Raw genomic sequence first — 42,834 nt, forward strand, 5'->3', positions numbered from 1 at the left:
GAAAGCCGGGATGCGGAGACGGGGGACGACCGGCTGCGGCCCGGCCCCGAGCCCGCCGACGAGGAGTACGGGGACGACCCGCTCCCGCCACGGGCGCGGGCACGGACGTGTGCGCGCTCGGCGAGGGGTACGGCGGCTGGCGTCCCGGCAGCACCGAGGCCCGCATCTGCCGTGAGACGTACGGGCATTGACCGGCCTCCGCCGCCCCTGCCCCGCTCATCCCTCTTCCGAGAGCCTCCGCTCAAGGCGGTCGATAGCCGCCCGCACACCGTCCCCGTAGCCGTCGTCCCCCAGCGCGTCGGACACCGCCCGCGCCCGCATCAGATGGGTGCGCGCGGCGTCCGGACGGCGCAGTTTCAGGTAGTCGGCGGCGAGGTTGAGATGGAGCGAGGGATAGAACCCGCGCACCGCGACCGAGGAGTCGTGCCGGGTCACCCGCTCGTCGGTCAGCCCGTCGGCGGCGGCCAGTGCCCTCAGGTCCCACGCCAGTTCGTCACCGGCGTCGTCCTGCGTGTCCGCCATGTAGTGAGCCAGTGTGCAGCGGTGGAAGGCGTCGCCGCCCTCACCGATCTCCGCCCACAGCTCGCCGAGGCGGTTGCGCGCCTCCTCGCGGTCGCCGGCGTGGAGAAGCATGACCGCCTGCCCGATCCGCACCATCGTGGCGTCCTCGGACGTCTCCTGCTGCTCCATCGCCGTGTTCTCCTGTCGCCCGCACACGCACAGCCAATACCGACGGTCCCGACGCTAGACCCCGTCACTGGCAATCGGGCTCAGGCTCGGGCGGCGCCCTGGCCCCGCTGAGCCAGGCCGGTGACCGTGCGGGCCGCCTCCGCGCGCGGTTCCGGCGGGCCCGGCGCCTCGGCCTCCAGCCCCAGCAGGCCCCCAGCGCCACGGGCAGCGCCTCGACGCGCAGTACGAGTACGGTCCCGGCCGGCCGCGAGGGAACGTTCGCCGTCGGGGAACGGGCCGCCTTCGGCGACAACGTCGTCCACTGCACCTTCGAGGTGGCGCCGGGCCCGGGCACCGGCGGACCGGCCGGGCTGAGCGGGACGGGCCGCACCGCTCGCCCCGGCGAGCCGGCCGTCCCGTGCGCCTTCACCTACGCCCTGGGCCGGCCGGGCCGGTCAGCCCAGGTTCGGCAGGGTCCAGTCGATGGGCTGGTGGCCCTGGGCGGCGACCGCCTCGTTGATCTGCGTGAAGGGGCGGGACCCGAAGAACTTCTTCGCCGACAGCGGCGAGGGGTGCGCGCCCTTCACCACCGCGTGCCGCTCCTCGTCGATCAGCGGAAGCTTCTTCTGCGCGTAATTGCCCCAGAGCACGAAGACCGCCGGGTCGGGCCGCGAGGCCACGGCGCGGATCACCGCGTCCGTGAACTTCTCCCACCCCTTGCCCTTGTGGGAGTTGGCCTCGCCGGCCCGCACCGTCAGTACGGCGTTGAGCAGCAGGACGCCCTGCTCCGCCCACGGCATCAGATATCCGTTGTCCGGGACCGGGGTGCCCAGCTCCGCGTTCATCTCCTTGAAGATGTTCCGCAGGGACGGCGGCACCTTGACGCCCGGCCGCACCGAGAAGCACAGGCCGTGGCCCTGGCCCTCGCCGTGGTAGGGGTCCTGTCCGAGGATCAGGACCTTCACCCGGTCGTACGGCGTGGCGTCCAGGGCGGCGAAGACCTCTTCGCGCGGCGGGTAGACCGGCCCGTTCTCCCGCTCCTTCTCGACGAACTCGGTGAGCTCCTTGAAATAGGGCTTCTGCAGCTCGTCCCCGAGGACGCCGCGCCAGGACTCGGGCAGCATGTCGGTGTCGGTCACGTCAACAACCTCCGATAAGCGATCAGCTCTTCACCGGAGAACTTACCCGCGGCCACTGACAGCGGCCGCTACCAGCTGGTCTTTCTGTGCAACTGCCACACCTGCATGATCGTCTGCGGGTCCAGCGCCCGTTCGGCGCCCGCGATGTCGTCGGAGGCGGCGACGTACAGCTTGCCCTGCCACAGCGGCAGCAGGCGGACGTCCTTGAGCAGGATCTCCTGGGCGCGCCCGAACTGCTCTCCCACCGCGGCGCGGTCGCTCTCCTGCCGCGTCTTCGGCAGCAGGCTGGCCGTGATCTCGGGCGTCTCGTACGGCGTACCGACGGCGTTGTTCTCGCCGACGAAGGGAGCGACGAAGTTGTCCGGGTCCGGGAAGTCGGGGGACCAGCCGCGGCCGAAGACCGGGAACTCGCCCTTCTGGTACCCCTTCTGGAACGTGTTCCAGGGGCGGTGCTTGAGCGTGATCCGGAACAGTCCGGACGCGTCCAGCTGCCGCTTCAGCTCGGCGAACTCCAGCGCGGTGGCCGATCCGTACCGGTCGGAGGTGTACCAGAAGGTGAGCGGGACGGGCTCGGTGATGCCCGCCTCGGCCAGCATGTTCCGCGCCTTCGGCACGTTCGGTTCGCCGTAGGTGTCGAAGAAGCTGGTCGCGTGTCCCGCGACACCGCTCGGAATCATCGAGTAGAGGGGCTCCGCGGTGCCCTTGTAGACCTTGTCGACGAGAGCGCCCCGGTCGATCACCTGGGCGATGGCCCGGCGGACCGCGGGATTGCGCGCGGCCGAGTCCTCGGGGTTGAACACCAGGTAGCGGATCTCGGCGCCGACGGCCTCGACGACCTGGAGCGCCTTCTCCTTCGGCTGGTCCTGCAGGTCGATGACCTGCTCCGCGGTCAGACCGCGGAACGTCGCGTCGATCTCCTTCTTCTTCAGCGCTTCCACCATCAGGGCGGAGTCCTTGAAGTAGCGGATCGTGACGGCATCGTTCTTGAGCTCGGCGAACCCGTCGTACTTGGGGTTCTTCACCAGCTCGGCGGCCTTGTCCGGCTCGTACGACGCGAGGTTGTACGGGCCCGAGCCGGTCAGCCCGTGGCCCTCGCGGAGCTTGTTCTTCGGGTAGTCCGCGGGGCTCACGAGGGACATCGCGGGCGTCGCGAGAACGAACGGGAAGGTGGCGTCCGGCTTGTTGAGGTGAAAGGTGATCTTCCGGTCACCGCTCGTCTCGACCCTGTCCAGGCTGGTCAGGAGCCCGCTGGGACCGCCCTCCGCGCCGATCGCGGAAATACGGTCGATCGAGTACTTCGCGGCCGCGGCGTCGAGCTTGGTCCCGTCGGAGAAGGTGAGGCCCTCCCGGAGCGTGCAGCTGTACACCTCGTTCGAGCCGTCCGTGAAGGAGCACTTCTCGGCGGCGTCGGGTTCCGGTGCGGCGCTGCCCACGGGGTAGCTGACCAGCGTCTGGAAGACGTTCCGGTACAGCTCCCAGGAGCCGTCCCACGCGCCGGCCGGGTCGAGCGTGCTGGGCGTGCTCGTCGTACCGACAGCGAGTTTCTGCTCCGTATCGGACTGGTCACCGGACAGCACCCCGCATCCGGTCAACAGGGATATGGACGCAAGGGCCGCAGTGGACTGCAGACGTCTGGTCCGGTTGAACACGTGCACGCTCCTCGATCAGCCATGGGTCGGCAGACCATACCGCAGTGCCCTGCCGGGTCAACGGGCAGACCCGGCAGGGCACTTGGGAACAATCCAGAGTAAAAGCGGAGTAAAGCGACTCAGCCGACGCCGGCGTTCAGGAAGATCCCGCCGTCGACCACCAGGGTCTGTCCCGTGACCCAGTCCGACTGGTCCGAGGTGAGGAAGGCGGCGGCTCCCCCGATGTCCTCGGGAACGCCGAGCCGTCCCAGCGGGTACGCCGCGGCGGCCTCCGCCTCGCGGCCCTCGTAGAGCGCCTGGGCGAACTTGGTCTTCACCACGGCGGGCGCGATCGCGTTGACCCGTACGGCCGGCGCGAACTCGTGCGCCAGCTGGAGGGTCAGGTTGACCATCGCCGCCTTGCTCATACCGTACGCGCCGATGAAGGGCGAGGCGGAGATTCCGGCGACCGAGGCGATGTTGACGATCGCCCCGCCGTTCTCCTTCTGCCACGCCTTCCAGGTCTGCTGCGCGAACCCGAGCGCGGAGATCACATTGGTCTCGTACGTCTTGCGGGCGACCCCGAGGTCCAGCTCCGCGATCGGTCCGAAGACCGGGTTCGTGCCGGCGTTGTTGATCAGGAAGTCGACCCGGCCGAACGCCTCCATGGCGCGCTCGACGGCGACCGCCTGGTGCGCCTCGTCGTGGGCCTTGCCCGCGACGCCGATCACCCGGTCCGCGCCGAGCTTCTCCACGGCCTCCTTGAGCGCGTCCTCGTTCCGGCCGGTGATGCACACCCGGTCGCCGCGGGCGACGAGCGCCTCGGCGACGCCGTAACCGATGCCGCGGCTCGCGCCCGTGATGAGCGCGACCTTCCCGCTGTCCCGTACCTCTGCCTCAGCAGCCATGTTCCTCAGTCCCTCGTCCGTTGGGCGGCGTCAGTTGAGCGGGCCACCGGCGACGTACATGACCTGGCCGGAGACGAAGCCGGCGTCCTCGCCCGTGAAGAAGGCGATGGCGTTGGCGATGTCCTCCGGCCTGCCCACGCGCTGCACCGGGATCTGGGTGGCGGCCGCGGCCTGGAACTCCTCGAAGCCCATGCCCACGCGGGCAGCGGTCTGCGCGGTCATCTCGGTGACGATGAAGCCGGGCGCGACGGCGTTGGCCGTGATGCCGAACTTGCCGAGCTCCTTGGCGAGGGTCTTGGTGAAGCCCTGCAGACCGGCCTTGACGGCGGAGTAGTTCGCCTGGCCCCGGTTGCCGAGCGCCGAGGAGCTGGAGAGGCTGACGATACGCCCGAACGCGGCGTCCACCATGTGCTTCTGGCAGGCCTTGGCCATCAGGAACGCGCCCTTGAGGTGCACGTTCACCACGGTGTCCCAGTCGGACTCGCTCATCTTGAAGAGCAGGTTGTCGCGCAGGACGCCCGCGTTGTTCACGAGGATCGTCGGCGCACCGAGCTCGGTGACGACACGGGCGACGGCGGCCTCGACCTGGGCGCTGTCGGAGACGTCACAGCCGACGGCGAGGGCGGTGCCGCCCGCCGCGGTGATCTTCTCGACGGTGTCCTTGCACGCGGCCTCGTCGAGGTCGAGTACGGCGACGGCGCGGCCCTCTGCCGCCAGACGGACCGCGGTGGCGGCGCCAATGCCGCGCGCCGCCCCGGTCACGATCGCGACGCGCTGCTCGGTGGTGGACATGCTGGTTCTCCTCGCCCTCGGGTGCGGCCGCGCAGCCAGGTCGACCGGGAGTGATCTCCCGATCACTGAGCAACCGCTTAGTAGCTTCAGCAGACGTGACGCTAGAAGCGATGGCACGCGGTGTCAACGGCCCGGGGAACGACCCGGGGAATCAGTAGCGCAGATCACCGCACCAGCAGATCGAGCAGACGCTCGACCTCGGCCCCGGGATCGGCCGTCAGCCCCGTGTGCACGGGCCCCGGCTGCACGACGGTGCTGCGCGGCGCGATCAGCCAGCGAAAGCGCCGGCCCGCGTCGTCGCCCGCCGCCTGCCCTGCCCCGTCCCCGCCTCCGCAGACGCCTTCCACGGCGCGCAGGGCGGCCCGTACGCCCGCTACGTCGGCGCCGGGATCCAGCGCCTTCAGCTTGGTCTCGTCCAGGTGCGTCCTGGCCGCGACGAAGGACTTGGCGCGGCAGTAGACGAGCACGCCCGCGTTGAACATTTCGCCGCGCTCCACGCGCGGCACGACGCGCACCAGCGCGTATTCGAAGACGTCCCGCTCGGTGCTCACTTGCCGCCGTCCTTCTCGCCCTGCTCGGCCCGCTCGGTCTTCTCGCCCTGCTCGGCCGGGTGCGGCCGCGGCGCCAGGCGGTCCGCCAGCCAGCCGGGAGCCTGCGAAGGCCTGTCCTTGGTCGGCGCGCCGAGGGTGATCCGGTCGTGGATCGTCGCGGCGCGCGGCAGCAGCGCGTCGACGTACGCGCGGCGGAGCTCCTCGGTGCTCTCGAAGCCGGGCTCGTCTACCAGCCACTCGGCCGGCACCTCGGCGGCGACCTCGGTCAGCAGTTCCTCGGTGACCAGCGGCGCGAGCTCGGCGGCCGCGGCCGCGATGTCGGGGCCGAAGGGCGCGAGGACGTGGTCCGAGGCGTTGTACGGCTTCGCGGACGCGCTCCGGGCGGTCGGCCAGTTGTGGTGCCAGATCATGGTGGCGCCGTGGTCGATGAGCCAGAGGTCCCCGTGCCAGACGAGCATGTTGGGGTTGCGCCAGGAGCGGTCGACGTTGTTGATCAGCGCGTCGAACCACACCACCCGGCCCGCCTCGGCCGGATCCACCTCGTACGCGAGCGGGTCGAAGCCGATCGAGCCGGGCAGGTAGTCCATTCCGAGGTTCAGCCCGCCGCTCGCCTTGAGCAGTTCCTGGACCTCCTGGTCCGGCTCGGCCAGACCGATGACCGGATCGAGCTGGATGGTGACCAGTTCGGGGACGCGCAGCCCGAGCCTGCGGGCCAGTTCCCCGCAGACGACTTCGGCGACCAGGGTCTTGCGGCCCTGTCCCGCGCCGGTGAATTTCATGACGTACGTGCCCAGGTCGTCGGCCTCGACGATCCCGGGCAGCGATCCGCCCTCCCGCAGGGGCGTGACATAGCGGGTCGCGGTGACTTCGGTGAGCATTTCCCCAGGCTATACGGCTTGGCTCCCTGGAGATCCATGGATCGGGAGCAGGGCCGTACAGCCTGGGTAATCCCCCCGGCCGGCCCTGGGGGAATCCGGGGAGTTCCGGCCGGCGGAATGCTCCGCGCCGGCGGGAACGGCGCCGGGCTGCCGCGGTGTTCGTGGCGCGAGTGCTCACGGCTCGCCGGACAGTACGGTCTGAATCCTTTTGAGGGGCCGGCGCCTCTTATACCCGTGCCCGCAGAACGCCGGCACAGGAACCGGAGGTTGTCGTGATCGTGGGAATCGCTGTCGGCGTCGGAGTACTGCTGGTCTGCACATGCAGCTTCGTCGTGCTGCGCACACGAGGCCGGGCACGTGGCTGACTCGACCTGGCCCGGCGAGCAGCTGATCCTCGCCGCGCAGGGTGGTGATGTCGATGCGCTCGCTTCGCTGGTGTCGGGCTCGCACCCGAACGTCCGGAGGTTCGCCCGCTCCCTCTGCGTCACTCCCGAAGACGCCGAGGACGCCGCGCAGGAAGCACTGCTCATCCTGTACCGCAGGATCGGAATGCTGCGGGCGTCCGGGGCTCTGGCGTCGTGGATGTTCCGCATCGTCCGCAACGAGTGCCTGCGGCGCGCGCGGACGATGCTTCGGGACCACGCGCCGCAGCAGGACGTCGCCGTGCCTTCGGCCGAGGAGGAGGTCCTGCACCGCCTGGAAGCGGGCAAGGTGGCGGCAGCCGTCGCCGCTCTGCCCGTCGACCAGCGCCGCGTGCTGATCATGCGAGACATCCAGGGCCACGGCGGACAGGTGGTCGCCGACGCGCTGGGCCTGACCACGGCCGCGATGAAGTCGCGTCTGCACCGGGCCCGCGCGGCCGTTCGGCACACACTGCGCGCCGCACCCGGCCCGGCTCCCGAGGGGAACGCCCATGAGAACGACCGCTGAGGGACCCGACTTCGCGAGTACGTCCCTGCCCCGCCACCTGGCCCGTGGCGTGGTGGGGTTCGGCGGGCTGATCGGCTCCTTCACGCTGATTCCAGTGGTCGGACCGGTCAGCTTGCTGCTGTTGCCGGCCGGCGCGCTGGCGCTGCGCGGGTGCCCGATGTGCTGGGCGGTCGGATTGATGCAGACCCTCTCAAAGGGCCGTCTGCGACGTTCCTGCGAGGACGGACAGTGCAAGCTGACGGCCGCCGGCCATGAGAGCCACGCCCGTGGGCCCCGCTGAGCTTCGAGGGACGCCCGGACGTGGGCAGGACGACCGCCGTGGGGACAGGGCCGCCCCGGTACGAAGGTCCGCGGAACCGGAGCGGCGGAGGTGGTGCTGCTCCGCCAGGCGCTCGGGCCGTTTCTGCGCCGAGTGTCCGGCTGTCCGCTGACTGTCCTTCGTACAAGGGCGGTTGCCCCCTGCCCCTAATCCTCAGCCGGTGGCGGCCTTGAAGCCGCGCAGGCGCAGGGAGTTGCCGACGACGAAGACGGAGGAGAAGGCCATGGCGGCTCCGGCGATCATCGGGTTGAGGAGGCCGGAGGCGGCCAGGGGCAGGGCGGCGACGTTGTAGGCGAAGGCCCAGAAGAGGTTCGACTTGATGGTGGACAGGGTCTTGCGGGAGAGGCGGATGGCGTCGGCGGCGGCGAGCAGGTCGCCCCGTACGAGGGTGAGGTCGCCGGCTTCGATGGCGGCGTCGGTTCCGGTGCCCATGGCCAGTCCGAGGTCGGCCCGGGCGAGTGCGGCGGCGTCGTTGACACCGTCGCCGACCATGGCCACGCTGCGCCCCCGGTCCTGGAGCTTCTTGACGACGTCGGCCTTGTCCTCGGGCATGACCTCGGCGATCACTTCGTCGATGCCGACCTCGCGGGCGACGGACTGGGCGACGGCCTGGTTGTCGCCGGTGAGCAGGATCGGGGTCAGCCCCAGGGCGCGCAGTCGGCGGACGGCTTCCGCGCTGGTGTCCTTGACCGCGTCGGCGACCTCCAGGACGGCGCGGGCCTCGCCGTCCCAGGCCACCGCGATCGCGGTACGCCCGGCCGCCTCGGCCGCCGCCTTGGCGCGCTCCAGTTCCACGGGCAGGGTCATGGCCCATTCGGCGAGCAGCCGGGTGCGGCCGACGAGGACCGCGTGGCCCTCGACGACGCCCTGGACGCCGAGTCCGGGTACGTTCGCGAAGTCCTCGGGCGTGGGCAGGGCGCCGGTGCGCTCGGCGGCTCCGGCGGCGACGGCCCGGGCGACCGGGTGCTCGGAGGCGTGCTCCAGGGCGCCCGCCAGGCGCAGTACCTCGGCCTCGGTGGTGGTGGGGGCGGTGTGGACGGCGAGCAGGGTCATCTTGCCGGTGGTGACGGTGCCGGTCTTGTCGAGGACGATCGTGTCGACCTTGCGGGTGGTCTCCAGGACCTCCGGGCCCTTGATCAGGATGCCGAGCTGGGCGCCGCGGCCGGTGCCGACCATGAGAGCGGTCGGCGTGGCCAGGCCCAGCGCGCAGGGGCAGGCGATGATCAGGACGGCCACGGCGGCGGTGAACGCGGCGGTCAGGCCGGAGCCGTTGCCGAGCCAGAAACCGAGCGTGCCCAGTGCCAGGGCGATGACGACCGGGACGAAGACGGCGGAGATCCTGTCGGCGAGGCGCTGGGCGGCGGCCTTGCCGTTCTGGGCGTCCTCCACCAGCCTGGCCATCCGGGCGAGCTGGGTGTCGGCGCCGACGCGGGTGGCCTCGACGACCAGGCGGCCCCCGGCGTTGAGGGTGGCGCCGGTGACGGTGTCGCCGGGAGCGACCTCGACGGGCACGGACTCGCCGGTGAGCATCGCGGCGTCGACGGCGGAGGTGCCCTCGACGACCGTGCCGTCGGTGGCGATCTTCTCGCCCGGGCGGACCAGGAAGCGGTCCCCGGCCTGCAAGTCCGCCGTGGCCATCAGGTGCTCGCGGCCGTCACGCAGGACGGTGACCTCCTTCGCGCCGAGCTCCAGCAGGGCCTTGAGGGCGGCGCCCGCCTTGCGCTTGGAGCGGGCCTCGAAGTAACGCCCGGCCAGGATGAACGCGGTGACGCCGGCCGCCGCCTCCAGGTAGATGTTCCCGGCGCCGTCGCTGCGGGCGATCGTGAACTCGAAGGGGTGCGTCATGCCGGGGGTGCCGGCCGTACCGAAGAACAGCGCCCACAGCGACCACAGGAAAGCCGCCGACGTGCCGACCGAGATCAGGGTGTCCATCGTCGCCGCGCCGTGCTTGGCGTTGGTCCACGCGGCGCGGTGGAAGGGCCAGGCGGCGTACGTGACGACCGGGGCGGCCAGCGTGAGCGACAGCCACTGCCAGAACTCGATCTGCAGCGCGGGGACCATCGCCATCGCGATGACCGGCACGGCGAGGACGGTCGCGGTGACCAGCCGCTGCCGCAGCGGCCGCAGCTCGTCCTCGTCCGCCGCCGGCGCCTCCCCGGCGCCGGGCTCCTCGGCCGCCCGTACCGGGGCCGGCTCCTTCGCCGTGTAGCCGGTGGCCTCCACCGTCGCGATCAGGTCCCGCACGGAGACGTCCTCGCCCCGGTAGGTGACCTTCGCCTTCTCGGTGGCGTAGTTCACGGTGGCCTCGACACCGTCCATCCGGTTCAGCTTCTTCTCGATGCGCGCCGCGCACGAGGCACAGGTCATGCCGCCGATGGCGAGTTCGACCTCGGCTCCGGCGCCGGTGGCGGCCGCGGTGGTGGCGGCCGCGCTGGTGGTAGTCATGTCTGCTCCTCGGGGTGGTGGACGGGGGTCAGGCGCGGCCGACGAAGCCGTATCCGGCGTCGTCGGCCTTCTCCGCGATCAGGGCGTCGTCGGGTTCGGTGGTGGTGACCGTGGCCCGGCCGGTGGAGAGGCCGAACCGGACCGCCACGACACCCTCCAGCTCCCCGAGCGCCTTGCTGACGACGGCCTCGCAGTGGCCGCTGTGGACACCGTCGGTCTTGTAGACGGTCGGGTACCGCGACATGACGTCCTCCTCCTCCGAGAAACCCACATACCCTATGGGGGTATCTTCGACGACTCCATGTATACCCCCCACCCCCATACCGCGCAAGTACCGGGCCGTGGTTGACTTAATACCCCCTAGGGGTATCTTGAAATGCATAAGCCGCTCTCATCGGCGGCCCGTATCACCCAAGGAGACCGTCATGAACACGGGCCTGAAGATCACCGCCTTCACCGCCGCGCTCGCCGCGACGTTCGGTACCGCGTACGGCGTGGGCAAGGGCGTCGATCCCGTCGTCGGGGGCGAGCAGCCCGCGGCGCACGGCGAGCACGAGGAGAAGAAGGAAGCCGCCGAAGGCGGCGGGCACGGGAGGCACCGGACCGCGCCGGCCGGTGGTCTGCAGATCTCCGAGGGCGGCTACACCCTCGCCCTCGAAACTCCCCGGGTCGCCGCCGGGGACCGCACGAGGCTCCGCTTCTCCATCCAGGACGAGAACGGCCGGAAGGTCACCGCGTACGAGCGCGAACACGGCAAGGAGCTGCACTTCATCGTCGTCTCGCGCGACCTGACCGTCTACCGCCACCTCCACCCGACGCGCGCCGCGGACGGCACCTGGAGCACGTCCGCCGGCCTGCCCGCGGCCGGCGGCTACCGGGCCTTCGCCGACTTCAAGCCCGCGAAGAAGGGGGCTGCGGGAGTGACGCTCGGCGCCGACCTCGCCGTCCCGGGCACGTACGCTCCCGCCCCCCTGCCCGCTCCCGCCTCCACCGCCGAGGTCGACGGGTACGAGGTCACCCTCACCGGCGGACTACGCCCCGGAAGGAGCGGCGAGCTCCAGCTGAACGTCGCCAAGGACGGCAAGCCGGTCACCGATCTCCAGCCCTACCTGGGCGCGTACGGCCACCTCGTCGCCCTGCGCTCCGGCGACCTCGCCTACCTCCACGTCCACCCCAACGGCGAGCCCGGCGACGGCACCACCGAGCCCGGTCCGGAGATCTCCTTCACGGCGACAGCGCCGAGCGCGGGGACGTACCGGCTCTTCCTCGACTTCCGGCACGAGGGCAGAGTCCGCACCGCCGCCTTCACCGTCGAGGCCGGAAAGGGGAAGGGGGCCGGGGACTCCGAGCCGGCCGGGGATTCCAAGCCGGCCGCCGGCCAGCACGAGCAGGAATCCCCGGGTCACGAGCACTGACCGGTCACGCGGCCCCGGCCCACAAGCCGTGCCGCGGTTCGGCCGGCCACGACGATCAGGCGGCTGTCGGTGTCGAGGGCGGCCCGGCGGTCCGTGAAGACCGGCAGTCCTGGGACCGTTCGGCGGCCGGTATGGCCAGGGGTGGGCGCCAGGGCGCCGTCCACGATGAGCATGGCGTCCGCGCGGACCCCTTTCACGGGGCCGGAGCGCGAGCAGGGGACCGAAGCGCCCGGTGATGCGGTCGGCCGCGGACTCCGGGACCCCGTACAGCGGGACCGGCCGCCACAGCGTCAGGTGCGTGCGCCGGTACGCGGCGGCCGGCGGGACCCGGCCCTCCGGCGGCAGCCCCGGAGCCTGCCTCACGGACCGGGTCCGCGCCCTGACGCCGCAGCGCGGTCGTCGACTTGCCGCACCGCCGCGGACAAGACGAACAAGGCAGGCAAGCAGGTCCTGGCCGTCGTCGCCTGCGGGCCCGGGCCGAAGCGCCCGCCAGGGCCGGCCGGACCCCCGCACGCTCCGGCCGGCGCCCCGCCGACGCCTGTCCGGGCGGCGGCCCGCCGGTCAGGCACGGCAGCGCAGCATCTCCAGCGGCGGGTTCGCGAGGAGGTCCGCCCAGAAGTCCTCGCCGAACTCACGGATGCCGGCTTCGGACACCCGCAGCGGAACCCACTCCACCCCGTTGAACCCGGCCGCCCGCAGACACTCCTCGTAGACCTCGCGGCGCGGGGCCGTGGTGACGATGCTGATTGGCTGCGGATCGAGGAGGGCCGTGACCCGCACCCCCGGACCCGTCTCGATTTCCCCGCCGGTCGGCTCGCAGAGGAACCCGTACTTGTCCAGGGACGGACAGTCGAACCGGTAGTCGGGCTTCTGGGCGAGCACGAAGAACTCTCCGCCCGGCACCAGGCTCCGGTGGATGTTGCGGCACATCCGCTCCATCGTCGCGATGTCCTCGGCGTAGTTGAGGCACTGCACTGCCACCGCGACGTCGAAGCGCCGGTCGAGAGGCCGCAGCTCGGCCACGTCACCGACCTCGTAGCGCACGTCCAGCGGTTCACGCTGCTCGATCTTCTGCGCGGCGGCGATCATCTCGACGGAGATGTCGACTCCGAGGACATCCGTGGCGCCGCGCCGCTTGAACTCCCTGCTGTAGAAACCGGTGCCGCACGCCAGGTCGAGAACCGACTTGCCGCTCACGTCCCCGACCATGCCCAGGAAGCTCGGCACCTCCCCGTAACGCATCAGCGGCAGGGACTTGAACCCCTCGAAGGCCTCGCCGATCCCGTCGTACTGCTGCACGCCCATGTGCCGCCCCCTCCTGTGCTTCGTCCTGTACGTGCCACGCCGGCCCTCCGGCACCAGAGGCTCGCCTGGCCGCGGTCGTGACGGAAAGTCTCCTCCGCCCTGTCTGACCGCCGTACTGGCAGATGACACAAAGAAGTTGACCGGGTGACCCTCCTATCACCCAACACCGCCCCGTAAACCGCCCATAACCTTCATCTTTCACAATTCAACGTTCTTCTCCCCCCGGACGGGCCCGGCGCGCCGTGTGCCCGCCCGCGCTGCCACTTCTCGTGAACCATCGCGGACGAAGCCATGCTGTCGAAGACCCCTTACGGCGGCTCTTAGAGTGCCCGGATGAACGCCCAGGGTTTTCCTCGCCAGTTCGCCCGCACGCGCCGCTTCTCGCTCGGCGTCCCCCGCCGTTTCACCGTCTCGCCCGACGGCGGGCGCGTGCTGTTCGTACGGTCGGACGCGGGTGACGACCCGGTCAGCAGGCTGTGGCTGTACGAGGACGGGAACGAGCGGGTCCTGGCCGGGCCCCGGGGCGCCGGCGACGTTCCCGAGGCGGAGCGGATCCGCAGGGAGCGGGCCCGCGAAACGTCCCGGGGCGTGGTGGCGTACGCGACCGACCGCGAGGTCCGCGTCGTGGCGTACACCCTGGGGGGCGAGCTCTGGACCGTACGGGCGGACGGGGACGGGGACACCGAGGGAGCCGCCCCGCGCCGCATCCCGACGGCGGGCCCGGCGGTCGATCCGCGGCCCTCCCCGGACGGAACGCTCGTCGCGTACGTCACCGGGGGCGCCCTGCGCGTCGTGCGCACCGACGGCACCGAGGACCGGCTGCTGGCCGCTCCCGAGAACGCCGAAGTGACGTACGGGCTCGCGGACCATGTGGCGGCGGAGTCGATCGGCCGGATGCGCGGCTACTGGTGGTCGCCGGACAGCGATGCGCTGCTCGTCGCGCGCGTGGACACGTCGATGGTGCAGCGGTGGTACATCGGTGACCCCGCGCGTCCCGGGAACGCACCGCGGGCCTTCCCGTATCCGGCGGCGGGAACGGCCAACGCCGAAACCACGATGCACGTCGTACGAGTGGACGGCGAACGTGTCGCGGTACGGACACCCGCCGGCGCCGACCCGGAGCACCACATGCAGGGCCGGTGGACGGACACGGCCTTCGAGTACGTCGTCGCGGCCGGGTGGGACGCCGCCGGCCCGTTCGTGAACGTACAGACGAGGGACCAGCGCACGGCGTCTCTGATGGGCGTCGACCCGGCGACCGGTGAGACCTCTCCACTGCACACGCAGCGCGACGGGGCATGGCTGGAGCTCGTCCCCGGCGCCCCGGCGCGCACGGCCTCCGGCTCCCCCGTCCTGGCGTTCGTGCCGCCGGGAGGTGACGTCCGGGGCCTGAGGACGGCCGGGCGCGCCGCGGTCACGCCGCCCGGACTGAACGTGCGCGAAGTGCTGTGCACCCTCGGCGAACGGGTCCTCTTCACCGCGAGCGACGAGCCGACGGAGGTGCACGTCTGGTCGTACGGACCGGACTCGGGGTTCGTCCGGCTGAGCGAGGGCCCCGGCGTCCACACGGCCGCCGCCGGGGGCGGCACGGTCGTACTCGACAGCATGACGCCCGAGGGGCACACCGTGACCGTGCTGCGCGACGGCAAGCCCGCCGGGCACATCGCCGTACGCGCCGAGGAGCCGCTGGTCACGCCCCGGCCGGTCCGTCTCTCGCTCGGCGGGCGCGAGCTGCGGAGCCTGCTCTTCCTCCCGTCGTGGCACGAGCCGGGGTCGGGCAGTCTGCCCGTCCTGCTCAGCCCGTACGGCGGCCCCGGGGTGCAGTTGGCCGTCAGGGCCCGCACGTGGTGGACGGCCGTGGGCCAGTGGTGGGCCGAGCAAGGGTTCGCCGTGCTGATGACGGACGGGCGCGGTACGCCGGGGCGCGGCGTCGCATGGGAGAAGAGCATCCACGGCGATCAGCTGACGCCCGTGCTGGAGGACCAGGTCGACGCGTTGCACGCGGCGGCCGGGCACTGCGCCGACCTCGACCTGGAGCGGGTGGGGATCCGGGGCTGGTCCTTCGGCGGCTACCTGGCGGCGGGCGCCGTACTGCACCGTCCCGACGTCTTCCACGCGGCCGTCGCGGGCGCGGCGCCCACCGATCTGCGGCTCTACGACACGCACTGGAAGGAGCGCTACCTCGGCCACCCCGGCGTACTGCCCGAGAACTACGAACGCTGCTCACTGGTCGAGCACGCCGGCAAGCTGACGCGGCCGCTGATGCTGGTCCACGGCATGGCGGACGACAACGTGCTGCCGGCCCACATGCTGCGCTTCTCGGCGGCGCTTCTCGCCGCCGGGCGGCCGCACACCGTCCTGCCGCTGCCCGGGTCGGGACACCTGGTCACCGAGGAGGGCGTCGCGGACAGACTGCTGCTGCTGGAACTCGACTTCCTGAAGAAATCGCTCGGGTGCTGAACAGCGCGGCCCGCTCCCCCGTACAACCCCGTACAACCGCGTCCGACAACGCGCGGCCAGTCGTCGAAGGGGAGTGCCGGCATGGCGAGGTCTCAGGTGGAAGCGCGGCTGATCGGCCGCCGTACGGTCGTCGCCGCGGCGGGCGCCGTCGGAGCCGCCGCGGCGCTGACGGCGTGCGGCGGCTCCGGCAGCGACAGTCCGGCCGGCACCGCGGTCGAGGAACCGGCGGGCGGCACGGGCGGCAGTGGCGCGGGCGGCTCCGCCACGGGCGCCGTGCTCGCGAAGACCACCGACATCCCGGAGGGCGGCGGCAAGGTCTTCGCCGACCAGGGGCTGGTCGTCACGCAGCCCACCGCGGGGCAGTTCAAGGCGTTCTCGTCGAAGTGCACCCATCAGGGCTGCGCGGTCAAGGACGTCTCGAACGGGACGATCAACTGCCCCTGCCACAACAGCACGTTCGACGCTTCGGACGGCAGCGTGAAGGGCGGCCCGGCGAAGCAGCCGCTGCCCGCCGCCGCCATCAAGGTCGAGGGCGACACGATCACCCTCGCCTGACCCGGGCGGGCTCCGCCCGGCGCAGCCGCGGAAGGACGCCCGGCCGGTCGTGGCCGTCGGCAGCGACCGGCCCGGCCCGTCCGGTCACGTCACTGCCCCACCACCGCCGCGCCCGCCGCGACCAGCGCATCGACCGCCGCACGGATGGAAGGCCGCCGGTCGGCGTCGGCGCGCCAGACGGCGTACACGTGCCGCCGCATCGCGTGCCGCACCGGTACGACGCGCACCCGGTCCGGCACGGGTCCGCGCCCCAGCCGGGGCGCCACGCACACCCCGAGCCCCTCGGCGATCAGTGCGAGCTGGGTGGCGTGCTCCTCCGCGACGTGCGCGATCCGGGGTTCGACGCCCTTGCCGCGCAGCGTGAACATCAGCCACTCGTGGCAGAACTCGCCCTCCGCCCAGGTGACCCAGTCGTCGTCGGCGAACTCCTCCAGGTCCACCGCGGTCCGGCCGGCGAGGGGGTGGTCGACGTGCACGGCGACGTCGGCGGGATCGTGGAGCAGCTCCTGCTTCGCGAGCCCTTCGGGCATGGAGAGCGGCTTGTTGTACCAGTCGAGTACGACGGCCAGGTCGAAGTCGCCCCGCAGGACGGCGCGCACCGACTCGTCGGGCTCCATCTCCCGCATCCGCGCCCGCAGTTGCGGGTGTTCAGCGCGCAGCGCCGCGAGGGCCGCCGGCAGCAGACCGCGGGCCGCCGTGGGGAAGGCGGCCACCGCGAGTTCACCGACGACACGGCCCCGCTGCGCCTCGATGTCGGACTGGGCCAGTTCGACCTGGGAGAGGATGCGGGCGGCGTGGTCGGCGAGCAGCCGTCCGGCGTCGGTGAGGCGGACGCCCCGGCCGTTCTTGGCGAGCAGGGGCTGGCCGACCTCGCGTTCCAGCTTGGCCATCTGCTGGGAGACCGCGGATGTGGTCACATGCAGGCCCTCGGCCGCGCCGCTGACCGAGCCGTGCCGGGCCAGGGCGTCGAGCGTACGCAACCGCTCCAGATTCAACATGTAAGCAATGCTAAGTGATGGGATCCATTAAATCTCGCTTGTTCTAAGAGGTTGGGCGGGCCAGGGTAAACACCATGAGCCCCGCCTCCACACCCCGCGCCGCACCGCCCACCGCCGCCGACGCCCCTGCCGCACCCGGCAGCCCTGCCGCGCCCGCCCGCCGACCCGCCCTGGACTGGCGCATCCGTTTCGCGGTGCTCGCGCTCATCTGGGGCTTCAGCTTCCTGCTCATCAAGGTCGGCACGCAGGCGTACGCCCCCTTCCAGGTCACTCTCGGCCGCCTGGTGTTCGGTACGGCCGTCCTCGCCGTCGCGATGGCCGTGAAGCGGGTGGGACTGCCGCGCGGTGCCCGGACCTGGGGTCACCTCACCGTCGCCGCGTTCTTCCTCAACGCCCTGCCGTTCTCGCTCTTCGCCTACTCCGAGCTGACGATCCCCTCGACGCTCGCCGGCATCTGCAACGCCACATCGCCGCTGTGGGGCATGGCGCTCTCGGTGGTCGCGCTCTCGGAGGACCGCCCGAACCGCCGCCGCGTCGCGGGACTCGGCATCGGTTTCATCGGCGTACTGACCGTGCTCGGCGCCTGGCAGGGATTCTCGGGACTGGACTTCGGCGGAACGGCGATGGCCCTGCTGGCCTCCCTCAGCTACCCGGTCGGCTGGATCTACCTGCGCCGCACCCTCGCGGGCAGTGGCGGCTCCGCCCTCTCCATGACCGGCGCGCAGCTTCTCCTCGGCACCGTCCAGCTGGCCGTGGTCACCCCGCTGTTCACGACCATGCCCCGGTCGTTCCCGGTCGTTCCGCTGCTCGCGGTGGTGGCCCTCGGCGCTCTCGGGACCGGCCTCGCGATGCTCATCCAGTACGGCCTGGTCGCCGAGGTCGGCCCGACGACCGCGCAGATGGTCACGTACTTCGTCCCGGTGATCGCCACCGTCGCGGGCGTCACGCTGCTGGGCGAGCACCTCAGCTGGAACACTCCGGTCGGCGCCCTCGTCGTCCTCGCGGGCGCCGCACTCACCCAGAGCCGGGCCCGGAGCGGCAGCCGGAACCGGAGCCGGCGCGGGGGCGCCGCACGTCAGACGTAGCGCCTGGCCGCCGGCGAGGGCCCGGCCGCCGACGCGACGGCGTCGGCGACCGGACCGATGTCACCCGCCGACATCGCCGAGACGGTCAGGCGTACGCCGGGCGGCGCGGACATCCGGAACCGCGCGCCCGGTGCGACCGCCCACCCCGAGTGCAGCAGCCGCGCCACCACCCCCGTCTCGTCCGCCACCGGCACCCAGACGTTCAGGCCGCTGCGCCCGTGCGCCTCGATCCCCCGCTCCGCCAGCGCCCGCACCAGCGCGTCCCGCCGCTCGGCGTACGCACGCGAGACGGCGCGGACGTCCACGGCGCCCGTCTCCCACAGGTCCACGACGGCACGCTGCAGCAGCCGGCTGACCCAGCCGGGGCCGAGCCGCTGACGCCCCGCCACCCGGTCCACCGTGACCGGGTCGCCGGTCGCCATCGCGAGCCGCAGGTCCGGCCCGTACGCCTTAGCGACGGACCGCACGAACGCCCAGTGGTCCGTCACGCCCGCGAGCGGATGCAGCGGCAGGTCGACGATGGCGTGCCCGTGGTCGTCCTCGATGAGCAGCACTCCGGGGTACGCCGCCAGGACCGCGCGCAGTTCCTCGGCGCGCGCCGCGCCCACCGCCGCACCGGTCGGATTCTGTGCCCGGTCGGTGACGACGAGCGCCCTGGCCCCGCCCCGGAGTGCCCGCTCGACCTCGCCGGGCAGCGGCCCGTCGTCGTCGAGCGCGACCGGTACGGCGCTCAGCCCGAGCGCGGGGACGAGGTCGAGCAGACTGCCCCACCCCGGGTCCTCGACCGCGACCACGTCCCCCGGTTTCAGGTGCGCGGCCAGTACGCGCTCGATCGCGTCCAGCGACCCCGAGGTGACGGCGACCGGGCCCTCCGGCACTCCGTCCGCGTCGAACGCGGCCCGCGCGAGCCGCGCGAACTCCGGGTCCACGGGCTCCTGCCCGTACAGTCCGGGCCGCCGCGCGTTGTACCGCGCCGCGGCGGCGAACGCGTCGTGGAGCGGCGGCAGCAGCGCGGGATCGGGGTTCCCCTGGCTCAGGTCGCGCACGCCGGGCGGCACGTCGGCCCTGAGGGAATCGCGCGCCGTACTGGCCGGGCGGGAACGCACCCGGCTGCCGCGGCGGCCGGACGTCTCGATCACTCCGCGTTCGCGCAGGGTGCGGTACGCGGCCGCGACCGTATTCGGATTGACTCCGAGCTCGCCCGCCAACTCCCGCATCGGCGGGAGGAGTTGCCCGGGGGAAAGGTCCCCGGTGCCCACCGCGCGCTCCACACTCGCGGCAATCTCCGATGCGCGCCGCCCACTGATCCGATATTCTCCTAGCACAAAGACAACTATGCACTAGTGCAATGGAGAAAGCAATGCCGGACACCAGCTCCTACACGCCTTCCGAGCGCACCGTCCCGACGCGTTCACGGGAGCGTGCCTCCTACGACCGCGAGCTGGTGCACGCGATACTCGACGAGGGTTACGTCTGCCACCTCGGCTTCGTCCGCGACGGCGCCCCGGTCGTCCTGCCGACGCTCTACGGCCGGATCGGCGACCGCCTCTACGTGCACGGTTCCACGGGCTCCCGCCCCCTGCGCACGGCCCGCCAGAGCGATCCCGGTCTCGCCGTCTGCCTGACCGTCACCCACGTCGACGGCCTCGTCCTGGCCCGCTCCGCCTTCCACCACTCCATCAACTACCGGTCCGTGGTGGTCCACGGCATCGCCCGCGAGGTCGTGGACGAGGGAGAGCGCCGCACCGCCCTGGACGCGCTGGTCGACCACGTCGTCCCCGGCCGCTCCCACGACTCGCGCCCGGCCGACGCCAAGGAGCTCGCCGCGACCGCCGTGATCCGCCTCGACCTGGAGGAGGTCTCCGCGAAGATCCGCACCGGCGGCCCCAACGACGACCCCGAGGACGCCTCGCTCCCCCACTGGGCGGGTGTCGTCCCGCTCGTCCGCGGCTACGGCGCGCCGGTTCCGGCGGACGACCTCGATCCGGCCGTCGCCCTGCCCGACTACCTCACCACCCTCTGAGGAGCTGTCCGCCGCGTGCGGGAGCCGGCGGGCGCGCCGAGGGGGCCGAGCGGCTCCTCGGCCAGGGGCGGCCGGGCAGATCCGAGGGCGGGGCGGGAAGAATCCGCCCCGCTCTCAGCACTGTCCGGCCGCTGTCCCCTACACGAGAACGGCGGCCCTGCGGCCCAGCGCGGCGGTCCTGGCCTCCGCGACCGCGAGCCCCACCACCGCTGCGAGCAGCAGCAGCGTCCCCGCCACGGTGGCCGGCGCCAGGTGCTCACCCAGCAGGACGACCGCGATGACGGCGGCGCTCACCGGTTCGAGCAGCGTGATCACCGAGACGGTCGCGGACCGGACGACAGCCGCTCCCGCGAAGTACAGGGCGTACGCGAGCGCCGTCGGCACCGCCGCCACGTACACCAGCAGCCACAGCACCCGCACCGGATCCGCGGTGTGCGGCAGCAGGCCTTCGGCGGCCGCGAACGGCAGCAGGCACAGCGAGCAGATCGCGAACGCCCACGCGGTCGTCGCGAACGGGTCGGCCCCGCCCCCGTCACGCCCGAGCCGGCGCGTCAGCAGCGTCATGGCGGCGTACCCGGCAGCGGACAGCAGCGCGAAGAGCACGCCGACGGGCCGCACCGACGTACCGCCACTGCCCAGCACCATCACGGCGAGCCCGGCGAGCGCACCCGCCACGGTGAGCGTCCCGGCGCGTCCCAGCCGCTCCCCCATGGTCAGCCGCGCCCCCAGCGCGACCAGTACCGGCGCCGCGCCCATGGTGACGACGGTGCCGACGGCGAGCCCGGTCGCCTGGACGGCCGCGAAGTACGCGCTCTGGAAGACCGTGAGCCCCAGACCGGTGACGAGGATGCGCGTCAGCCGCCGCCTGCGGGGCTCCGCGGGCGCGGTCGCCGCGACGGCCGGGCGGCGGCGCAGCGCGCGGACGGCCACGAGCAGCACCAGCCCGCCGGCGCAGCGCCAGAAGGACAGCGCGAGCGGCCCGAGGTCACTGGCCAGGAAGGTCAGTGAGGCGGCCGCTCCCGCGGTGCCCCAGGCCGTTCCGGCGACGATCAGATAGATCAGGCCACGCCGGACGGGCAGGGCAGGGGAAGAACAGGAAGATTTCGACACGTGACTTCTCCGCGTGAAGACGGGACAGGTGGTCGCTCGGCTCCGCACGCGGGCAGCGACGAACCGCTCGGGGACTGCCCGAGCCCGGTCTTCGTCTTGGGAAGTGCCGCCCGCGTTACGCGGCGGGAGGCGAAAGCACAGTCGAATGCATGATCGTCACCCTATGACGCGGACCGCTCGGCGGACAACTCCCCGTCCGCCTGGTGGAGATCCGCGCCCGCCCGCGCGGGCCCGCCCGCTACGGGCCCGCCCGGTGCCCTGGGCGCCGACGACTGGGCGATGAAGGCGCCGACGAGCACCACGGCTCCGCCGATGATCTGCGGCGCGGACAGGTGCTCACGCAGCAGCACCCACGCCAGTACGGTCGCGATGACCGCCTCCAGGCAGGCGACCACACCGGCCACCTGCGGCGACAGCCTGCGCACCGAGACCACGCCCGTGACGTACGCGAGGACGGTGGCGATCAGTACGATCCAGCCGAGCAGCAGCGCGGCCGGCACGTCCGCCCCGCCCATCTCCGCGCTCCCCGCGAGCAGGGACCAGTCCATGCCCCAGGGCCGCGCCACGACGGTCAGCACCGCGGCGCCGATGAGCAGTCCGTACGCGATGACGCCGAGCGGGTCGGCCGCGTCGTCGCCGGTGCTGCCCTGGTCGGACAGGACGAAGTAGCCGACCTGGCAGCAGGCGGCGCCGAGCGCGAACAGCAGCCCGAGCGCGTCGAAACTCAGCCCCGCCCACACCTCGACGACGCAGGCCAGGCCCCCGACGGCCAGCACCACACCCACCGCCGCGGCGCGCGTCACCGGTCTGCGCTGCACGAAGCGGACCCAGCCGAGCACGAGCGCGGGGGCGAGATATTCGATGAGCAGGGCGACGCCGACGGGGATCCGGGACAGCGAGGCGAAGTAGAAGGCCTGCACACCGGCGACCGCGAGCAGGCCGAAACCGGCGAGCAGAGCGGGTCTGCGCAGCAGCAGGGCGCGGTGGCGCCAGGCCACGGGCAGCATGACGAGCGCGGCACCGGTCACGCGCAGCCACACCACGTGCAGCGGGTCGAGCCCCGCTTCGATCAGCGGCTTGGCCGCGACACCCGAACCACCGAATGCGAACGCCGATGCCAGGGCAAGTCCCAGGCCGGCGCTCCTCCCCTGAGACGCTTGCATCGGCACATCATGCCAGGTGACGTCAGGAGCCTCATCCCGGTCACACCTGTCGAGATCCTCCGTGGAGGCGCCCCGCCAGCAGCTCCGTGTCGACACCGGCCCGCCGGAGCACTTCGACCGCGCGGCAGTCGGGCTCCGCGGCGAGCACGGCGAGCAGGTCGAGGCCGCAGGCGCGCCGGTCGCCGCGCGTCGCGGCACGCCCCAGCGCCCCCTCCATGGCCGCGACAGCGGCGGGCGACCAGCCCGCCACGCCGGTGCCCCCCGCCGTGGGAACCGCGCCGGAGCCCTCCACCGCCCCCTGCCAGCGCAGCCCGTAACCGATGCTGCGCTGCACGAGGTAACCGAGCACCCTGGCGACCTGCGGGCCGCCGTCGAACGCGGCCCTGACCTCGGGGTCGGTCTCGATCACCGAGTGCAGCAGATGCGCGGTGTCGATCTGCCGGTCGCCGTCCCGCAGCGCCCGCCTGCGCGCACCCGCGACCACCGAGGCGAGCTCCGCGGTGAGCCCGGCTTCGATGTCTGCGCAGGAGGGGGCGGACTCCCGAGGAACCCGTGGGGTACGGCTTTGCACACCTCCCACCTCATCAGCCGCCGCCGTCGGCGGCATCCCCGGCGGGGAGCATTTGCACATCCGACAGAAGGTGGGCAACCCCCTGCGAGTCCTCCTCCTTACGGATGAGAACGGATGAGAACAGGGAAACCCGGACAACCCGATGCGGGACACCGGGGTTTCCCGTCTCCTCAGTCCTCGTCGGCAAGGATCAGGTAGAGCTTCTTGCGGGACTCGTTGATGACGGCGAGGGCCTTCTGCCGCTGCTCGGCCGATCCGGTCTTCCAGACCTGGCCGAACGCCTCCATCAGCCCGAACCCGGCCTGCCGGATCTCGTTCACGTTCTCCCAGTCGATGCCGCGCCCCGCTTCCTCCCACGGCGCCTGCGGCCCGGCCTCCGCCTCCGTGCGCCCCGCGTCGGTGAGGGTGAACAGCTTCTTGCCGCCCTCGCTCTCGCTGACGATCAGCCCTTCGTCCTCGAGCAGCTGGAGCGTCGGGTAGACCGAGCCGGGGCTCGGCCGCCAGGCCCCGCCGCTGCGCTCGCCGATCTCCTGGATCATCTCGTAGCCGTGCATGGGCCGGTCCGCCAGCAGCGCCAGGATCGACGCGCGTACGTCGCCGCGCCGCGCCCGGCCCCGCGGTCCGCCCCGGCCGCGTCCGCCACCCCACGGCCCGCCGAACGGCGGCCCGAAGGGACCGAACGCCGCGCGCCGCCCCTCGAAGTCGCCCCGGCCGCGATGGCCGGGTCCGCAGTCTCCATGTCCGTGTCCATGTGAACGCATCGCCGCGCTCCTTCCATCGGTGACCTGTCGCGATGCTTCAACGATATATCGAAAGGACTCTTCCGCCAAGCATTAAAGAGCCATTCGTACGAAATTGGACTTGGCCTGCGGCTTTGCCCCGCCGCTACGTTCATGGCCATGCGGATTCGAATCGTCGACGCCTTCACCGACCGTCCCTTCGCCGGAAATCCGGCCGGAGTCCTGCTGCTGGACTCCGGCGGCTTCCCCGACGACGCCTGGCTCCAGCGGGTGGCGGCCGAGGTGAACCATCCCGAGACCGCCTTCGCCCACCCGCTCCCCGCCGGCGGCGACGCCGACTGGGCGCTGCGCTGGTTCACCCCCGCCACCGAGGTGGACATGTGCGGCCACGCCACCCTGGCCACCGCCCACGTGCTGCACACCACGGGCACCGCGACCGGCACCGTCCGCTTCTCGGCACGCTGCGGCATGCTGGCCACCACCGTGCGGGAGAGCGGCGCCTACACCCTCGACTTCCCGACCGCGCCGCTCACCGAGGCACCCGTCCCCGACGGCGTGAGCAAGGCTCTGGGCGCCGGGATCCTCTCGGCCCACGACACCGGGCCGCACATCGGCGACCTGCTGGTCGAGCTGGCCGACGAGTCGGCCGTACGGGCACTCGCACCCGACTTCGCCGCCCTCGTGGCCCACTCCAGGCGCGGCATCATCGCCACGGCCGCCGCCGAAGACCCCTCCCGCGGCTACGACTTCGTCTCGCGCTGCTTCTTCCCCCGGGTCGGCATCGACGAGGACGCGGTGACCGGCAGCGCGCACACGGCCCTCGCCCCGTTCTGGTCAGCCCGCCTCGGCCGCGACGAGCTGACCGGCCTCCAGGCCTCCGCCCGCTCCGGCCTCGTCGCCACGTCACTGCGCGGCGACCGCACCCTGCTGACCGGCGGGGCCGTCACCGTCGTCGACGGCGAGCTGCTCGCCTGACAGCGCCGGCAGCCCGAAGGGGGCGTACCGGAACTCCCGTACGGAACGGAAATCCGGTGCGCCCCTCCTCACGTCCTCAAGCAGTCGGCAGCCATCCCACTCTGCCCGCCAGCAGCGCGTACCCGACGAAGGCCCCGACATCGAGCAGCGTGTGGGCCACGACCAGCGGCCCGACCCGTCCCCAGCGCCGGTACAGCAGCACGAAGACCGCGCCCATCACCATGTTGCCGATGAAGCCGCCGATCCCCTGGTACAGGTGGTACGAGCCGCGCAGCACCGAACTCGCCGCCAGAGCCGCCACCGGCGACCACCCCAGCTGATCGAGCCTGCGCAGCAGGTACCCGACGACGATGACTTCCTCCAGCACGGAGTTCTGCATCGCGGACAGGATCAGCACGGGAAACTTCCACCACACCGAGGGCAGCGATTCCGGCACCACCGTGAGGTTGAACCCCGACTCGGTGGCGGCCAGGTAGAAGGCGAGCCCCGCGCTGCCGATGCCCGCCGCGACCAGCACACCCCGCCCCAGGTCCGGCCACGGCCGCGTGCGGTCGAACCCGATCGCGCGCAGCCCCGCGCCCTCCCGCATCAGCAGGTACGCAACCAGCGCCACGGGCACCAGCGCCGACGTGATTCCGAACAGCTGCCAGGCGAGGTCCAGCCACGGCCGCCCCGGTGTGTACGACCCGTTGAGCTGCGCCGCCTGGTCCTTGAGCGCGCCCGGTTTCGTGAGCGCTCCGACAAAACTGATCAGGGACGACACCGCGCTCGCGCCCAGCGAGAGCGCGAGAACGACCAGAACCTCGGTACGGAGGATCCGCGGCGTCACCCCCTGCCCGGGATGAGAACCGGCCACCCGCCCCGCCTCTGCCTGCACACCAGCCTCCAGTTCGGCCATCCCGCCGCATCACCGGCTCCGCCCGCCAGGGCCTCGGACGCGGGCACGGAGACCGCGCGTGACAGGCCCTGGGACGTCACAGCTTGCCCGACGGCGCGGCGGCGGACGGCACCAGGTCCAGGACCCGGCCCCGTACCGCGGGCCCGGCGCGTCCCGGGCGGCGGCGACGGCCCACCCGGCACCCGGCCGGCGAGGAGGCGGGCCGGGGCGGCCGGGCGTCCTCTCAGGCCCGTCCGGGGAATCCCACCGGCCAGGTGTGCACCGGATCGCCCCGGTGCATCAGCTCGCTGTAGCGGCGGGTGGTGGCGGCCAGCGCGGCTTCGCGCTCCAGACCGGCCTCCAGGGCTCGGTGGTACGTGTCCACCTGCCAGGAGGCACCGTTCACGCGCCGCCTGCACCGCTGCTCGATGATGCCGAGGTAGTAGTCGCGGTCCGCGGGCTCGATGCCCCAGGCGTCGAGCCCGGCCGCGGCCAGCGGCAGCAGCTCCTCCCGTACGAGCCTGACGGCCGGCACCCGCGCGGTCCCGTTCGCCCGTCCCGGCTTCGGCCAGACGATCTCCGCGTCGATGCCGTGGCGGCAGGCCGCGTCGAAGTTCTCCTCCGCGGCCTCGAAGGGAAGCCGCTTCCACACCGGCCGCGCGTCCTCGGCGAGAGCCCGGACCAGCCCGTAGTAGAAGGCCGCGTTGGCGATCACATCGGTCACCGTCGGCCCCGCGGGCAGCACCCTGTTCTCGACCCGCAGATGCGGTACGCCGTCGACCAGCCCGTACACGGGCCGGTTCCAGCGGTAGACCGTTCCGTTGTGCAGCACCAGCTCCTGGAGCCGCGGCACCCCGCCGTCGTCGAGCACCAGGAGCGGGTCCTCGTCGTCGCATATCGGCAGGAGGGCCGGGAAGTAGCGCACGTTCTCCTCGAAGAGCTCGTACGCCGAATCCACCCACCGCTCGCCGAACCACGTCCTGGGCCGTACGCCCTGGGCCTTCAGCTCCGGCGGGCGGGTGTCGGTGGCCTGCTGGAAGAGAGGCGGCCGCGACTCGCGCCACAGCTCGCGCCCGAAGAGGAACGGCGAGTTGGCGCCCACGGCTATCTGCACCGCCGCGACCGCCTGGGCCGCGTTCCACACGTCCGCGAACCGGTTCGGCGTGACCTGGAGGTGCAACTGCACGGAGGTGCAGGCCGCTTCGGGCGTAATGGAGGCGAAGGTACAGGTCAAACGCTCCACGCCGGCGATATCGAGGGTGAAGTCCTCGCCCCGCGCGGCGACGATCTGATCATTGAGCAGCTGGTAGCGGTCGATGTCGGAGAGGTTCGCCGAAACCAGATCATGACGCCCGAGTGTCGGCAGAATTCCGATCATCACAATGCCCGCGGCGACCTCCCGCGCCTTTCTGTCGGCATACCCCAGGCTGGTGCGCAACTCCTCTGCCAGCTGATCGAAGACGTGGCCTCCCAGCCGGTGCGGAACAATATTCACTTCCAGATTGAACATTCCGAGTTCGGTCTGGAAATCACTGCTGGCGATCCGGTCGAGGACCTCCGCGTTCACCATCGCCGGCATCCCGTCGGCTCCGGCGAGATTGAGCTCGATCTCCAGCCCCATGAGGTTCCTGGGACGGTCGAAGCGCTTCTCCGCCAGCAGCCGCTCCAGCCCCTCCAGGCACTGCTGGAGTTTCCTCCGGTACCGCTGCCGGTCCGACAGATCGAACCCGCCTGCTACGACCTTCTCCCCCATCGAAGTACCCCTCCTCGAGTGGGCGGCTCACAGCATCGGGCATTCACGTCACGATCGATGATGCCCAGACATGCTGATCCGTAACGTCCCGCGGCTGCCGAGGACCGGGTACTCTCGGCGGAGAAGCCCAGCGGCACATTCACTCGGCATGCGGCAGAAAGCAGATACCAGCCCTCCGCTGCCGGTGAAAAAATCCGATGATTTCCGGCCTACCGCTTCCGCCGGAACTTTCCAGGCCACAGGCCTGCGCTCCCGCTGAATGGGTAGATTCTCCCCAGAAAAAGGTCTTGATACAGCCTTGCCTGCAATACCGAAGACCGCTAGCTGAAACACCATGTGAACACGTCTCGTATAAACTCCGCAGACGAGGCAGAGAGTTGGCGCCCCGGCCATCGCCCCACGGCCCCCCTCTGACCCCGCACCTGCATCACACGCAGACAGCGCCGTCCGCACTGCCCACGCATCACCGTGTCTCCCAAGTGAGAGGCGACCCACCATGCCGCTGCTTGTCCCCCCGGCTCCCGCGCCCGCCCTGCGCAGCGTCCTCGCGGCACTCGGTTCCCCCACCGCCGTCCGGGAGGCCCGTCCCGCGGCCCTCCGTACGGCCCAGGGACCCCTGAGCCCCGAGTTCCCTCTTCCCGTCCACGTCCTGGACGGGATCATTCCCTCCGGCATGCCGCTGCGCACCCGGCTGACCGGCTGGCGGTTCCTGATCCGCAGCGGCGACCGCACGGTGGCCGCCGCCGACAGCATGCTCACCCCCGACGGGTGGGCCTTCTCCCATTTCTGCGAGGGCCCGTACATCACCTCCAGCGAGCGCGCGCTGCGTCAGGCCGAGACGATGACGACGCGCTACCAGCCCCGCCTGCTGTCCGTGCCGGAGCTCTACATGCTCACCCTGTGGCTGCACGACGGCCCTGAAGCACACACCGACGCCTCCGACACGATGCCGCTGCCGGCGGACCTGCTCGTGCCCCTGGCGCCCGCCCCGCCCGGCATCGCCTCGCACCGCCCGCACCGGGTCGCCGACCTGCTGCCGCTGCTGACCCACCGGCTCACGCCGCCGTCGGACGCCCCGCTCCTCAGCCAGTCCGCCTGACGACAGCGCCACACACCAGCCCCCGCGAGCTCCTCGCGACACCTTCCACGTCCACTGTGCCCCGTGCCCGCCCCGGCACGGGGCACAGTGCTGGCCCATCCGGACTAGCCCGTACCGGCCACCCCGAACCACCCGAAGATACGCCCCGGTTGGGCTGAACCGCCCGCACGGGTGATGCGTCATTAATCAGTAAGGAGAGCTGCCGTGAAATCCCTGCGGATCGACGCCCGTAGGGCAACACTGGGACCGGACCGACTGATACGGGGGGCGGCCATGAGCACCGCATCGAGCCGCAGGACACTCACCACAACGCAGCGAAAGAACCCTTCCATGTGCCAGCACAAGCCAGCCTGCCCGACCGCCGAATCCGCCGATCGGGAAGCCGCCCGTCTCGTGGCACACCATCCGGAGCAGGGCTGGAGCCTGCTGTGCAACGGAGTTCTCGTCTTCGAGGACACCGGTGAGCTGCTGCCGGACGGCCAGATCATCGCCCCGCACCGCCCGCTGGACGTCGTCAGGGCCGCGTAGCCCGGCCCGTACGCCGGATCACGGCCGTACGGCGATACGACGAGGGGCCGGCCCGGAGGAATCTCCGAACCGGCCCCGGCGCTTGTTCGCGCCCCTGCGCCGTTACCGCGCCCGTCAGTTGTCGTACGCGTCCAGCGGCGGGCACGAGCAGACGAGGTTGCGGTCACCGAACGCGCCGTCGATCCGGCGCACCGGCGGCCAGTACTTGTCCGGGGCCGACACCCCGGCCGGGAAGACCGCCACCTCACGGCTGTACGCGTGCTCCCACTCGCCGCCCAGCGCGGCCGCCGTGTGCGGCGCGTTGCGCAGCGGGTTGTCGTCCGCGGGCCACTCGCCCGACGCGACCTTCTCGATCTCCGCGCGAATGGCGATCATCGTGTCGCAGAACCGGTCGATCTCCGCCAGGTCCTCGCTCTCGGTCGGCTCGATCATCAGCGTCCCCGCCACCGGGAACGACATGGTCGGCGCGTGGAAGCCGTAGTCGATGAGGCGCTTGGCGATGTCGTCCACACTGACGCCCGTCGCCTTCGACAGCGGCCGCAGGTCGACGATGGCCTCGTGCGCCACCAGCCCGTTGGGGCCGGTGTAGAGCACGGGGTAGTGCGGCTCCAGCCGCTTGGCGATGTAGTTCGCCGCGAGCACGGCGACCTGCGTGGCGCGCTTGAGCCCCTCGCCGCCCATCAGGCGGACGTACGCCCACGAGATCGGCAGGATGCCCGCCGAGCCCCACGGGGCGGCCGAGATGGGCCCCACGCCCGTCTCCGGGCCGGCCGTCGGCTGGAGCGGGTGGTTCGGCAGGTACGGCGCCAGGTGGGCCCGGACACCGACCGGACCGACGCCGGGGCCGCCGCCGCCGTGCGGGATGCAGAAGGTCTTGTGCAGGTTCAGGTGCGAGACGTCGCCGCCGAACTTGCCCGGCTTGGCGAGCCCGACCAGCGCGTTGAGGTTGGCGCCGTCGACGTAGACCTGACCGCCGGCCTCGTGCACCGTCGCGCAGATGTCGGCGACGTGCTCCTCGAACACCCCGTGCGTGGACGGGTAGGTGATCATCAGCACCGACAGCTCGTCGCGGTACTGCTCGATCTTGGCGTGCAGGTCCTCGACGTCGACCTCGCCGTCCTCACGGGTCTTGACGACGACGACCTTCATGCCGGCCATGACCGCGCTCGCCGCGTTGGTGCCGTGCGCGGACGACGGGATCAGGCAGACCGTGCGCTGGTCGTCGCCGTTGGCCCGGTGGTACGCCCGTACCGCCAGCAGGCCCGCGAGCTCGCCCTGCGAACCGGCGTTCGGCTGGATCGACACCGCGTCGTACCCGGTGACCTCGGCCAGCCGCTCCTCCAGCTCCCGGATGAGCGTCAGGTACCCCTGCGCCTGCTCGACCGGCGCGAAGGGGTGGACCGCCCCGAACTCGGGCCAGGTGACCGGCTCCATCTCGGTGGTCGCGTTCAGCTTCATCGTGCAGGAGCCGAGCGGGATCATGCCGCGGTCGAGCGCGTAGTCGCGGTCGGCGAGCTTGCGCAGGTAGCGCAGCATCGCGGTCTCGGAGCGGTGCTGGTGGAAGACGGGGTGCGTGAGGACCTCGTCGGTCCGCAGCAGACCCTCGGGCAGCGCGTCGGCCGCCTGCGCGTCGAGCGCCTCGATGTCGGCGTCGACCCCGAAGGCCGCCCAGACCGCGGCGATCTGCGCGCGGCCCGTCGTCTCGTCGCAGGCCATGGAGACGTGGTCGGCATCGGCCAGGTACAGGTTGACCCCGCCCTCACGGGCCGCGGCGACGACGTCGGCCGCCCTGCCCGGGACCCGCGCGGTCAGCGTGTCGAAGTACGAGCCGTGCACGACCTCGACCCCGCCGGCCCGCAGGCCCTCGGCGAGCAGCGTCGCGTAGCGGTGCGTGCGGCGCGCGATGCCGCGCAGCCCGTCGGGGCCGTGGTAGACGGCGTACATCCCGGCCATGACCGCGAGCAGCACCTGCGCGGTGCAGATGTTGCTGGTGGCCTTCTCCCGGCGGATGTGCTGCTCACGCGTCTGGAGCGCCAGCCGGTACGCCTTGTTGCCGTCGGCGTCTACGGAGACACCCACGAGCCGCCCCGGCAGGCTGCGCGCGAACTTCTCGCGTACGGCCATGAACCCGGCGTGCGGGCCGCCGAAGCCCATCGGGACGCCGAAGCGCTGGGTGGTGCCCACCGCGATGTCCGCGCCGAGCTCGCCGGGCGAGGTCAGCAGCGTCAGCGCCAGCAGGTCGGCGGCGACGGTGACGATCGCACCGAGCTCGTGCGCCTGCTCGATGACGGGCTTGATGTCCCGTACGGCGCCCGAGGCGCCCGGGTACTGAAGCAGCACACCGAAGACACCACGCTCGGCGGCCTCGGCCGGAATGCCTCCGGACAGATCAGCGACGACGACGTCGACCCCGGTCGGCTCCGCACGCGTCCGGATGACGGCCACGGTCTGCGGCAGCGTGTCCGAGTCGATCAGGAAGACGCCGTTCTTGACCTTGCCGACGCGGCGCGAGAGCGCCATGGCCTCGGCGGCCGCGGTGCCCTCGTCGAGCAGCGAGGCGCCCGAGGTCGGCAGACCGGTCAGGTCGGCGACCATCGTCTGGAAGTTGAGCAGCGCCTCCAGGCGGCCCTGCGAGATCTCCGGCTGGTAGGGCGTGTACGCCGTGTACCAGGCCGGGTTCTCCATGACGTTGCGCAGGATCACCGGCGGCGTGAAGGTGCCGTAGTAGCCGAGCCCGATCATCGGGGCGAGCACCTGGTTGCGGTCCGCGAGCGTACGCAGCTCGGCCAGGACCTCGGCCTCCGTGCGGGCGTCGGGCAGCCCGAGCGCCTCGGCGCTCTTGATGACGTCCGGCACCGCGGCCGCGGTCAGCTCGTCGAGCGAGCCGTAACCGACCTGGGCGAGCATCTTGGCCTGAGCTCCGGCATCGGGCCCGATGTGGCGCTGCTCGAAGGGGATGCCACGCTCAAGCTGTGAGAGCGGAATGCGGTTTGCGGTCATCTGCGGAAGGCCTCCTGGTCTGACGCGACCTGCGAGGGGCACCACGGCACGGGTACCCGGACGGCCTCCCCCTCTGTCATCTCAACCTGAGAGCTTCACCGGAAGACCGTACGGACGTCGCTGACGCCGAGGGTCGTTCCGGCTTTCACCGTCGGTGAGGAAGGGAGCCGCAACAGGTGCTGTGCTCTTCTCCAGCACATGCCCGTCCGACGCCCGCCCTGCTTTCCAGAGTGACCTCGTCCGTGCGGTACGGGGGCCTGAGAGATTCCGGGGAGGATTTGCTCCTTCGGCGTCCCCGGCATGTTCACCGGAGACTCTCCCGCACGGGGTCAGCAGCCATTTGCCAGCCTACCAGCGAGCCTCGTCGCGGATCCCTCGAGTGGCCGAGTCCACAGTTGTGCACTTTCGTAGGGTCTTACGGAGCAGCTGCGATCAGTTGGAGGGACCGTGCAGACCGACATCGATCCGCGCAGTCTGATCGGCCGCAAGGCGTTCGACCGCAACGGCAACAAGATCGGAACGGTGGACGAGGTGTACCTCGACGACGCCACGGGAGTGCCCGAATGGGCAGCCGTACGCACCGGCCTCTTCGGCCGCGACGCCTTCGTCCCCCTGGAACCCAGCACGGTCGTGAACGACTCCCTCCGCGTCCCCTACGACCGCGCGCTGATCAAGGACGCCCCGGACTTCGGCGTCGGCCGCCACCTCTCCCCCGAGCAGGAACTCCAGCTCTACCACCACTACGGGCTCGACGTCGCCTCCCCCGCCCCCGACCGGGACTTCGGCCGGCTGGCCGGAGACGACCCCGCCTGATCCCCGGCCGCCCTCACCAGCGGGAGCGGATCCGACGGCACCAGATCCGGATCGTCCACCTTGAAGGTCCGCACCCGCCCGGGCGCCGACGTCGGCTCCTCGAACCGCACGGTGACCCTCCCGACCCCGCTGCCCTGCACCCATCCCGCTCCGTACACGGCGTGCCGCACGTCCTGCCCGGCCAGCCACCGGCGCTCCGGCGGCGCCTCGGGCACCGGCGCCCCGCCGCCGCCCGGATCCGCCTCCACGGCTTCTTCCGCCGACTGCGACTCCGCCTGCGCCCGCTCACCGGCCGCCTGGGCGAAAAGGTCCTCCTGCGTGAAGTCGGCGAGCCCGGTGACCCCCACCCCGAGCAGCCGCACCCCGCCCGTGGTGTCCACGGACTCCAGCAGCCGCCCTGCGGCCTCCCGCACCACCGCCGGGTCGTCCGTCGGCCCACGCAGCGTCTCGGAACGCGTCAGCGTCGAGAAGTCGTACCTCCGCACCTTGAGGACCACCGTCCTGCCCGACCGCCCGGCCGTCCGCAACCGCTGCACACACCGGTCGGACAGCCGGACCACTTCGGTCCTGATCCTGACCCGGTCATGCAGGTCCACCTCGAAGGTGTCCTCGACCGACACCGATTTCGCGTCCCGCTCGGCCACCACGGGCCGGTCGTCGTGCCCGACGGCCATCCGGTACAGCGAGACCCCGTGCGCCTTCCCCAGCAGCCGTACGAGCTCGTCCTCGCCCGCTTCCACCAGGTCGACGACGGCCGTCATCCCCGCCCGCCGAAGGTGCTCCCCGGTCGCAGGCCCGACCCCCGGCAGTGTCCGTACGGGCATCGGCCCCAGCAGCTCGCGCTCGGTGCCCGGCTCTATGAGCGTCAGCCCGTCCGGCTTGGCCTGCTCCGACGCGATCTTCGCGAGCATCTTGGAGCCCGCGAGCCCCACTGACCCCGTGAGCCCCGTGACCGCCCGGATGTCCGTCCGCAGCCGCTCTCCGGCCCTGCGGGCGGAGGCCGAGTCGTCGGCCACCCCGCCCGCCTCCAGGTCGACGAAGGCCTCGTCGAGGCTCAGCGGCTCCACCAGCGGGGAGAGCCGGCCGAGGAGTTCCATGACCTGTTCGCTCACGGCACGGTAGAGGGAGAAGCGCGGCATCAGATAGGCGGCGTTCGGGCACAGCCGGCGTGCCTGGGCCACCGGCATCGCGGAGTGCACCCCGAAGCGCCTGGCTTCGTACGAGGCAGTGGCGACGACCCCGCGGGTTCCGATACCGCCGACCACCACGGGCTTTCCGCGCAGACTCGGCTTCGCCGCCTGCTCTGCGGCGGCGTAGAAGGCATCCATGTCGAGATGCAGGATGGTGGGCGCGGATCTCACACCACCGATGCTGCCGTACGGCACTGACAATCGGCGGCCGGCAGCACGGCAGGAGGCCGGACCGCCCGTCAGACCGCCTTGTTGCGGCGCCGGGCGAGCTCGTCGGTGGGGTTGTGGCCCACCAGCGTCTCGCCCGTGTCGACGCGCTCGCCGTGCAGCTGGGACAGCGCGCTCTCCACGTCCCGCCAGACCACGCCCACGGCGATCCCGAACACGCCCTGCCCGCCCTGGAGAAGTTCGACGACCTCGTCGGGCGACGAGCACTCGTACACCGTCGCACCGTCACTCATGAGCGTCATCCGCTCGAGGTCCTGGAACCCGCGGGCCCGCAGGTGCTGGACGGCGGCGCGGATGTTCTGCAGTGCGACACCGGTGTCCAGGAACCGCTTGACGATCTTGAGGACGACGACGTCGCGAAAGCTGTAGAGACGCTGCGTACCCGACCCGTAAGCGGGCCGCACGCTCGGCTCGACCAGCCCCGTGCGTGCCCAGTAGTCAAGCTGCCGGTACGTGATACCAGCCGCCGCGCACGCGGTCGGCCCCCGGTACCCGATGCTCTCCGTGCTGTCGGCCGCCGCTGTCCCGCCCATGGCCGACGTCACGCTCTGCCGCCCCGCCAGAGGGCCGACCGCACTGCCGTGAAGCGGATACGGCCCGCCCGCCACCGTACCGTCGCCGCTGCTTCTCACGCCGACCTCCGTCCTTGACCTGCCCTGTCGACGGTAGGCAGTCACCCGGGGTGCGTCAACGATCGCCACACTCGGCACGCCGAGTGATAATCACCCTGAGAGTGGTTTCCCGTGCCCCACTCCGGGGAAAGGCTACTCGAATGCGCGGACGGCCCCTGGTGCACGGCTCACTGGCTGTTGGTCCCGAAGTCCTCAGGAGAGATCTGGTCGAGGAACTCACGGAACTTCTCCACCTCGTCCTCCTGCTCGTCGGGAATCGCGATACCGGCGTCGTCCAGCACGCCGTCGCTGCCGTAGATCGGCGTTCCGGTGCGCAGTGCCAGCGCTATGGCGTCCGAAGGCCTCGCACTGACCTCGACTCCACTGGCAAAGACCAGTTCAGCGTAGAAGACCCCTTCCCGCAGGTCGGTGATGCGGACTTCGGTGAGCTCCTGGCCGACCGCTTCGAGTACATCCTTGAAGAGATCATGGGTCAGCGGCCTGGCAGGGGCCATCCCCTGCTGGGCAAAGGCGATCGCGGTCGCCTCCCCCGGCCCGATCCAGATGGGGAGGTACCGATCGCCTCCCACTTCACGCAGGAGCACGATCGGTTGGTTCGAGGGCATTTCCACCCGGACACCTACGACGTCGAGCTCGTTCACACAGCAACCCTAGGACGTGCCTGGCAGGTTTGGGTAGTCGGGCTCCCCCATGCTCAGTGCAGCCGTACGCCGAGAGCCGTCTGGATGAGGGCCGAATGGAGCCGGACGGACAGCTCCGCGAGCTCCTTGGTCGTGGCCTCCGCATGCGCTCTGGTCTGCGGATTCCGGTGCCGGCGCAGCGGAGCGACGACCTGCTCGACCAGGCCGGCCTCCCGGTCCGCCGCCGCTTTCACCGCTCGCAGATGCCGCGGCTCCAGGCCGAAACGTCCCAGGTCGGCGACGAGCTTGGCCACCGTGACGGCATCGGCGTCGTACCCGCCACCCGGCAGGGACGAGATCAGGCCGTACGACTCCCACTCCTCGAGCTCCTTCTCGCCGACCTCGGCGGCGGCCAGGAACTCCGCGCGGCCGATCCGCACTGTGGCCGGGCGGTCGGCCTCGACCTCCGGCGAGCCGTCGTGCACGTCACGCGGCCCGCCGGCAGACGGAAGCTGCACCTGCTCACCGCGCTCCAGCGCTTCGAGATGCTCGCGGATGACCTTGAGCGGAAGATAGTAGTCGCGCTGCATACGCAGCACCTGGGCCAGCCGCTCGATGTCGTCCGGGCTGAATTTGCGGTATCCGGAGGGTGTCCGCTGCGGTTCGACAAGTCCCTCGGTCTCCAGAAAACGAATCTTGGAGATGGTGACCTCGGGAAACTCGTCGCGCAACAGGTTCAGCACGGTGCCGATACTCACCAGCCGACCGCCTGCGGTGGCGGTGCCGTCTCCGGCACCGCCCGTCAGTGTTCGCAGCATGGACCTTCCCGTACGGGTCAGATGGCCCGCTGGCTCGCGTAGAAGACCAGCCGGTACTTACCGATCTGCACCTCGTCGCCGTTCGACAGCGGAACCGAGTCGATCCGCTCCCGATTGACGTAGGTGCCGTTGAGACTGCCGACATCCGAGACGGTGAATCCGCCGTCAGCACCCCGACGGAATTCCACATGACGCCGTGAGACGGTCACGTCGTCGAGGAAGATGTCGCTCTGCGGGTGCCTGCCGGCCGTGGTCAGCTCACCGTCCAGGAGGAAGCGGCTGCCCGAATTCGGACCGCGTCGCACCACCAGCAGCGCCGCACCCAGCGGAAGGGCGTCGACGGCCGCCTGGGCCTCGGGCGAGAGCGAGGGAAGAGCAGTTTGCCCCGTCACTTCCGCCTCGTACGCCTCGAGCCCTGAAATGGAGATTGTCGACGTCGTCTCCGAGGGACGCTCGGCGGCGACTCCGGGCCGCAGCGGCGCTCCGCAGTTGGAACAGAAACGACTGGCCTCGGCATTGCGATGCCCGCACCTCGTACAAACCGGCAAGGCCGACATGGACGGACCCTCCTGCCGCGGCTGCCCCTCACGGGCATGGGATGCGTACGGATCGGAGGCAAACTCTCCACCCGTACTTGAGGCTGACGATTCCCCGAAACCTATGCGGCCAGGACCGGTGGGGTCAACAGCCGACGCGCCCCGACCGCCCGAAATGTCACCACCTGGACCAGTGACCTCGTCCCGGAAGAGCGGGCGCTCACCGCCCTGCTCCTCAGCTTCTCCACCACGCGGAGCACGGTGGCGGGCGGTGCTGTTCGCACTGTCCTCGCGTGCACTCTTGCCGAACAACTTCGCAAACAACTTCACGGGCGATTCCCCTTGACTGAAACAGACCCGCCCGTGGGGCAGGACGAACCCTGAATGAACACACCTGCCGAACCGGACATCTTCACAACGTCCGTATCCACCAAACAGTTTCCACCACGCACCATGCCTTCGGTGCGCCGACCCCCCGCAACCTCATGCCCTTGTCCCGGTACTCCCATTCGCCCCCGCCTCACTGCGGTGACGACCGAGCGTAGTCAGGCCGCTTCGCCGGTCGCAAGGCATCCACGACGATCTTCTCCGAGCGGGCGACAGTAGCGATGGCCTGCTCCTTCTCCAGCGTCTGCACCACACCGCCGGGGATGTTGAGCGCGGGCTCCAGGTCCTGCGGCTTGCCGATCACCTCGAAGCGGTACGGCGCGCCGACCTTCTGTCCGTCCACCTGGATGCCGCCGTCGCTGTCGGAGAAGTACGTGTCCGCGACCACCCTGACGTCATTGATCTGGATCGCTTCCGCGCCTGCCGCCCGCAGTTCCTGGATCGCGTCCAGCAGCATGTCGGCCTCGACCGTGGAGTGCGGGTCCGTGATCGTCAGCGTGATCCCGGGCCCCTGCGCCGCCACCGTACCGGCCAGCACACCGAGCTGACGTTCCTTCTCCAGCGTCTGCTTACGGGCCTCTTCCGCCTGGTCCGAGCTGTTCTCCAGCTCTGTCTTCTGGTCGTCGAGCTTCTGCTTCTCGTCCTCGAGCCGTTGCGTACGATCGTCCAGTTCGTCCAGGATGCGCACCAGATCCTCCTGGCGCGCTCCCCGCAGCGCGCTGTCGTCGCTGTTCGACCTGACCTGGATCGCGAGCCCGAGCCCGAGCACGAACAGCAGCAGCGCGACGACGAGTTGCGCCCGCGTGACGCGCGGAGGCCACAGACCCGCGATCAATCGCTGACGCCCTGTCGAGGGCCGCTGCGCCACCGGCTCCTGAGCCCGCACTTCTTCTTCGCCCTGCTGGGGGCTGTCTTCCGTACTCATCTGCCTCACGCCCGGAACACGTGACGGCGAATCGCCGCCGCGTTGGAGAAGATCCGGATGCCGAACACCACAACCACACCCGTGGACAGCTGCGCGCCGACGCCCAACTTGTCACCCAGGAACACGATCAACGCCGCCACCACGACGTTCGACAGGAAGGACACCACGAAGACCTTGTCGACGAAAATTCCGTCAAGCATGGCCCGCAGACCACCGAAGACCGCGTCGAGGGCCGCGACGACGGCGATCGGCAGGTACGGCTCGACGACCGCCGGCACCTCGGGCCGGACCAACAGTCCGACCACGACTCCCACGACGAGGCCCAGTACGGCGATCACGATGTGCCCTTCCCTGTGTTGGCCACGCCTTTCCCGGCGCCCCCGGCCAGCGGCTCTGCTGTACGTATGATCAGGCTCGGCGCGGCAGGAAGCCGGACCTCGTCCTGAGCGGAAATGCTTGTCCTGATGCCGTAGTTCTCCTGCAGCACATGCAGGTACTGACCATCGGCACTGTTTTGGAAATCGGTACTCAACCGCCGTCCGTCCCCCACCGCCAGTACCGTGTACGGAGGCACCAGCGGTCTGTTGTCGACCAGTATGGCGTCGCCGGCGGCACGGATCGCCGACAGGGAGGTCAGTCGCTGCCCGTTGATGGCCACAGCCTCGGCGCCCGAGGACCACAGACCATTGACGACCCTCTGCATGTCCCGGTCCCGCAATCGACCCGTATCGGAGAAGCTCGTGCTCTCCCGCGGACCGCCGCCGCCCTGGTCGGTGTCCTTGGCATCGTCCACGACGAGCTTCACCCCCGGCCCTTGCAGAGCCGTCGCTCCGGACAGCAGAGTGACCGGCCCGCCTTGGTCACCACCGTGTTCCTGAAGCGCCTTCCGCTGCCGTTCCCCCACATCGGCCCGGAGCTTTTCGACGTTCTGCTCCAGCTCGTCGGCCGCGGAGGTCTCCGCCTCGACACGGTCGATGAGCTCTTCACGTTCCTTCGCGACGACCGGTGCCGCGATCCGCGCCTGTGCGGCACCAACGGTGACGACCAGGGCGGCCAGCACAAGGCCAGCGGCCAGCCCGAGCTTCGCGCGCAGCGTGCGTGGCATCCCCGCGCTGCCGTCGGCCTTCCTGCGGGCCGCCGCCTCCGCGTACCCGTCGTCGAGGCTGTGGTCCATCACATTCGTCAGCAGTGACATGGACGCGTCGGGGCGCCGAGGTGGAGGAGAACTGCTCCGATCAGGGGACTGCTGCGACATGCCGCACATCGTCGCACGTCGGAGCTGTTACCGCCGAATGGCCCCACCGATGTGCCGGACGGAGTGTGACAACACCGTCCGGCACACCGGTCACACCTCAGTGACCTGCGCTGTCCACGACTGCGGCCCACTCGTCGAGCAACGCCTGGGCCGAATCGTCATCAGGCCCCTCGGCCCACAAATGAGTGACAGCCTCCGCCGGATCGGGCAGCACCATCACCCATCGGCCGTCCGCCTCGACCACACGTACACCGTCGGTCGTGTCCACGAACCGCTCTCCCGCGGCCTCGACCACACGGCGCATGACGAGGCCCTTCACCGCCCATGGTGTGGCCAGATCCCGTCGCAGCACATGGGCTCGCGGTATCCGCGCGTCGATCTGGCTCAGCGTGAGCTGGGTTCGGGCCACCAGCCCGATCAGCCGCACGAAGGCGGCGGAGCCGTCGAAGACGCTGCTGAACTCGGGAACGATGAAGCCACCGCGCCCGTCGCCACCGAAGATGGTGGACTCTTCACGGCCCACTCGTGTCAGGTCGTCCGGCGACGTGGTCGTCCAGTCCACCTGCGTTCCGTGATACGCCGCGACCTGCTCAGCGATCCTCGTGGTGGTCACGGGCAGCGCGACCCGCCCACTGCGCCGTTCAGCTGCGACCAGATCGAGCATCACCAGAAGCGCCCGGTCGTCCTCGATGATCCGTCCGCGCTCGTCGACGAGCGACAAGCGCTCACCCACCGGGTCGAACCGCACTCCGAAGGCGGCCCGCGCCGAAGCGACGATCTCACCGAGCCGCACAAGGCCGGAACGGCGAGAGTCCGCTGTCTCCGTCGGCCTGGATTCGTCGAGTCCAGGATTGATGGTCAGCGCGTCGACCCCGAGCCGTCCCAGCAGGCTCGGCAGCACAAGACCGGCACTTCCGTTGGAAGCGTCGACGACGACCTTGAGCCCCGATTCGGCGATACCCGTGACATCCAGGTTCCGCAACAACGACCCGGTATAGGAGTCGAAGACACTGGCCGGGAAGTGCAGGTCGCCGATCTCACCGGGAAAGGCCCGCCGGTACTCCTGCCGGGCAAACACCCGGTCGAGCTTGCGCTGTCCGGCCTGCGACAGGTCCGCGCCACGCTCGTCGAAGAACATGATGTCGACGGAGTCCGGCACACCCGGAGTCGTACGGATCATGATTCCGCCGGCGCTGCCACGCGCCGTCTGCTGACGCGCCACCGGCAGCGGCACATTCTCCAGATCGCGTACGTCGATGGCGCTCGCCTGAAGCGCCGAGATCACCGCCCGCTTCAGCGCACGCGCACCACGTGAATGGTCACGCGCGGTGGTGACCGTCGCCCCCTTCTTGAGCGTGGTGGCATAGGCACCCGCGAGGCGCACCGCCAGCTCGGGGGTGATCTCCACGTTCAGAATGCCGGAGACACCACGCGCTCCGAAGAGATGCGCCTGCCCTCGCGACTCCCAGATCACCGAGGTATTGACGAAGGCGCCGGCCTCGATGGTCTTGAACGGATAGACCCGCACATTGCCCTGAACAATCGATTCCTCACCGACGAGGCACTCGTCCCCGATGACGGCGCCGTCCTCGATCCGCGCGGCCCGCATGATGTCGGTGTTCTTTCCGATCACACAGCCGCGCAGGTTGCTGTGCTGACCGATGTAGACGTTGTCGTGCACGACGGCCCGATGGAGGAACGCCCCGCTCTTGACGACGACATTGGACCCTACGACCGTGTGCTCCCGGAGCTCCACGCCGGCCTCGACCTTGGCGTAGTCACCGATGTAGAGCGGCCCCCGCAGCACCGCGTCCGGGTGCACTTCGGCACCCTCCGCCACCCAGACTCCGGGAGAGATCTCGAAACCGTCGAGATCCACATCGACCTTGCCCTCCAGGACGTCGGCCTGAGCCTTGACGTAGCTCTCGTGCGTGCCCACGTCCTCCCAGTAGCCCTCGGCGACGTAGCCGTAGATCGGCTTGCCTTCCTTCATCAGCTGAGGGAAGACGTCACCCGACCAGTCGACAGAGACATCGGCCTCGACATAGTCGAACACCTCGGGCTCCATGACATAAATGCCCGTATTCACGGTGTCCGAGAAGACCTGCCCCCACGTGGGCTTCTCCAGGAACCGTTCGACCTTCCCTTCCTCGTCCACGATCGTGATGCCGAACTCCAGAGGGTTCGGCACCCGGGTCAGGCACACCGTGACCAGTGCGCCCTTCTCCTTGTGGAATCTGATCAGGTCGGTGAGGTCGAAGTCCGTGAGGGCATCACCCGAAATGACAAGGAATGCATCGTCCTTCAATGCTTCCTCGGCATTCTTCACACTGCCGGCAGTGCCGAGTGGCTTCTCCTCATTGGCATAGGTGAGCTCCATCCCAAGCTCTTCGCCGTCACCGAAGTAGTTCTTGACGAGCGAAGCCAGGAACTGCACGGTCACGACGGTCTCATTGAGCCCATGCCGCTTGAGCAGCCGTAGCACGTGCTCCATGATCGGCCGATTGGCGACCGGCAGGAGCGGCTTGGGCATGCTCGAGGTCATGGGGCGAAGGCGAGTGCCCTCGCCACCAGCCATCACGACGGCCTTCATGTCGGAAAATTCCTCCTCGAAGAGACGACGGTCTAACCGACTTCGCCCAGCCGGGGCTGCCCTAGAGGCATCATGCACAGACAATCAGGCACTTGGGCTGCGCCGTAATCGGCAGGCTCAATCGGCCGCGGTCTCCGCCTTCACCAGTCGGCGGACCTGAACCACGTAGAGGATTCCTGCCCACCAATACAGAGTTGTACCCCATCCGGCGAACGCCCATCCGAAAATAGCAGCCAGTGACGGCAGCCACCCGTTTCCGTCACTGAGAAGCAGCAACGGGAACGCATACATGAGGTTGAAGGTGGCGGCCTTCCCCAGGAAGTTGACCTGTGGCGGCGGATAGCCGTGCTTGCGAAGGATGCCCACCATCACCAGAAGCATCAGCTCACGGGCCAATAGGGCGGCGGTGAGCCACAGTGGCAGGATTTCGCGCCACGTGAGACCGAGCAGGGTGGAAAGGATGTACAGCCGGTCGGCAGCCGGGTCGAGCAGTCGTCCGAGCTTACTGATCTGATTCCAGCGGCGGGCGAGCTTCCCGTCGAGATAGTCGCTGATACCGCTGAGCATCAACACCAGCAATGCCCAGCCGTCACTCTTGGGCCCACCGAACACGGGCAGGAGGATCAGCCACAGAAACAATGGCACGCCGACGAGGCGAGCCATGCTGAGGATGTTCGGGATGGTGAGCACCCGGTCCGTCTGAACGCGGGTCTCCTGGACCTCCACCCGGGGGCCTCCTGTGGAAACGTGCCAATGATGCCCCCTGACCTTACCCGCACTCACAGCCGGCAGATGCGGAGGGGTACAGACGGCCCCGGAACGCAGGAAAGCCCCGCACCAGGAGGTGCGGGGCTTTCCCACAATAATTGTTCGGCGGTGTCCTACTCTCCCACAGGGTCCCCCCTGCAGTACCATCGGCGC

General features: G+C 70.6%; 40 protein-coding genes, 1 pseudogene and 1 riboswitch. Of the genes and pseudogenes, 12 read left to right on the forward strand and 29 right to left on the reverse strand.

All coding sequences use genetic code 11. The annotated features are described in order from the left end of the window. Window positions 1-216: 216 nt before the first annotated feature. On the reverse strand, window positions 217-690 hold the full coding sequence (locus ACWD0Y_RS24720; RefSeq protein WP_450262505.1) for a hypothetical protein: 474 nt from the start codon (window positions 688-690) through the stop codon (window positions 217-219). 107 nt (window positions 691-797) lie between these two features. Here ACWD0Y_RS24720 and ACWD0Y_RS24725 point away from each other — a divergent pair. Beyond that, window positions 798-1,091 (forward strand): annotated as a pseudogene (locus tag ACWD0Y_RS24725) (DUF3224 domain-containing protein); the annotation flags it as partial. 33 nt (window positions 1,092-1,124) lie between these two features. Here ACWD0Y_RS24725 and ACWD0Y_RS24730 read toward each other — a convergent pair. The 6 genes from ACWD0Y_RS24730 to ACWD0Y_RS24755 all read right to left on the reverse strand — a co-directional run bounded on the left by ACWD0Y_RS24730 (window position 1,125) and on the right by ACWD0Y_RS24755 (window position 6,565). Continuing rightward, a complete protein-coding gene (locus ACWD0Y_RS24730) occupies window positions 1,125-1,808 on the reverse strand; it encodes a uracil-DNA glycosylase (protein ID WP_450262506.1) in 684 nt (227 codons plus the stop codon). Window positions 1,809-1,876: 68 nt separating this feature from the next. Next, window positions 1,877-3,457, reverse strand: coding sequence for an ABC transporter substrate-binding protein (locus ACWD0Y_RS24735; protein ID WP_450262507.1), 1,581 nt, complete (start codon window positions 3,455-3,457; stop codon window positions 1,877-1,879). Window positions 3,458-3,576: 119 nt separating this feature from the next. Then, window positions 3,577-4,344: an SDR family oxidoreductase gene (locus ACWD0Y_RS24740; protein WP_450262508.1), complete on the reverse strand. Its 768-nt coding sequence runs from the start codon at window positions 4,342-4,344 to the stop codon at window positions 3,577-3,579. Between the two features lie 30 nt (window positions 4,345-4,374). Continuing rightward, window positions 4,375-5,136: a 3-oxoacyl-ACP reductase FabG gene (gene fabG / locus ACWD0Y_RS24745; RefSeq protein WP_450262509.1), complete on the reverse strand. Its 762-nt coding sequence runs from the start codon at window positions 5,134-5,136 to the stop codon at window positions 4,375-4,377. Between the two features lie 164 nt (window positions 5,137-5,300). Continuing rightward, the gene (locus ACWD0Y_RS24750; RefSeq protein ID WP_450262510.1) at window positions 5,301-5,687 is read right to left on the reverse strand and encodes a DUF3037 domain-containing protein; all 387 of its coding nucleotides are present in this window, start codon (window positions 5,685-5,687) and stop codon (window positions 5,301-5,303) included. Continuing rightward, window positions 5,684-6,565 (reverse strand): HipA family kinase, encoded by an 882-nt coding sequence (locus ACWD0Y_RS24755; protein ID WP_093801970.1) that lies wholly within the window; start codon window positions 6,563-6,565, stop codon window positions 5,684-5,686. The genes ACWD0Y_RS24750 and ACWD0Y_RS24755 overlap by 4 nt, the downstream gene beginning before the upstream one ends. 357 nt (window positions 6,566-6,922) lie before the next feature. Between ACWD0Y_RS24755 and ACWD0Y_RS24760 the strand changes: the two genes are divergently transcribed. Beyond that, the gene (locus tag ACWD0Y_RS24760; RefSeq protein ID WP_450262511.1) at window positions 6,923-7,495 is read left to right on the forward strand and encodes an RNA polymerase sigma factor; all 573 of its coding nucleotides are present in this window, start codon (window positions 6,923-6,925) and stop codon (window positions 7,493-7,495) included. Beyond that, window positions 7,479-7,775, forward strand: a complete 297-nt coding sequence (locus ACWD0Y_RS24765) for a hypothetical protein (RefSeq protein WP_450262512.1) — start codon at window positions 7,479-7,481, stop codon at window positions 7,773-7,775. Before ACWD0Y_RS24760 ends, ACWD0Y_RS24765 begins: the two co-directional genes overlap by 17 nt. A gap of 192 nt (window positions 7,776-7,967) precedes the next feature. Here ACWD0Y_RS24765 and ACWD0Y_RS24770 read toward each other — a convergent pair whose 3' ends face one another. Further along, window positions 7,968-10,259: a heavy metal translocating P-type ATPase gene (locus tag ACWD0Y_RS24770; RefSeq protein WP_450262513.1), complete on the reverse strand. Its 2,292-nt coding sequence runs from the start codon at window positions 10,257-10,259 to the stop codon at window positions 7,968-7,970. A gap of 28 nt (window positions 10,260-10,287) precedes the next feature. Continuing rightward, on the reverse strand, window positions 10,288-10,503 hold the full coding sequence (locus ACWD0Y_RS24775) for a heavy-metal-associated domain-containing protein (protein WP_450262514.1): 216 nt from the start codon (window positions 10,501-10,503) through the stop codon (window positions 10,288-10,290). 181 nt (window positions 10,504-10,684) lie between these two features. Here ACWD0Y_RS24775 and ACWD0Y_RS24780 point away from each other — a divergent pair, with 181 nt between their 5' ends. After that, a complete protein-coding gene (locus ACWD0Y_RS24780; RefSeq protein ID WP_450262515.1) occupies window positions 10,685-11,674 on the forward strand; it encodes a hypothetical protein in 990 nt (329 codons plus the stop codon). Window positions 11,675-12,235: 561 nt separating this feature from the next. Here the strand turns inward: ACWD0Y_RS24780 and ACWD0Y_RS24785 are convergent. After that, window positions 12,236-12,979 carry a class I SAM-dependent methyltransferase gene (locus ACWD0Y_RS24785; RefSeq protein WP_450262516.1) on the reverse strand — a complete coding sequence of 248 codons (744 nt, stop codon included), beginning with the start codon at window positions 12,977-12,979 and terminating at the stop codon, window positions 12,236-12,238. 333 nt (window positions 12,980-13,312) lie between these two features. On the opposite strand from ACWD0Y_RS24785, the gene ACWD0Y_RS24790 reads away from it, so the two are divergent. Both ACWD0Y_RS24790 and ACWD0Y_RS24795 read left to right on the forward strand, forming a co-directional pair. Then, window positions 13,313-15,439 (forward strand): prolyl oligopeptidase family serine peptidase, encoded by a 2,127-nt coding sequence (locus ACWD0Y_RS24790; RefSeq protein WP_450262517.1) that lies wholly within the window; start codon window positions 13,313-13,315, stop codon window positions 15,437-15,439. 81 nt (window positions 15,440-15,520) lie between these two features. Then, complete coding sequence (locus ACWD0Y_RS24795; protein ID WP_450262518.1) at window positions 15,521-15,994, forward strand: Rieske (2Fe-2S) protein; 474 nt, start codon at window positions 15,521-15,523, stop codon at window positions 15,992-15,994. Window positions 15,995-16,083: 89 nt separating this feature from the next. On the opposite strand, the gene ACWD0Y_RS24800 is transcribed toward ACWD0Y_RS24795, so the two are convergent. Then, a complete protein-coding gene (locus tag ACWD0Y_RS24800) occupies window positions 16,084-16,992 on the reverse strand; it encodes a LysR family transcriptional regulator (RefSeq protein ID WP_450262519.1) in 909 nt (302 codons plus the stop codon). A gap of 74 nt (window positions 16,993-17,066) precedes the next feature. Here ACWD0Y_RS24800 and ACWD0Y_RS24805 point away from each other — a divergent pair, with 74 nt between their 5' ends. Beyond that, a complete protein-coding gene (locus tag ACWD0Y_RS24805; protein WP_450262520.1) occupies window positions 17,067-18,077 on the forward strand; it encodes a DMT family transporter in 1,011 nt (336 codons plus the stop codon). On the opposite strand, the gene ACWD0Y_RS24810 is transcribed toward ACWD0Y_RS24805, so the two are convergent. Next, window positions 18,068-19,402: an aminotransferase class I/II-fold pyridoxal phosphate-dependent enzyme gene (locus ACWD0Y_RS24810; protein WP_450262521.1), complete on the reverse strand. Its 1,335-nt coding sequence runs from the start codon at window positions 19,400-19,402 to the stop codon at window positions 18,068-18,070. The two genes, ACWD0Y_RS24805 and ACWD0Y_RS24810, sit on opposite strands and share 10 nt — an antisense overlap. 23 nt (window positions 19,403-19,425) lie before the next feature. Between ACWD0Y_RS24810 and ACWD0Y_RS24815 the strand changes: the two genes are divergently transcribed. Next, a complete protein-coding gene (locus ACWD0Y_RS24815; protein ID WP_450262522.1) occupies window positions 19,426-20,100 on the forward strand; it encodes a pyridoxamine 5'-phosphate oxidase family protein in 675 nt (224 codons plus the stop codon). A 138-nt stretch (window positions 20,101-20,238) separates the two neighbouring features. Here ACWD0Y_RS24815 and ACWD0Y_RS24820 read toward each other — a convergent pair whose 3' ends face one another. From ACWD0Y_RS24820 to ACWD0Y_RS24835, 4 genes are all read right to left on the reverse strand, one after another. Further along, a complete protein-coding gene (locus ACWD0Y_RS24820) occupies window positions 20,239-21,210 on the reverse strand; it encodes a DMT family transporter (RefSeq protein WP_450262523.1) in 972 nt (323 codons plus the stop codon). Between the two features lie 161 nt (window positions 21,211-21,371). Then, a complete protein-coding gene (locus tag ACWD0Y_RS24825; protein WP_450262524.1) occupies window positions 21,372-22,373 on the reverse strand; it encodes an EamA family transporter in 1,002 nt (333 codons plus the stop codon). Window positions 22,374-22,413: 40 nt separating this feature from the next. Further along, window positions 22,414-22,944, reverse strand: coding sequence for a Clp protease N-terminal domain-containing protein (locus tag ACWD0Y_RS24830; RefSeq protein ID WP_450262525.1), 531 nt, complete (start codon window positions 22,942-22,944; stop codon window positions 22,414-22,416). A 170-nt stretch (window positions 22,945-23,114) separates the two neighbouring features. Next, a complete protein-coding gene (locus tag ACWD0Y_RS24835; protein WP_450262526.1) occupies window positions 23,115-23,705 on the reverse strand; it encodes a PadR family transcriptional regulator in 591 nt (196 codons plus the stop codon). A 138-nt stretch (window positions 23,706-23,843) separates the two neighbouring features. On the opposite strand from ACWD0Y_RS24835, the gene ACWD0Y_RS24840 reads away from it, so the two are divergent. Beyond that, the gene (locus ACWD0Y_RS24840; RefSeq protein ID WP_450262527.1) at window positions 23,844-24,659 is read left to right on the forward strand and encodes a PhzF family phenazine biosynthesis protein; all 816 of its coding nucleotides are present in this window, start codon (window positions 23,844-23,846) and stop codon (window positions 24,657-24,659) included. A gap of 76 nt (window positions 24,660-24,735) precedes the next feature. Here ACWD0Y_RS24840 and ACWD0Y_RS24845 read toward each other — a convergent pair whose 3' ends face one another. Both ACWD0Y_RS24845 and ACWD0Y_RS24850 read right to left on the reverse strand, forming a co-directional pair. Beyond that, complete coding sequence (locus tag ACWD0Y_RS24845; protein ID WP_450262539.1) at window positions 24,736-25,536, reverse strand: CPBP family intramembrane glutamic endopeptidase; 801 nt, start codon at window positions 25,534-25,536, stop codon at window positions 24,736-24,738. A 244-nt stretch (window positions 25,537-25,780) separates the two neighbouring features. Beyond that, window positions 25,781-27,289: a glutamate-cysteine ligase family protein gene (locus tag ACWD0Y_RS24850; RefSeq protein WP_450262528.1), complete on the reverse strand. Its 1,509-nt coding sequence runs from the start codon at window positions 27,287-27,289 to the stop codon at window positions 25,781-25,783. Window positions 27,290-27,785: 496 nt separating this feature from the next. On the opposite strand from ACWD0Y_RS24850, the gene ACWD0Y_RS24855 reads away from it, so the two are divergent. Together ACWD0Y_RS24855 and ACWD0Y_RS24860 are read left to right on the forward strand one after the other, a co-directional pair. Then, window positions 27,786-28,388, forward strand: a complete 603-nt coding sequence (locus ACWD0Y_RS24855; RefSeq protein ID WP_450262529.1) for a hypothetical protein — start codon at window positions 27,786-27,788, stop codon at window positions 28,386-28,388. Between the two features lie 330 nt (window positions 28,389-28,718). After that, window positions 28,719-28,916, forward strand: a complete 198-nt coding sequence (locus tag ACWD0Y_RS24860) for a DUF5999 family protein (RefSeq protein WP_450262530.1) — start codon at window positions 28,719-28,721, stop codon at window positions 28,914-28,916. A 114-nt stretch (window positions 28,917-29,030) separates the two neighbouring features. On the opposite strand, the gene gcvP is transcribed toward ACWD0Y_RS24860, so the two are convergent. Further along, window positions 29,031-31,916 (reverse strand): aminomethyl-transferring glycine dehydrogenase, encoded by a 2,886-nt coding sequence (gcvP, locus tag ACWD0Y_RS24865; protein ID WP_450262531.1) that lies wholly within the window; start codon window positions 31,914-31,916, stop codon window positions 29,031-29,033. Between the two features lie 235 nt (window positions 31,917-32,151). Beyond that, window positions 32,152-32,248, reverse strand: a riboswitch (glycine riboswitch). A gap of 115 nt (window positions 32,249-32,363) precedes the next feature. On the opposite strand from gcvP, the gene ACWD0Y_RS24870 reads away from it, so the two are divergent. After that, complete coding sequence (locus ACWD0Y_RS24870) at window positions 32,364-32,729, forward strand: PRC-barrel domain-containing protein (protein ID WP_450262532.1); 366 nt, start codon at window positions 32,364-32,366, stop codon at window positions 32,727-32,729. Here ACWD0Y_RS24870 and ACWD0Y_RS24875 read toward each other — a convergent pair. The 10 genes from ACWD0Y_RS24875 to ACWD0Y_RS24920 all read right to left on the reverse strand — a co-directional run bounded on the left by ACWD0Y_RS24875 (window position 32,657) and on the right by ACWD0Y_RS24920 (window position 42,639). Beyond that, window positions 32,657-34,090 carry a DNA polymerase IV gene (locus ACWD0Y_RS24875; protein WP_450262533.1) on the reverse strand — a complete coding sequence of 478 codons (1,434 nt, stop codon included), beginning with the start codon at window positions 34,088-34,090 and terminating at the stop codon, window positions 32,657-32,659. The genes ACWD0Y_RS24870 and ACWD0Y_RS24875 overlap by 73 nt on opposite strands. Before the next feature lie 68 nt (window positions 34,091-34,158). Beyond that, window positions 34,159-34,779 carry a MerR family transcriptional regulator gene (locus ACWD0Y_RS24880; protein WP_093801955.1) on the reverse strand — a complete coding sequence of 207 codons (621 nt, stop codon included), beginning with the start codon at window positions 34,777-34,779 and terminating at the stop codon, window positions 34,159-34,161. A 167-nt stretch (window positions 34,780-34,946) separates the two neighbouring features. Further along, a complete protein-coding gene (locus tag ACWD0Y_RS24885; RefSeq protein ID WP_006123076.1) occupies window positions 34,947-35,420 on the reverse strand; it encodes a bifunctional nuclease family protein in 474 nt (157 codons plus the stop codon). Between the two features lie 53 nt (window positions 35,421-35,473). Further along, entirely contained in the window at window positions 35,474-36,217 is a 744-nt protein-coding gene (gene ftsR / locus ACWD0Y_RS24890; RefSeq protein WP_450262534.1) for a transcriptional regulator FtsR, read from the reverse strand. A gap of 17 nt (window positions 36,218-36,234) precedes the next feature. After that, window positions 36,235-37,191, reverse strand: a complete 957-nt coding sequence (locus ACWD0Y_RS24895; protein WP_450262540.1) for an FHA domain-containing protein — start codon at window positions 37,189-37,191, stop codon at window positions 36,235-36,237. Window positions 37,192-37,273: 82 nt separating this feature from the next. Next, window positions 37,274-38,065, reverse strand: coding sequence for a DUF881 domain-containing protein (locus ACWD0Y_RS24900; RefSeq protein ID WP_450262535.1), 792 nt, complete (start codon window positions 38,063-38,065; stop codon window positions 37,274-37,276). A gap of 5 nt (window positions 38,066-38,070) precedes the next feature. After that, complete coding sequence (locus ACWD0Y_RS24905; RefSeq protein ID WP_023543062.1) at window positions 38,071-38,403, reverse strand: small basic family protein; 333 nt, start codon at window positions 38,401-38,403, stop codon at window positions 38,071-38,073. After that, window positions 38,400-39,320 carry a DUF881 domain-containing protein gene (locus tag ACWD0Y_RS24910; RefSeq protein ID WP_450262536.1) on the reverse strand — a complete coding sequence of 307 codons (921 nt, stop codon included), beginning with the start codon at window positions 39,318-39,320 and terminating at the stop codon, window positions 38,400-38,402. Before ACWD0Y_RS24910 ends, ACWD0Y_RS24905 begins: the two co-directional genes overlap by 4 nt. Window positions 39,321-39,417: 97 nt before the next feature. After that, window positions 39,418-41,913 carry a sugar phosphate nucleotidyltransferase gene (locus tag ACWD0Y_RS24915; protein WP_450262537.1) on the reverse strand — a complete coding sequence of 832 codons (2,496 nt, stop codon included), beginning with the start codon at window positions 41,911-41,913 and terminating at the stop codon, window positions 39,418-39,420. A gap of 117 nt (window positions 41,914-42,030) precedes the next feature. Further along, window positions 42,031-42,639, reverse strand: a complete 609-nt coding sequence (locus tag ACWD0Y_RS24920; RefSeq protein ID WP_450262538.1) for a CDP-alcohol phosphatidyltransferase family protein — start codon at window positions 42,637-42,639, stop codon at window positions 42,031-42,033. Window positions 42,640-42,834 lie beyond the last annotated feature (195 nt).

This window comes from Streptomyces altiplanensis (assembly GCF_053591575.1).

What these genes read in the sequence shown, in the direction of transcription:
- ACWD0Y_RS24720 (WP_450262505.1), bottom strand. Translation starts at nt 690, where the DNA reads ATGGAGCAGCAGGAGACGTCCGAGGACGCCACGATGGTGCGGATCGGG.
- ACWD0Y_RS24740 (WP_450262508.1), bottom strand. Translation starts at nt 4,344, where the DNA reads ATGGCTGCTGAGGCAGAGGTACGGGACAGCGGGAAGGTCGCGCTCATC.
- fabG (WP_450262509.1), bottom strand. Translation starts at nt 5,136, where the DNA reads ATGTCCACCACCGAGCAGCGCGTCGCGATCGTGACCGGGGCGGCGCGC.
- ACWD0Y_RS24755 (WP_093801970.1), bottom strand. Translation starts at nt 6,565, where the DNA reads ATGCTCACCGAAGTCACCGCGACCCGCTATGTCACGCCCCTGCGGGAG.
- ACWD0Y_RS24765 (WP_450262512.1), top strand. Translation starts at nt 7,479, where the DNA reads ATGAGAACGACCGCTGAGGGACCCGACTTCGCGAGTACGTCCCTGCCC.
- ACWD0Y_RS24770 (WP_450262513.1), bottom strand. Translation starts at nt 10,259, where the DNA reads ATGACTACCACCAGCGCGGCCGCCACCACCGCGGCCGCCACCGGCGCC.
- ACWD0Y_RS24775 (WP_450262514.1), bottom strand. Translation starts at nt 10,503, where the DNA reads ATGTCGCGGTACCCGACCGTCTACAAGACCGACGGTGTCCACAGCGGC.
- ACWD0Y_RS24780 (WP_450262515.1), top strand. Translation starts at nt 10,685, where the DNA reads ATGAACACGGGCCTGAAGATCACCGCCTTCACCGCCGCGCTCGCCGCG.
- ACWD0Y_RS24785 (WP_450262516.1), bottom strand. Translation starts at nt 12,979, where the DNA reads ATGGGCGTGCAGCAGTACGACGGGATCGGCGAGGCCTTCGAGGGGTTC.
- ACWD0Y_RS24790 (WP_450262517.1), top strand. Translation starts at nt 13,313, where the DNA reads ATGAACGCCCAGGGTTTTCCTCGCCAGTTCGCCCGCACGCGCCGCTTC.
- ACWD0Y_RS24795 (WP_450262518.1), top strand. Translation starts at nt 15,521, where the DNA reads ATGGCGAGGTCTCAGGTGGAAGCGCGGCTGATCGGCCGCCGTACGGTC.
- ACWD0Y_RS24800 (WP_450262519.1), bottom strand. Translation starts at nt 16,992, where the DNA reads ATGTTGAATCTGGAGCGGTTGCGTACGCTCGACGCCCTGGCCCGGCAC.
- ACWD0Y_RS24805 (WP_450262520.1), top strand. Translation starts at nt 17,067, where the DNA reads ATGAGCCCCGCCTCCACACCCCGCGCCGCACCGCCCACCGCCGCCGAC.
- ACWD0Y_RS24815 (WP_450262522.1), top strand. Translation starts at nt 19,426, where the DNA reads ATGGAGAAAGCAATGCCGGACACCAGCTCCTACACGCCTTCCGAGCGC.
- ACWD0Y_RS24825 (WP_450262524.1), bottom strand. Translation starts at nt 22,373, where the DNA reads ATGCAAGCGTCTCAGGGGAGGAGCGCCGGCCTGGGACTTGCCCTGGCA.
- ACWD0Y_RS24835 (WP_450262526.1), bottom strand. Translation starts at nt 23,705, where the DNA reads ATGCGTTCACATGGACACGGACATGGAGACTGCGGACCCGGCCATCGC.
- ACWD0Y_RS24840 (WP_450262527.1), top strand. Translation starts at nt 23,844, where the DNA reads ATGCGGATTCGAATCGTCGACGCCTTCACCGACCGTCCCTTCGCCGGA.
- ACWD0Y_RS24850 (WP_450262528.1), bottom strand. Translation starts at nt 27,289, where the DNA reads ATGGGGGAGAAGGTCGTAGCAGGCGGGTTCGATCTGTCGGACCGGCAG.
- ACWD0Y_RS24855 (WP_450262529.1), top strand. Translation starts at nt 27,786, where the DNA reads ATGCCGCTGCTTGTCCCCCCGGCTCCCGCGCCCGCCCTGCGCAGCGTC.
- ACWD0Y_RS24860 (WP_450262530.1), top strand. Translation starts at nt 28,719, where the DNA reads ATGTGCCAGCACAAGCCAGCCTGCCCGACCGCCGAATCCGCCGATCGG.
- gcvP (WP_450262531.1), bottom strand. Translation starts at nt 31,916, where the DNA reads ATGACCGCAAACCGCATTCCGCTCTCACAGCTTGAGCGTGGCATCCCC.
- ftsR (WP_450262534.1), bottom strand. Translation starts at nt 36,217, where the DNA reads ATGCTGCGAACACTGACGGGCGGTGCCGGAGACGGCACCGCCACCGCA.
- ACWD0Y_RS24900 (WP_450262535.1), bottom strand. Translation starts at nt 38,065, where the DNA reads ATGAGTACGGAAGACAGCCCCCAGCAGGGCGAAGAAGAAGTGCGGGCT.
- ACWD0Y_RS24910 (WP_450262536.1), bottom strand. Translation starts at nt 39,320, where the DNA reads ATGTCGCAGCAGTCCCCTGATCGGAGCAGTTCTCCTCCACCTCGGCGC.
- ACWD0Y_RS24915 (WP_450262537.1), bottom strand. Translation starts at nt 41,913, where the DNA reads ATGAAGGCCGTCGTGATGGCTGGTGGCGAGGGCACTCGCCTTCGCCCC.